Consider the following 57,671-nt stretch of genomic DNA (forward strand, 5'->3'; position numbering starts at 1 on the left):
TCAATTGCGCAATAACCACCGTTCTATTGAAACACAACCACCGTTCCATTAAAACACAACTATTCGGTGAATATTTTGTATTGAATAGTGAACTTTAAACTGTAAACAGTGTGGATAACTATGTGAATAACCGTGTGGATAAATTGTGAATTATAAAACCACCCCCCTGTACAAGTGGATATGCACCGAGTTATACAACGCTTTTTCACCACTTTTCCACTAAATTTTGCAAGAAAAAGATATAAACTTATTAACTTTGCACCTGAATAGAGAAATGGTGCATAAGTATTGCATCGTGCTCATTTTCAAAGAATAAGAACTGACAGGTAGTGTGAATAACCCGGAACTACGGGTGGATATCGTTTCAGGCAAGAAAAAAGCCAAAAAGTTTTACACTTATCCACGCACCATATACACTATCATTTTATTTTTTAAAAAGAAAAAGAAAGAATAAAAACATAATGAGATGTTGACAACAGTGAAAACAGAGTGGAAGAACCAGGGTTTCATTGACGAGCCCTTCGAAGGAAATAATGAGGCGCTGAAAGCGGCCATCAGAAAATTGTGTGACGAGAAGAAAGCCATCATCTTGGCACATTATTATACCGTAGGCGAAATACAGGAAGTAGCCGACTTTATAGGCGACTCGCTGGCATTGGCCCGTAAGGCCGCCAATACCGATGCGAAAATCATCGTGATGTGTGGCGTGCATTTCATGGCCGAGACCTGTAAACTGTTGAGTCCTGAGAAAATGGTGCTCTGTCCGGATCTGAATGCCGGTTGCTCACTGGCCGACTCGTGCAAGGCTGAGGACTTGAAGAAGTTTAAGGACGAGCATCCCGGCTATCAGGTGGTATCGTATGTAAACACCACTGCCGCCGTAAAGGCGCTGACCGATGTGGTGGTGACCAGCGGTAATGCGAAGAAGGTGGTTGACCAGTTGCCTGAGGATGCCAACATTATCTTTGGTCCCGACTACAACCTGGGCAATTATATCAATGAGGTGACAGGCCGTAAGATGCTGCTGTGGAATGGCGGTTGCCATGTGCACGAGCGCTTCTCGCCTGCTGCCATTATGAAGTTGAAAGCTGAGTATCCCAAGGCCGTTGTGATGGCTCATTTGGAGTGTAAGGGTCCGGTGCTGGCTATGGCCGATGTAAAGGGCTCTACAGCCGACATGCTGAAGTATGCCCAGAGTCATGGCGGACAACAGTTTATCGTGGCCACAGAGGCCGGTATTCTGCACGAGCTGCAGCGCACCTGTCCCGACTGCGAATTTATTCCTGTACCGCCAGAAATCACCGAGAGCGGCCTGGAGTGTTCGTGCAACGAGTGTCAGTACATGAAGATGAACACGCTGCTGAAAATCTACAACACCCTGAAATACGAGTGGCCCACGGTCGATGTTGATCCAGCCATTGCCCAGGATGCCGTGAAGCCCATTCAGAGAATGCTGGAGCTGAGCTGAATGAAATGCTATTGAAAACAATCATACGCTATACTAAAGTTTGGAGACTGTTGCTTTTGGTGACAGTCCTTACTTTATTGTATGGTGTACTGTTTCTGCCGAGTGAGTTTACCTCGATGCCCTCTGCAGGGTTGCAAGATTTTCTGATGATAGCCTATTTCTGGGTGATAACCGAATTAGGCATTTTCGGCCTACTCCTGCTGTTGAGCCTGAGCAGAAAGTTGTTTGCCGTAGCTTTCCCCCTGCTTACCATCCTCTGCGGCGTGATGACCTACTATCGGTATGTGGCGCATGTTTCGCTCACTCCCATGATGATTGAACTGCTGCTGGTCAACGATATGCGCACTGATATCGATGCCATCAGTCCTGTACTCATCGTGGTATTACTGGCAATCATCCTGTCAACCGTAAGCGTTGTGTGGTACAGATACCGGCGGTTAGGAGCCTTGCGCGGCATCAGAAAATGGGTTGTGTTCACTGTGTCAGGCATACTGATGGTATGGCTGTCGAACTATGTGCTGCCCTATAATGTTGAAGTGAAATTGCGCATGCCCTTCTCTTTCTATTACAATTTAAGTGAATACTTAGAGAGTGAGCGGCAGATCATGACTGAGCGCCCCCAGTTGGCCGAGGATGCCGAGTGTATGGCCGACTCGCTCCTGGTGGTATATATACAGGGAGAATCACTGCGCAGCGACCACCTTCAACTGAACGGATATCAGCGCAACACCACTCCCCTACTCTGCAACGAGCCTAACGTGGTTTCGCTGCCCAATGTGCATTCACACTATTCCTATACCCATCTGAGTGTTCCCTACCAGTTGACCCGTGCCGATAGCATTCATCCTGAACGGGCCCGTACAGAACAGTCGCTGATATCGGTGCTCAAGCGTGTGGGTTATCGTACCAGCTGGTTGTCGAATCAGGATAAGGGCACCACCTTTTCCTATATGATAGGTGAGTGCGACACCGTGGTATATGCCAACAGAGGAGGAGCAATAGCACTCTTCGATGCCTGGCTGGACGGCGATTTGCTGCCACTACTCGATGAAGAGCTTCAGCAAGGGAATGCCGCAGGTCAGCGACAGTTTATACTGTTGCACACCATTGGTTCGCACTGGTTCTACAACAGTCATTTCAATGCCGCATCACAACATTTTCAGCCTTTGGCCGAACATCGAGTGGTTTTTAATAATAGCAATGAGTCGCTTGTCAATTCCTATGACAATACGATAGTATATAGCGACTGGTTCTGGCACGAGGTTATCGACCGTATTCGCCATCGGAAGGCATTATTGATTTATCTTTCCGACCATGGAGAAAGTCTTGGTGAGGACGGTCATTACTGGCATGGAGCCGATCTGCCACAAGAAATGTGTCCCGCTTGTTTTGTGTGGTATAGCAACCGCTATGCCGAAGCTTATCCAGAGAAGATAGCCGCCCTGAAAGCCAACAGCACGAACAATTATGGCGACGAGTTGCTGTTCCACTCGCTGCTGGGCGGTGCCGGCATCCGTTCAAGCGTTCTTCTTGATTCGCTGAATATTTTCAGTAATCACTCGTTGACAGCAGCCCAACAGGCGGTCAATGAGCAGTGATAACGCCAGGCCTATTACCACATAGGCTGTTAATGCCAGAAGACTGTGATGGTTCTGGTGAAGCGTTACGTCATCGAGTGTAGTAAACTGAATATTGTTGAATCGCAGCCACAAGAACGACATGATGTCATAGATGATATAGTGGAATATGAATATAGGCATGGTATGCCGGCCTATATACAACAGCGGTTTCAACAGTTTTGTAGAGGATAGTCGTCTGGATAATTCCATGACCATGAAAATGCCTATCGGAGCAATAATACTGTAAGGTACAATTTGTTCAAGCGTTATATCTACCATACCATGGTCTATATAGCATGCTGCAACGATAAGGATGATTGCTCCTATGCCTATTTTAAAGTCGCTCAGCTGTTTTCCGACCACTGACCTGCAGCAGTAGCCGAGCATATAGAAATAGAGCGCCAGAAAGACTAAAAAGTATGATTGTTGAGCCGCCAGCATCATAGCTCCCAGTAATGGCAGTATCAGCGTGAGCGAGCGTTCGATGGTTTCTCTATGACTTTTGAACAACTTGGTAGTTGTAAAATGAATGAACAGAAACAGCAGCGATGCAAGCAGTAAGTATCTGATGAACCATAGCTGACCCAGGTTCTGTTCAGTTTTACCTAATAAAAGATATTGACCGGTGCGGCTGATGATGTCCGGCCAATTGTAGGTGTTGTCATAGAACTGATGGTAGGCCAGGAAATTGTGAAAGCACATAAAGATGAGGTTGTACTTCACAAAAGGCCACCACAATCCTTTCATTCTGTGCCATACGAATGTTTTCTTTTCGTCCAGGTATTTCTCTTTGAAGCAATAGCCGCTGACAAAGAAGAAAAACGGCATGTGGAACAGATATATGAAATTAAAGACATATTCATTCGGACCGGCATGTCCAATGAGCATCAGTATAATGCAGACAGCCTTTCCTATAGAGATAGTATTACTCTGTTCAGCAGTCATGGGTTATAAATGATTTTCTTGCCATTCTTGATGATGATGCCACGATAGGAATGTTCGTCAACGGGCTGTCCGAGCAGATTGACGGGTTGCTGACGGGTAGTTGTCTGTTTGGTGGATATGTCTATCGTAGAGGAGGTAGGAATGCTTAGAATGGCCTCGTTCATCCATTTTTCCCTTTGCGAAAGCCATTGTTGCATCTCCTCGATGTTCTGTTGAACTGAGGTATTGTCGTAATCACCCCAACGAGCGTATTCTAAAGGCCGTGAGCGCTGAATAGCCTGGGCGGTGGATGATTGTTCAAAATCATCGAGAAAAGCGCTCAGACGCTCGAAAATATACGCGGAGAGTTCTTTGTAGCGTTCTACATAGACGTCGGAAAAACTATTGTTATTGTTGTTGAACAATCTGTTATAATAGAAATAATTATCGGTATGTATGCGTGACCATTTGTCTTTATGGCTCATAATCGAGCCAAAATCCCATAGAGTGGACATCTGAAGCAGTGTTTCATCGGAGTTATCGTACTTGGTGAGGTAGAGATTGGAACCACCGCTGTCACGAGTTCCTAAGATATCATGAGCCAGAAGCCACGAAGCCCATGAGTTAAGGTCGATATATTCTTCGAAATTACCATTATCTATGGCTGTTTCAAAATTGTTCAGATAGTTGGTGATATACTCCAACTGCTCGGGAGTGATATCTTCCGGTTCCGGATATTTGAAAGTGAACTCCTTGTTTTCCTTATCGGTTTTAAAGAATAGGTCTTCATTCCACCAGTAGGCATCGCGTTCAATAAGATAACCTGTTTTCTTATCTACATTGATACGGCAGTCGGCATTGCGCTTCACTTGTTCTATGAGCAGATAGATGCCGCGGTAGTCATTGTTTACAATAAGGTTCAGATATTGCATGGCGGGTGTCCAGGGCATCCCGACCAGTTCGTTTACTTTATAGCCAAACAGGGTATAGAATACGTCGCCTTCGGTAAGCAGTACCCAGTTCTTGTCGTAATAGCTGGAATCGCCTCTGTTCAGTAGGTCGTTTTTCTTTTCCAGTTTCAGTTTGAAGGGTTTTTTCTCAGAATAGTAGGCACTGGTGTTGCCACGTATTTTCAAGGTCATGCCGCTCTGGTCTTTCAGGTATTCGCCACTGTCGAAGATGGTGTCGCCCATCAGGGTGAGCACACAACGGCCCGGCACTTTGGTGGTGTTGGTGGTGGTGATGCCCCATTCACCTTCTGGAGCGAAGGCATAGTCGCAGGTGGGTTCCTCGCCGTTGACGGTGGTGATGGAGAGAACGGGAAGACCTAAAGCACTGATTTTACTGTGTATATCTTCGGCCTGAACACTGGAAGAAAGAAGCAGAAGCAGGACGGAGAGGTTTGTTTTCTTTCCAAATAGTTGAGTGAATGCCTTGTTCTTCCAGTTTTTCATGGCTAAGAATGTTGCGGCCATGATGAATATCCAAGGCATGAAAGGCGATTTGAAGCGGGTCTCGCCATGCATCACAAGGGTGAGAATCAGGGTGCCGCCAACGATGATGAACAGAGGTAGTGCCAGTTTCTGAAATTCGCCTTGAAGAGTCAGGCTGATGATGCCCATTGCAGCCATCAGCAACAGTAATCCATAAAAAATCATAGTGAACAACGCCATCCATTGGGCAAAGCTGAGTGTAGAGGCTTCGCTGAGCAAATGGCGGAACGGCAGTGTGATATAGTTGTCTTCGGCATGTTCTTTGTGACTGAGGAAAACAGGCAGGTTGTCGTAGTCGCTCTGGTACATATAGTAGATGCGACCGGGAATCTTCTTCAAGTATTCCACCTTGTGGTTCTTTAGCCAGTCCATGCTGCGCTCTTGCCAGATGCGTTCGCACTCAAAGCAGTCCAGTAGCTGGTGGTTTTCGATATAGCGCGGATAGCCTTCCGGCCAGATAGGCTGTCCCCAATGGGGAGCCACCTCGGCACCGTCATAGCACTCATCGACCATGGAAAACCATAATGAGCGGGCCTGATAGACGAAATGGCCGGTGCGCATATAGGTGCTGCTGCCCACCACGATGATGAAACTGATATAACCGCCAAGCATCAATAGGAAGGGGCGCCATGATTCTTTCTTCAGTGTGACAATGGCATAGACGGCCAACGCCAGTACCATGATGGTTGCTGTGGGGCGAAACCAATTGCCAAAAGCCAGGACAAGACCTGAGAGGATGAGGAGTTTCTTGTTTTCTTTCCAAGAAGAAATGTTGGAGGAAACTGCTTTGATGAACAGGAAAACAGCCAGCAGTGAGAAGAAGTCGGATGGTATCTCACTACTGATCATCGTGCTTTGTCCCCAGTTGTTGGGATAGAGAATGTATAGCAGGATGGCGATAACGGCTGTCTTGTGATTGAACAGTTTTCTGCTCACTTGTCCAACAAGCCAGGCTGTTCCCGCTTTCATCAAGCACATCAGTAGCAGCAATGGAATGATTGAATTGCTGAGCAGGAGTGAAAGGGCGGTAAGGTTGATGATGCCGATGTTCCAGATGAACGGCAGATCATCATAGTGCATCAATGAGATAGTTGGGTAAGGCTGTCCTTCAGCCAAACATACCCTTGCCAGTTCCAGATACCCTTCCCCATCATTGGTCGGGGTATAGCCGAACACCAGCCATACCACAAGCAGCCAAACGAAGTAGGCTACAGAAAAATTCAATAATGTTCTCTCACCCCTCAATTATGAACTATGAATTATGAACTATGAATTATAAATTATGAACTACCTCACCACCGCCACTTTAGCCACTACGCCGGCCTTGCCATCGCTGGTGGCAGTAGCAATCATATAAACACCTGAGGCCACACGGCGACCCTGAGTGTCGCGACCGTTCCAGGTAAACGTGCCACCATTTGAACGGCCCTGAGCCACCAGACGACCGCTGACGGTGAGAATCTTCACATCGGCATCGAACGACAGGCCACGAATGGTAATCAGTCCGTTATAGCCCGAAGGAACAGGATTTGGGAAGGCATAGACATTGTCTTTTGTCATAGTCTCTACAGCCGATGTGGCATCGCCCATATAACTGCAGAGGCCAGAAGAAGTTCCTATATACACCTCGCCGGTCTCATCGTTCACGGCCAGACTCTCGATAGTGTTGGAGAGAATGGGTGAGTTGTCGGTAGTGAAATGGTTCACCTCGGTCATGTTATCGGCTGAGATAAGGTAAACGCCCGATCCTTGGGTGCCTATCCACTTACGGCCAGCACCATCAATAGCAATGGAGGTAATCACTGCACCTGTGAGCAGGTAGTCGGCAAAGTCGCTGCCATCATTGCGGGGCACCTTGACCTGAGTCACTGTATTATCGTAGGTATCGGCTATCTGTTCTTGATTGAACATAAACAGACCTTTGTTTGTGCCCAACCAGATATTGTTGTCCATATCTTCTTTCAAATAAAGAGGAGTGGCATCGTAGGATGTACCATCCTGATTGATGAAAGGACTGATGATATTTTTGTGGAAAGTCTCTGACTTTGGGTCAAAACAATAGACGGAAGGTATAATCCAGTGGTAGTTGAGGAACCACACATAGCCACGACTGTCGCAAACCACTTTCTGAAGGCCTTTCAATCCTTTTTCGCCATCAATAAGTTCTTCGGGGTTGTAAGTGGTCCACTGGCCGTCTTTGCCGAGTTTTAAAATGGTGGCCTTACGTCCGCCCGCATTGACCATCCAGAGGTTACCGTCTTTATCGAAATTGATGCCTTCTACAAGGTTGTAGTTTTTGGCATTGAAATGACTATTGCCAAGGGTTGAGGAAAGGGGACTGTTGTCGATGGTGTATTCTTGAACGAATTGATTGTCTTTGAACTCATATAGACCTGTTTTTCCAGATACAAAAAAACGGCTGGGATCGGTAGGGTCTATATCGATGTCGAGTGCATCCAAATACTCATGGTTAGTTTTCTCTGCTACATCCTCACCCAATAATTTCCATTCATTGCCTTCCAGTATCTGAATAGTGGCAGGCCTGTATAATTCCGAGGCACAGTTGTAACCGCCGCCAACGGTATAGAGTTTACCGTTGATATAGCGCATCATACCGAAGTTGTTGTAGCGGGGACCGTCGGGGTTCAGTGTCTTCACCAGTTCGATATACTGGTTGTAGTCGGTATTGGTTACATCGAAAATACCTTCGGGAACGGTGGCAGCTGTGGTCCAGTTGTGCGGATCGATCAGGTTTTCAGACAACTGGGCAGTGAGTGTGCCGGCATTGGTCTTGGCATAGATAGCTTCATCCTTGATGCCCACAGCGGTGATTTCCTGATCCAGGATATAGCTTTCGGAAATCTCGTTTCGTTTCATGTTCAGTTTCACAATTCCGAAGGCTGTGCTGAGGTAGGCATATTCATGATAGATATAGATGCTGTTCACCTTCTTGCTCTGAGTCATCGTCTTCAGATAGTATGAACCGATGTTGAACACCTCGTCGTTGGACATGAGGAGGTCGATATTGTAATTGTCGTAGAGGATGAGCAGTTTCTGGACTGTCGGGTTCCAGGCAATCATTTCGATATAGGTATCGCTGAGTTGGCGAATCTTGTCGTAGGTCTGAAGGGTTGCATCGTTCAGATTATAGGAATACAGACCGTTGGAGGCTCGCACGTAGAGGCGTTCGCCACCCTTTACTATCTGTTGCACCTCGTTGTAGGCCATATAGGCTCGCCAACTGCCTGTCTGGGCATAGGAAGTTGAAAACTGAAAACTGAAAACTGAAAATTGCAGACAGCAGACGGTCAGCAATAGTGTTTTCTGAATCAACTTTCTAAGATTGTTTAGTGTAATCATACTTTTTAATAGTTTTTGATAGTTCCTATAGTTTCTATAGTTCCTATAGTTTGCCCATTAAGCCCATATCGCCCATTAACCCCATCAAATCCCTCATCAAATCCCCCATCACCCCTCTCCTCTCAGGAATTCACAGAGTTTCTGTGTAGCTCTGGCACGATGACTGATCTTGTTTTTGATGTCAACACCCAGTTCGGCAAAAGTCTTGTCGTAGCCATTGGGACGGAATATTGGGTCGTAGCCAAAGCCCTCTGCCCCACTCCGTTCACGGGTTATCTCGCCATCGACGATTCCTTCAAACAGATGCTCCTGTTTGATGGACGTGCAGCCACATGGACACACATCTTTCTTTTGTATTAACGCAATAACAGTGCGAAATCGTGCCTTACGGTTGTTATTTTCTCCTAAATCGTTGAGCAACTGGGTCATATTGGCCTCGCTGTCGTGGCTTGCAGGAGGGGTGGCTTGTTGGGTTTGTTGGGTTTGTCGGGTTTGTTGCGACTCAGTCGCAACATACTGGACGGCGGCCTTCTGAGCGGCGGCATAGCGAACGGCGGCATAGCGGGCACTAAACACTCCTGGTGCACCATTGAGGGCCTCTACCTCCAGACCGGTGTCGTCGGCAAAACAGGGAAGGTGGTAGTGCTCCCATACATAGCGGGCCTTCTGGAGGGCATTCTCTTCAAGGGTGTTGCCGGTTTCAGGAATATCGACATCGCAGCCGATGTCCTTCAATGACAGTACTTCTATCTTATCGCCCAGAATGGCCTGTATCTCCGACAGTTTGTGGGCGTTGTTGGTACAGAATACGAGCCTACCCACAGCCCCTCCCGAAAGAAGGGGGGATTTTTGAGTCAGTTCGCCTATTTCTTGATTTATATTTTTGTCCATTTTTCTATTCTATCTTTAAATTTATTCCTCCTATTCTATCTTTTTACTCCCTCCTTTCGGGAGGGGTTGGGGGTAGGCCTTTCTCCCCTCCTTTTGGGAGGGGTTGGGGGTGGGCCCTTCTCCTCATGGTCGGGGCTAGGTGTGGGCCCTTTACTTTATCCTATCAAACCCTTCACCGAACACACCGATAACGGCGCTCTGCGATACAAAGGCCTGGGGGTCGATGGACTTGATGATGCGGAAGATGATGGCACTCTCGTTCTTCTTGGCAAGGATACAGAGCACCTTGCGTTCATGACCGGTGTACCAGCCATGACCGTCGAGAATGGTGACACCGTGGTCCAGCTCCATACCAATGGCATTGGCTATCTCCTGCCATTTCTTTGAGAATATCATGAACTGGACAGACTGGCGCTGACGGTTCATGAGGAAATCGAGCATGAAGTTCTCGATGACCATCGTACAGAGGCCGAACACCACCATATAGGCACGCTGCAGCATGTCGCCAAACTGCGGGATGAGCAGACACGAGCCAATGATAATCAGGTCGATGAAGGCAAGTACGGTGCCTAAGCTGACATTGCGGAACTTGTTGACCGAGGCGGCAATGATATCGGTACCGCCGGTAGAGCCGTTGTTCAAGAACACGATGCCCAAGGCAGAACCTGTCATGGTACATCCCAGGATGAGCGACATGAAGTTCTGTCCCTCACCCAGAATCTTGATGAAATGGCCTTCTTCATCGCGTGGAAGAAGAGTCTGGAACAATCCTAACAGGAATGATAGCATCAGGATGGCATAGATGGTCTTGGACAGGAATTTCCATCCTAGTATGCGCAGGGCTACTGCCAGGAGTGCCACGTTGATAATCAGGTAGGTGTATTCCAACTGAAAACCAGTGGCGTAATAGACGATAGCTGAAATACCGGATACTCCGCCCGTTACAATCTCGTAGGGCATGAGGAACACGGTAAAACCAAAAGAATACAAAAGGAGGCCCAGGGTTATGAATACATAATCCTGTACCTCCTTGAGAATGAGTTTATGATCTAATGAATTCATTAACTACTTAACCACTACGTTCACCATACGTTTGGGAACGATGATTACCTTCACGATCTGCTTGCCTTCCACATACTTGGCAGTGCGCTCGTCGCTGCGTACAGCGGCCTCGATAGTGGCGTTGTCGGCATCGGCAGGGAACTGAATCTCAAAGCGGGTCTTACCATTGAAGGCTACACCCATCTTCACCTCACTCTCTACAAGGTAAGCCTCGTTCCATTCAGGCCACTGGGCATCGCAAACAGAGCCTTCTCCGCCAGCCATCTCCCACAGCTCTTCGGCCATGTGGGGGGCGAAAGGAGCAATGAGGATGATGAGGGTCTTCATCACTTCGATGTTCTTGCACTTCAGTTGACTGAGCTCGTTGGTACAGATCATAAAGGCCGAGATGGCGGTGTTGTAAGAGAAAGCCTCGATATCGCCAGAAACCTTCTTGATGAGCTTGTGGAGAGATTTGAGTTCCTCAGCTGTTGGTGCGGTCTCGTTTGTGGTTGTGTCACAGTTACATACAGAGCTGACCATATTCCAGAACTTCTTCAGGAAGCGGTGAGAGCCTTCGATATTGTTGGTATCCCATGGCTTTGACTGCTCTACCGGACCGAGGAACATCTCGAACAGGCGCAGGGTGTCGGCACCGTAGCGCTCAACAATCATATCGGGGTTCACCACGTTGTACATAGACTTCGACATCTTCTCGATAGCCCAGCCGCAGATGTACTTATCGTCCTCGAGGATGAACTGAGCATTGTTATACTCAGGGCGCCATGCCTTGAAAGCCTCTATGTCGAGCACATCGTTGGCAACAATGTTCACATCAACGTGGATGGGGGTAACGTTGTATTTATCTTTCAGGTTGAGACTGACGAACTTACCTTTGTCGGCACCTTCGTCCTCGATACGGTAAACGAAGTTGGAACGTCCCTGAATCATACCCTGGTTGATGAGTTTCTTGAAAGGCTCGTCCTCGCAGGTGTAACCGCTGTCGTAGAGGAACTTATCCCAGAAACGAGAGTAGATCAGGTGACCGGTGGCATGCTCAGAACCGCCTACATAGAGATCGACAGAGCGCCAGTACTCGTTCTTTTCCTTATCGGTGAGCGCCTGATCGTTGTGTGGATCCATATAGCGCAGATAGTAGGCTGAAGAACCGGCAAAGCCAGGCATGGTGTTCAGTTCGAGTGGGAAGACGGTTTCGTTGTCGATTGCTGAACAATCGACTATTGTGTTGGTCTTGGTGTCCCAAGCCCATTTCTCGGCGTGGCCGAGAGGTGGCTGTCCGGTGGCAGTAGGCTTGTATTCCTTCACTTCAGGAAGTTCCAAGGGCAGACATTCCTTTGGAATCATATAAGGCATATCGTCCTTGTAGTAAACAGGGAACGGTTCGCCCCAGTAGCGCTGACGTGAGAAGATGGCATCGCGCAGACGGTAGTTCACCTTCACACGACCGAGGTTGTGCTCAGTAACAAACTTCTTCGTGGCAGCAATAGCCTCCTTGACGGTGAGACCGTTGAGGGAGAAGCCGTCAATGGCGCTCTTGCCCTCAGCAGGACTGTTGCTTACGATACCTTCCTTGGCGTCGTAGCTCTCCTCGCTGACATCGGCACCCTCGATAAGGGGGATGATGGGCAGGTTGAAGTGCTTGGCGAAGGCATAGTCACGACTATCGTGAGCAGGTACGGCCATGATGGCACCAGTACCATAACCGGCGAGCACATATTCTGAAATCCAGATGGGGAGTTTATCGCCTGTGAAGGGGTTGATGGCGTAAGAACCTGAGAACACACCCGTTACGCTGTGGTCCATCTGGCGCTCACGCTCGGTGCGTTTCTTCACATAAGCCAGGTATTCGTCAACAGCAGCCTTCTGCTCGGCAGTGGTCAGTTGCTGAACGAGTTCGCTCTCAGGAGCCAGTACCATAAAGGTGACACCGAAGATGGTATCGGCGCGGGTGGTGAAGATAGTGAAATGCTTGTCGGAATCAGCTACCTTAAACTCCATCTCTGTTCCTTCCGAACGGCCAATCCAGTTGCGTTGAGCCTCCTTGATAGAGTCGCTCCAGTCGATAGTGTCAAGACCATCGAGCAAGCGCTGTGAGTAGGCTGACACACGGAGGCACCACTGGCGCATCTTCTTCTGCTCTACAGGATAGCCACCGCGTTCAGAGACACCGTTGACAACCTCGTCGTTGGCCAATACAGTGCCCAGTGCAGGACACCAGTTGACCATTGTTTCGGCCAGGTAGGCTATGCGGTAGTTCATGAGCACTTCCTGCTTCTTCTTCTCAGAGAAACCAGCCCATTCGGCAGCGGTGAAATGCAACTCCTCGGTACCCTGAGCGCCACAGTTTTCAGTACCCATGAGTTCGAAATGCTCAATGAGTTTGATGATGGGCTGTGCCTTCTGTGACGATGTGCTGAAATAGCTGCGGAACATGCGCTGGAAGGCCCACTGTGTCCATTTGTAATATCCGGGATCGCAGGTGCGCACCTCACGGCTCCAGTCGAACGAGAAACCAATCTTGTCCAACTGCTCGCGATAACGATTGATGTTCTGTTCGGTGGTGATGGCAGGATGCTGACCGGTTTGGATGGCATACTGCTCGGCGGGCAGACCATATGCGTCGTAGCCCATAGGATTCAGCACATTGAAACCTTTCTGGCGCTTGTAGCGGGCGTAGATATCAGATGCAATATATCCCAGCGGGTGACCCACATGAAGGCCTGCACCACTGGGATAAGGGAACATATTAAGTACGTAGAATTTTTTCTTCTTGCTGTCTTCAACTACACGATAGGTGCCATTTTCCACCCAACGCTTCTGCCATTTCTTCTCAATGTCTCTGAAATTGTATTCCATATTGTGATGTTGATTTTTGTTTTTTCAAAAATTGAAAGTGATATAAAAATGGACTGCAAAGATACAATTTAATATTGAAATTCTCAAAAAAAATGACTAAATCCTTATCTTTTACCAATTTAAATGACTTTTAATTTTGACGTTTCAGATAAATTGTATAATTTTGCGAAAAATATCTTGCATTATTATTAACGTTTAAATCAAAAGTCTATGATTAAAAATTTACGCTTTTTTGTATTAAGTATTTGTGCTTTGTTGGCTGGCACAGCCATGGCCGGAAGTATCACTTTTGGCGAATTGGGTCTTGAGAACACTGTACAGTACACGGATCCTTTCGACGGTGGCGATTTTACTGTAACCTTCGGTGGTGGTGGTAATAACGGAAAGTATTATACTACCGGTGAGGGTATTCGTGTTTATGGTGGCGGTACGATGACCATCGCAGCCAAGGAAGGTAAGTTGAAGAATATCCTGATTACTTATGACGGCAGCAACAAACCCACTGAGGCTACAGTAGTGGATGGAGGAACTTACGATCCTGCTACGGGTCTGTGGACTGGTGATGCTTCTCAGATTGTGTTTACTCGTCCCAGCGGAAGTGGTCACTGGCGTGTTAAGAAAATTGAAATGGGCGATAACGTGGCTCCAGTAGTGGTTACAGAGGGTCAGACACCTGAGACTGCTATTACTGTTGACCGCGCCCTGGAACTGATCAATGCTTTGAACGACGGCGGCAAAACTTCTGAAAACTATTATGTGAAGGGTACTGTGACAGCAGTAACTGAAGTCTCTTCAAAGTATGGTAATGCTTCCTTCGTGATAGATGGCAAACTGACTGCTTACCGCCTCAAGGGTTTGGAAAATAAGAAAGTGACCAATGAAGATTTTATTGATGTTGACGACGAGGTTGTGGTTTATGGTCAGCTACAGAAGTATGTGAAGGATAATGTGACAACTCCTCAGGTGGCTCAGGATGGTTATGTTTATTCTGTAAACGGTAAGACCAAAGATGAAAGTGTTGTTGAGCCTACTATCGAAGGTGGTACCACTCCTGAGACTGCTATCACCGTTGAAGCCGCTGTGGCTGCTATCAACTCAATGATGAACAACCAGACTACTACGAATAGCTACTACATCAAGGGTGTTGTGACCGCCGTTGCTACAATTGATACAAGCTATGGAAATGCTACCTTCACTATCCGTTCATCTGCCGAGGCTCAAGACTCATTGCTTGTTTATCGTGCACTGGGCTTGGAGAATAAGTCAATCACCGACAGCGAACTGCTGGAAGACGGCGATGAGGTAGTGGTGTATGGTAAGTTGCAGAAGTACTTAAAAGACGAGAAGATTACTCCTGAATTGGCTCAGGGTGGCTATATCTATAGTATCAACGGAAAAACTAAGGGCGATGATAAACCTATCGTACTGGAAGGTGACGGAACGATTGAAAGCCCTTATACTATAGCCGACTTGAAGGCAATGCCTGTTCCTACTGAATCAAGTGCTGTAGAAGGTCAGGAGATGTTCTGGGTGAAAGGTTTTATAGCTGGTTCTCTGAACTCAAGCGGCAGTGAGATTTTGGAAGGTGAAAAAATTGTGGCAAGCAATATCGGTCTGGCATCTACTCAGGAAGTTGCAAGTGGCACTGAATGCATTCCTGTTCAACTGCCAACAGGTAATCTGCGTGCTGCTCTGAACGTGCTTGACAATCCTACTTATGTGGGTAAGGAAGTGCTCGTTTATGGCTATATTCTGAAGTATATGGGCAAGACTGGTATTAAGAATACGGCCGACTTCATCTTAGATGGTGAGCAGTTTAGCGCTGGTATCAGCGAGACAAAGACTGACAACCGCTTCCAGGGTGCTATCTATAACCTCCGTGGCCAGCGTGTAATGACTCCTGCAAAGGGTCTCTACATCATGAACGGAAAGAAGTTCTTCGTGAAGTAATCATTAAAAAAATAAAAAGCACCGCAGCAGATACCTTCTGTTGCGGTGTTTTTTATTTACCTTTGCACTCAAAACAATAGAACAATGCGCAAACTCCGTACTATAGAGATGAAGCGCCTTACGGTGGAAGAGTTCCGTGAGGCCGATAAACTGCCGCTTGTAGTGGTGTTAGACGATGTCAGGTCGATGTACAACGTGGGAAGTGTGTTCCGCACTTGCGATGCTTTCCGTGTAGAGAAAATCTGTCTCTGTGGCATCACCTCCACCCCACCCCATGCCGAGATTCACAAGACGGCACTGGGCGCTGAGGATAGTGTAAGTTGGCAATACTGCAATACTGCTCTCGAGGCTGTGAGGGAACTGAAAAAACAGGGCTATACGGTCTTTTCGGTTGAACAGGCGGAAGGTAGCACTTCCCTACCCTCGTTTGTGCCTGAGAAGGGCCGTAAATACGCAGTGGTGATGGGAAACGAGGTGAAAGGTGTTCATCAGGAAGTGATTGATGAGAGCAACGGCTGTCTGGAGATTCCTCAACTGGGCGTGAAACACTCCATGAACGTGAGTGTGACCACGGGAATTATCATCTATCATTTCGCGAGGGAATTGGTGCTGTGATTTTGATGGGTTTGATGGGTTTGATGGGCTGAATGGGCTGAATGGGCTGAATGGGCTGAATGGGTTTGATGGGTTTAATGGGCCCATTAGACCCATTCAGCCTATTAGCCCCATTAAAAATCAAACAAACTCCACTATTTTTTCCACTACCCTCTCCGGGGCGATGCCGCAAAGGCAGGCATAATCGCCACGCAAGCAGGGCTTATTGCCGTAAATGCTGCACGGACGACAGTCTAAACTGCTGACTTGTAGTGAGTTGTTAACACTCTGCCCCCACCCCATGAAACCAGCATAGGGATGAGTAGCTCCCCAAATACTGACCACTGGAATGCCTACAAGCGATGCTAAATGCATGTTGGAAGAATCCATGGAAACCATCACCTTGAGCTTGCTCATCAGCAGAAGCTCCTGATTCATGTCTTTGGCTATACTTGAAGCTGTAATGCAGTTGGACCATTTGGCTGTGCATTGCGCAAAGAACTCATCTTCCTGCTGACCCCTTCCAAACAGAATGATTCGGGCCTCCGGATGCGACTGTATCAACAGGTCAATAACCTTTTCCATCAGTTTTGGAGGATAGGTCTTACCACGATGTGCGGCAAAAGGAGCAATGCCTACACACGGGGATTGGAGTATCGTATGCTGGAGAATAGCCGTATGTTCAGGTGTTTCCGGGAAAGAAAGGCTCTTGAAACACAGATTTGACGGGTCGATGGGATAGCCTAAACGGGCAAACACATCCAGGTAGTTTTCGAATGGTGTGGAAAGTGGTTGCAGCACTTTACGCGGTTGACGAGCCACAAGCATCCGTCGCTGATAGCGGTGCTTGTTCAGGTGTTCTACGCGGTAGTGTCCTAAATGGAAACGCAGGCGCAGATAACCGCTGCGCAACACGTTGTGAAGGTCGGCAACAGCAGTGAACTGCTTGGCTGTGAGACGACGATAGAGGGCATTGAGTCCTTTCACTCCATGATACTCACTCTTTAAGTCGGCCGACATGAAATTGACATTGGGAGCCAGATTCTCAAAAAAAGAACGGGCAAACGGACGACTCAGAACGGTGATGCGCACTTCTGGATATTGGCGTGCTAATGCCCATATTACAGGTACTGTCATGGCTACATCGCCAAGAGCCGAAAAACGTATCACTAATAAATGGTCGTGCTGCATATTTTTTAATTGACAATTGAGAATTGAGAATTGACAATTGACAATTGAGAATTGAGAGGTGAGAACTGAGAGGTATGATAAGTTTTGCTATGAGGGCATTATGGAATACTGTGTAATCATACCTCTTATCTCTCAGTTCTCATCTCTCAGTTCTCAATTCTCACCTTTTTTATAAAGCACTGGGTTTGTGCTTGGATCGTTGTACATCTTCATCTGGCGATAAACCTTCATCACCTTACGGCCGGCCTGATAGTCATCCAGCAGTTGATCGATAGCCAGGGAAAGGTCTTTCTGCTGTTCCAACAGAACATTCAGCTTCATCAAACAACGCTCATGGTGCTCTGCATTGGCATCCTTGCGGTCCACCTGTTCCTGCATGTGGTAAATCTTCAGTGCCAGGATACTCAGGCGGTCAACAGCCCAAGCAGGACTCTCGGTGTTCAGACGAGCATCGGGTAGGGGAGTTACCTCACTGTAAACCTTGCGGAAATAGGTGTCAATCTCCTCAACAAGGTCGGTACGATCCTGATTGGAACGGTCTATACGGCGCTTCAGTGACAGAGCCTCTTGCGGATCGATATGCGGATCGCGGATAATATCTTCATAATGCCACTGAACAGTATCAATCCAGCACTTCAGATAAAGGCTGAACTCAATGCTGTCGCGTTCGTAAGGATTATGAATGGGGGTGTCAACATTGTCGGTCAAATGATAATCGGCAATGACCTGACGGAAAATTTGATTTGCTTGTTCTGTAAAACTCATATTTTGTTGCAAAAAAGTCTTGATAACAGGTAAGTGATAGTATTATCTAAGTGCAAAACTACGCAATCTTTTTTACATCTGCAACAATTCAATATTATTTTTTAGAAAAAATGTGTATCTTTGCAGTCTAAATTTCTATTGATATGGCAAAGAAAGACGGGCAGCTGACCCCTATGATGCAGCAGTTTTTCGATTTGAAAAAGAAACACCCTGATGCGGTGCTGCTGTTTCGCTGTGGCGATTTCTATGAGACTTATTGCGACGATGCTATTGTGGCCTCACGTATATTGGGCATTACGCTGACAAAACGCAATAATGGCTATAATAAAGGCGACGAGATGGCCGGCTTTCCCCATCATGCCCTTGACACTTATCTGCCTAAACTGATCCGTGCCGGAAAGCGCGTGGCTATCTGCGATCAGTTGGAAGACCCTAAACTGACAAAGAAACTGGTGAAACGCGGTATCACTGAACTGGTGACACCTGGCGTGGCTCTGACCGATAACGTGCTGAATTATAAGGAGAACAACTTTTTGGCATCAGTAGATTTCGGTCGTTCTGCCTGTGGCGTGAGCTTTCTCGATATTTCTACCGGTGAGTTTCTGGTGGGAGAGGGTACACCCGATTATGTAGAGAAACTGTTGGGCAATTTCCAACCGAAAGAGGTGCTCTACGAGCGTAACCGCCGTCAGGATTTCGAGCGGTTCTTCGGTACTCGCTATATCACTTTTCAGCTTGACGACTGGGTATATACTGAGGAAACAGCTCAACAGAAACTACTTCGCCATTTCGGGGTGAAGTCGTTGAAGGGTTTCGGTGTTGCCCATATGCATAGCGGCATCACCGCTGCCGGTGCTATTCTTCAGTATTTGGAGATGACTCAGCACACACAGATAGGCCATATCACGAATCTTGCGAGAATAGAAGAAGAGAAATACGTCCGACTGGATAAGTTTACCATTCGTTCACTCGAACTGGTACAGCCCATGCAGGAGGACGGGCGCAGTTTGCTCGATGTGGTAGATCGTACCGTGTCGCCAATGGGATCGCGACTGTTGCGCCGCTGGCTGGTTTTTCCACTGAAAGACCGTCAACCTATTGAACAACGACTGGATGTGGTGGAGAGTTTCTTCCGCGAACCGGAATTCCGACAGATTATTGACGAACAACTGCAACGGGTAGGCGACTTGGAGCGCATCATCTCTAGGGTGGCAACCGGACGTGTGTCGCCCCGCGAAGTGGTTCAACTGAAAATTGCCCTTCAGGCCATAGAACCCATTAAAAAGGCTTGCCTGATGTTAGGAAAGAAGTCTGAGAATTCTGATAGTTCTGAGAATTCTGAAGTTTCTGAGAATTCTGAATATTCTGAGAATTCTGAATATTCTGAGTATTCTGAAAATTTTGAGCTTTCTGATCTTTCTGATAGCGGCAACCATTTCTCTGGCTATTCGGCCATCCGCCACATTGGTGAGCGCCTGGAACTGTGTGAGGAGATTCGTGAACGGATAGCCCGCGAAGTAAAGCCAGATCCTCCTCAACTGGTACAGAAGGGTGGGGTGATCAGCGATGGTGTAAGTGAGGAACTCGACCAGTTGCGACATATTGCCTACTCAGGAAAAGACTACTTGTTGCAGATTCAGGAGCGTGAAGCTCAACTTACAGGTATTCAGTCGCTGAAGATTGGCTATAACAACGTGTTCGGCTACTACCTCGAGGTGCGAAATACTTATAAGGATAAGGTGCCGCAGGAATGGGTGCGTAAGCAGACGCTGGCACAGGCCGAGCGTTATATCACTCAGGAACTGAAGGAATACGAAGAAAAGATTCTCGGTGCCGAAGACCGTATCCTATCGCTCGAAGCCCAGCTGTTTGCTGCCTTGGTGGGCGATATCCAGAAGTTTATCGCAGAGATTCAGGTCGATGCCGTACTGCTGGCCCGTCTGGATGTACTCTTAGGCTTTGCCAAAACCGCCGAAGAACACCGTTATGTGCGGCCGGTAGTGGATGATTCTGAAGTGATTGATATCCGACAAGGCCGCCATCCTGTTATTGAAACCGAACTGCCCGTAGGCGAACAGTATGTGCCGAACGATGTGATGCTCGACAACGAGCGACAGCAGATTATGATGATTACCGGACCAAATATGGCTGGTAAATCGGCGCTGTTGCGTCAAACGGCTTTGATAGTACTGTTGGCCCAAGTGGGCTGTTTTGTGCCCGCAGAGGCCGCGAAAATCGGTTTGGTGGACAAAATCTTTACACGTGTGGGTGCTTCCGATAATATTTCATTAGGTGAATCAACCTTTATGGTAGAGATGACTGAGGCCTCTAACATCCTGAATAATGTTTCACCGAAGAGTCTTGTGCTATTTGATGAGCTGGGACGCGGCACTTCTACCTATGATGGTATCTCTATTGCCTGGGCAATTGTGGAGTACCTGCACGAACAACCGAAAGCGCGGGCTCGCACGCTCTTTGCTACGCACTATCATGAACTGAACGAGATGGAAAAGAATTTCTCTCGTATCAAAAACTATAATGTGAGTGTGAAAGAGGTGGAGGGAAAAGTGATTTTTCTGCGCCGACTGGAACGTGGAGGCAGTGAACACTCGTTTGGTATTCACGTGGCCGAGATAGCTGGTATGCCTCGTAGTATTGTGAAGCGTGCGAATGTCATTCTGAAACAGCTTGAAGCCGACAATGAAGGGGTAGGGAAGGCTGGTAAGCCAGAACACGGCCCCGAGGCTCGTACGGCCGCCACAATAGGCATTGCTGATAGTCGTGAGGGTATGCAGTTGTCTTTCTTCCAGTTGGACGACCCTGTACTGTGTCAGATCCGTGACGAAATTTTAGGACTCGACATCAACAACCTCACTCCTGTTGAGGCTTTAAACAAACTGAACGATATCAAAAAAATAGTTTCCGGAAAGTAATTTTCGGAAACTATTTTTTTAGGCGTATAGCTCATTTTTTTATTCTACTTCAGTGGGAGTGTAAGGATAAAGCGTGCACCGTGTGTGTAGGTTTTATCAAGAACAAGGTCACCGCCTAATTTGCGTGCAATTTTCTTGCTGATCACCAGTCCGAGTCCGATGCCAGGTTTGAAGACATCGGCTTTGTTGAAGCCCTCAAATATCTTGTCCTGCATATCCTTTCTCACACCTATGCCGGTGTCGGTGATGCTCAGGGCCAGATATTTCTCATCGGCCGTCACCTCACAGTGCATGGTGATAGCGCCTTCCTTAGTGAACTTGATGGCATTCTTGATAAGCTGATCCAGAATGCGGCTCACCCCCTCTTTATTAGTGTTTATTTCAAAGCGGTTCAGCACCTTCGTGGTGTAGTTCAGTTGAATGGCACCGCTCACATGGTCGCGATGGGCATAGAGTAGGGTGGGGAAGTACTGGTTGCAATACACCGTCTCGGATTCTGAATACTCGTTCGACTCGCGGTCGGCTACACGCAGCATCTCGTCCACAATATTGGTGATGGCCTGCACATTGGTCTTGATACGGTTCAGCAGGTCGGCACGCTCTGTCTCCGAAAGGCTAACGCCAGGGGTGTTCAGCAGTTGGTTGAAACCATTGATGGCATTCAGCGGTGTGCGTATCTCATGACTCACTGAACGAACGAATTCTGATTTCATTTTCTCACCCTCTTCAGCCATAGCCAGGGCTGAGTGCAACTGGTTGTTCTTCTCGCTCAGTTGTTCGCGGCTCTTTCGATAGTGCATGATGGCAAAGATGAGCAGCGCGATGATGATGATTGCCATTGTAAAGGTGACGACAAACATGCGTTCGCGCTCTTTGGCTGCTGCCGACTGTGCACGGGCCACGTCGGCCTGGGTATTCAGCTCGTTCAGGTTGTCGAACAGCATGTCTGAATTCAGTGAGTCGATGCACTCTGAGCGCTTGAGAGAGGCCTGAAGTGCCAGGTCGTCGCGGTTCATCATCTTGGAAATGATGATTCGCATGTCCAGATAGCCTATTTCGTTCAGGTCGGTAGAAGAAAGAGAGTCCAGTTCCTCTATGGCTTTATCGAATTGGCCTGTAATGGCCAGATTGGCCACTTTCAGTGTCTCCATACCGTAGTTGTCCAGATAGTCTTTATATTCTTCGTGGTGTTTCAGATAGGCCTTGTAACAACGGTCAAACTCGAGCTTATTGTCAAGTTTGAAGTTGATCATGGTTTCTATGAAATAGTACACCTGACGGTATTCTGGATAGTTTGCGCTCTCTTGGTAGTATTTCTTATTCCACTCTTTGGCTTCAATAGGGTCGCGAAGCATCATCAGAAATGCCAGGCGCGAATAGATGCCTATTTGGGTGGAAATATCGTCGGGGAGTGCACTGTTGATGCTGTGTTCATAGTAGTAGCGTGCCATGCGATAATTGCCGCGGCTCTCAAAAATGGTTCCTAAAGCCAGATACACCTGACAATAGCCGTCAAAATTCTCAGCTCTCATCTTCTCCAGCATGTTGGCAGCGCGCTTCATGGCTTTTGCCGGAAAATTGTGTTCTGTTTCGTATAGACAGATGTTCAGTTGAGTTTTGTAATAGCCAAGTGGCTGGTCTTTTTCCAGATAGTACTCACTTAACTGCTCTCCTGCCTCAAAAAATTCGTCCTTTACTTCTACCTCATTATATAGGTCGAAGAATCTGTTAGAGAGTCTTTGGAGAACAGAATCCGCTTCCTGAGCCGACATACCAAGAGGTAGAATCAGGCTCAAAAAAAGTAGCAAAACAATCTTTTTGGTTTTCTGCATGATTGGTTGAATCTATTGGAGCGCAAATTTATAAAAAAAACGACTGAAATCGATTTTTTTTCAGTCGTTTTTTATTATGTTTTATAATTTTAGGAAATATCAGTTTTTCGATATTATACCTTATTATTACTGCATCAGTTTCTGCCCTTTTTTCCATCCTTTTACCATATACCATCCTCCAATGAGTATAAATGGTATTGAAAGCAGTTGACCCATATCGAACATCAGTCCTTCTTCGAATGCTTCCTGCACCTCTTTTGTGTACTCGATGAAGAAGCGGAACGTGAAGATATAGAACAGGCACAGACCGAAGTAGAAGCCCGTTCCCACAAACTGCTGATGCTTTCTGTAGATAAACCACATCAGGGCAAACAGCAGGGCATAGGCAATGGCCTCGTAGAGTTGTCCGGGATGACGTGGAACCATGTCAACGCGTTCAAACACGAAAGCCCAGGGCACATCGGTAGCACGTCCGATGATTTCGCTATTCATCAGGTTTCCCAAGCGTATAAAGCAGGCTGTTGTTCCTGTGGCTATAGCGATATTGTCCAATACGCGCCAGAGTCCCACTCCGGTATGTCTCACATAAAGCAACAGGGCAAGGATGAGTCCCAGTGTTCCACCATGTGAGGCAAGTCCCTGATAGCCAGTCATGTGCCATGAACCGAAGGGGTCTATATGGATAGGCAGGAACATTTCTATCACTCCTTTCCATGAAGTGAGGAAATAGTCGGGCTGATAGAAGATGCAGTGCCCCAGTCGGGCGCCAATCAGGATGCCAAGGAAACAGTACATAAACAAGGGGTCGAAGAGTTCGTCCTTGATTTTCTGCTCTTTAAACAAGCGCCTCACCACCAGATAGGCCAGCAACAAGCCTATCAGCCAGCACAGCGAGTACCAGCGGAAGGCCAACGGCCCAATATGGAATGCCTCTAAATCCGGGTTCCAGAGAATGTAACTGATGAGATTCATTTTTCTTCTTTTTTCTAGTTTTTTACTAGTTTCACTAGTTGAACTTGTTCCAACTAGCTTTTCCTGGTTTCCCTAGCCTAAACATTAAATCTGAAGTGCATGATGTCGCCGTCTTGTACTACGTAGTCTTTACCTTCCACAGCCAGTTTGCCGGCTTCGCGAACGGCAGATTCTGAGCCGTACTGCAGATAGTCGTCGTATTTGATGACCTCGGCACGGATGAAACCTTTCTCAAAGTCGGTGTGGATGACACCGGCACACTGTGGAGCCTTCCATCCTTTCTTGTAGGTCCAGGCCTTCACTTCCATCTCGCCGGCAGTAATAAAGGTCTCTAAGTTCAGCAGGGCATAGGCCTTCTTGATCAGGCGGTTCACGCCACTCTCTTCCAAGCCCAGTTCCTCGAGGAACATCTGCTTGTCTTCGTACGATTCCAGTTCGGCGATGTCTTCCTCTGTCTTGGCGGCAATCACCATGGTCTCAGCACCTTCCTCACGGGCAATCTCTTCGATTTTCTTGGTGAAGGCGTTACCGTTCTTGGCGTCATTCTCACCTACGTTGCATACATAGAGAACGGGCTTGGCAGTGAGCAGAAACAGGTTGCGGGCGCAGTCCTGCTCTTCCTTGCTCTCAAACTCCACCACACGGGCATTCTTGCCTTGGTCGAGTACCTCTTTATAAGCTTTCAGAACGGTCACTTCTACCTTGGCGTCCTTGTTGCCGGCAGCGGCAGCCTTCTCAGTCTTTGCCAGTCGGCCTTCGATGGTCTCCAGGTCTTTCAGCTGCAGTTCGGTATCGATGATTTCCTTATCGCGAACGGGGTCGATAGTGCCGTCAACATGGGTGATATTGTCATCCTCAAAACAGCGCAACACGTGGATGATGGCGTCGGTCTCACGGATATTTCCCAGGAACTTATTGCCCAGACCTTCACCCTTTGAGGCACCTTTCACCAGTCCTGCAATGTCCACAATTTCGCAAGTGGCAGGAACAATACGTCCGGGATGAACAAGCTCGGCCAGTTTGGTCAGTCGCTCATCGGGCACGGTGATAACGCCTACATTTGGTTCAATTGTACAAAAAGGGAAGTTGGCTGCCTGCGCCTTAGCGCTCGACAGACAGTTAAAGAGCGTGCTCTTGCCCACGTTAGGCAAGCCCACGATACCACATTTTAATGCCATTTTCTTCTATAAACGTTTATAAACTGGGTGCAAAGGTACAAAAAAAATTTGATTGGTTATTTATACTTCGCAGATTTTAGCAGCAATATCGTTGAGTTGCAGGCAGCGTTGGCGCATGTTCTCTATCTTTTCATTCTGCCAAGGGTAGGGGCTGAGCATGAGCAGGCGACCTTCAGCACAGGCTGAAAGGTAGTGGGGCTGTGGCTTAAAGAAGGGAGGAAAGCCTTTGAGAAGCAGGACGATAAGGGGGAGCTGGGCCTCCAAGATGGCGGTGGCTATCTGTTTCTCGCCAGGGCTGATGCAGGGAGAGACTATGACGGCACCTTGTTGGGCTGCATTTAGGAAGTACTGTTTGCGTTGTTCTATCTCGTTTTGGTAGAGATGGCGCGAGCATTGCACCTGCAATTTTACAGGCTTTTCAAGAAGGGCTGTATTGCCCATTGCTTCCATCTCGATGCCTGATACAGATAGTTTGCCTAAAGGCTTAAAGTATTGAGGGTGTGCCTGTTTTAAAAGCAGACGACGGGGATTGTCGTCAAGGTAGTCTAACATTCGTTGTAGTTGGCCTTCCTGCAATAAGATACGGTCGTTGTAGCCCTGTTCCCAAAGGGTACCGTGGGATTGAGGCGTATGGGACTGAGGCTTGTGGGACTGAGGCGTGGGAGACTGAGGCGTGGGTGACTGAGGCGGTGCCTCAGTGTACCTGACCGGGGATGGTTGGGTGGATGGCGACATTGTCGCTGTGATAATTCCCAGTTCTCGTGCTGCCATTCTCGTACCACTCTTGAAGCCATTGATGATAGTGCCAAGGTGGCGTGGCATGTTTTCTTTGACAAAGAGCACGCCATGAATATGGTCAGGCATAATGCAAAGCTTGATGACAGACACTTCTGGGTAGTGACCATGAATGTCAAACCAGCAGGCTTGTACCCGTTCTCCTAATGGCGAAAGGATAACGTGTGGTTTGTTATTTCCATTGGTGGCCAAAGGGTCGCCTTTTAATGTGCCGAATAATGGCAATCGTCCCTCGGTGGCCATTGTAATCATGTAGATGCCTCGCTGGGTATAGTCGTGTTCATCGCAGCGGCGCTTCATTGAGGGTTTCTTTTCCTGCTTTTTTGCCCACTCTATACGCCTTTTCTTATTTTCAGTCATGTGGTTGAATTTTTGAGGGGGGACAGCGACTGTGTCGCTGTTTACCGGACCGTTAGTGGGCCTCGAGCCAGTTGATGCCAAAGCCTGAATCGGCCACAAGAGGGACGTCGAGGTTCATGGCGCCCTGCATCTCTTCGAGAACTATTCGCTCTACCTTTTCTTTTTCCTCCGGATAAACGCTGAAGTTCAATTCATCGTGTACCTGCAGAATCATTTTACTCCTGATATTTTCTTTTTTGAAGCGCTGGAAGATGCGTATCATTGCCACTTTGATGATGTCGGCTGCCGTGCCTTGAATGGGGGCGTTGATGGCGTTGCGCTCGGCAAAGCCGCGCACGGTGGCGTTCTGCGAGTTGATATCGGGAAGATAACGGCGGCGGCCGAAGAGGGTGGGGACATAACCCTGCTGGCGGGCTTCCTGTTTGGCCTTTTCCATGTAGTCGTGCACCTTGGGGAAGGTGTCGAAGAAGCCGTCGATGAGCAGTTTTGCCTCGTCGCGCGAAATGTCGAGGCGTTCGGCCAGACCGAAGACGGTGATGCCGTAGATGATACCGAAATTGGCACGTTTCGATTTTGTTCGCTCATCGCGAGTCACCTCTTCAATGGGCTTCTTATATATATTAGAAGCGGTGGCGGCATGCAGGTCCTTGCCTCCGCGGAACACGTTGATCATGTTTTCATCGCCACTCAGATGGGCCATCACGCGCAGTTCAATCTGACTGTAGTCGGCTGAGAAGAACAGGCATCCTGGTTCGGGCACGAAGGCCTTGCGAATCTCTTTTCCGTCCTCGCCGCGGATGGGGATGTTCTGCAGATTGGGGTCGCTACTCGACAGGCGACCGGTGGCGGTGATGGTTTGATTGAACGAGGTATGGATATGTCCGGTGCGTGGATTGATCAGTTTTGGAAGGGCATCGATATAGGTGCCGATGAGTTTTTTTAACCCTCTGTGTTCCAGGATGTCAGCCACTATCTCATGCTTGTTTTTCAGTTGCTGAAGCACCTCCTCGCTGGTCACGTACTGACCGGTCTTGGTCTTTTTGGCCTTCTCCACAATTTTCAGTTTGTCGAACAGAATCTCTCCCACCTGTTTGGGCGAGGCGATGTTGAACGACTGACCTGCCAGCTCGTAGATGCGCTGCTCTATGGTGTTCATTCTCTCGGTGAGAATCTTCGATGTCTCGGCCAGTGATGCCGTGTCCAGACACACACCGTTCATCTCCATCTCGGCCAATACCGGCATCAGTGGCATCTCTATCTCGTAGAATAGTTTCTCACAGTCCAGCCTCTTCAACTCGGGTTCCAGTTTCTCTTTCAGCTGAAGGGTGATGTCGGCATCTTCGCAGGCATACTCATATACCTCGGTAGGGGATAGGTCGCGCATTGAGCGCTGGTTCTTTCCTTTCGGTCCTATCAGTTCGTCGATGTGAACGGTCTGATAGTTCAGATACACCTCGGCCATGTAGTCCATGTTGTGTCTCAACTCGGGTTGAATCAAATAGTGGGCTATCATAGTGTCCCACATCGGGCCAGCAAGCTGAATGTTATAATTTCTTAAAACTTCTAAATCGTACTTAAGGTTCTGTCCGATTTTCAAAATTTCGGGACTTTCATAGATTGGTTTAAAGATATTAACAATTCTTTGAGCTTCTTCACGATTTGACGGAATGGGCACATAAAATGCCTCGTGAGGCTTCACTGAGAAGCTCAAACCCACCAATTCGGCATCAATTGCGCTTGTTGAAGTGGTTTCTGTATCTAGACTGAGAATTTTATTTGTCTTGAAAATCGAAAAAATTTTGAGCATTTCCTCCTCAGTATCAACGAGTTGGTACTTATGAGAGATCGTTTTAAGGCTCTCAAAACTCGAATTTTTTGAATCACCTTGGCTCTCGTCCGCAAATATTTCAAAGAGAGAGAGCTCTCCATTAGCAGGTTTTGGCTTATTTTCAGACTTTTTAAATATTTTCGCTTTCAGACTCTTGAATTCGAGTTCGTCGAAAATTTTGGTGAGCTTTTCCTCGTCGGGTGACTTGATAGCTAATTCGTCGAGGGTTACTTCAATAGGTACATCAGTTTTGATGGTGGCCAGGAAGTAACTCATCTTGATATCGTCCACATGTTCCACCACTTTTTTCTGAAGTGCACCTTTCAGCTCGTCCGTGCGCTTCAACATTTCTTCGATGGAACCGAACTCATTGATCAATTTCACGGCAGTTTTCTCGCCAACGCCCGGACAACCGGGGAAATTGTCGGCCGAGTCGCCCATCAGTGCCAAAAGGTCGATGACTTGGGCCGTTTTTTCAATTCCGTATTTCTGGCACACCTCCGTTGGTCCCATGGTCTCATAGCCGCCTCCATGTCGTGGACGGAATATCTTCACCTGATCACTCACCAGTTGGCCGTAGTCCTTGTCGGGGGTGAGCATATAAACTATGGTCCCCCCTTCTGCCCCCGAGGGGGCTACTTTAGTTTGGCTATCTATAGAGGCCCCTTCGGGGGCGGTAGGGTGGGCCGTTAATTTTGTTGCCAGTGTACCTATCACGTCGTCGGCCTCGAAGCCGTCGGCCTGCAGCACGGGGATGTTCCACGCTGCCAGCAGGTCTTTGATGATGGGTACTGCCTTGCGGATATCCTCGGGGGTGGCTTCGCGTTGCGCCTTATATGCCGGGAAGGCATCACTGCGGAAGGTGGGGCCATGAGGGTCGAAAGCCACGCCCAAGTGGGTAGGCTTCTCCTTTTCGAGTACCTCTTGGAGTGTGTTCACAAATCCGATGATGGCCGATGTGTTCAGTCCCTTTGAGTTGATGCGCGGGTTCTTGATAAACGCATAGTAAGAGCGGTAAATCAGTGCGTAGGCATCCAACAAGAAAATTTTGTTCATTATTATAGGGGTTTTTGTTTTTTCTTTTTTTATAGTTCCTATAGTTCCTATAGTTTTATAGTACTATTTTTCGTGTAAAATTACTAAATTATTTCTCATATACCGAACTTTTTCACTAATTTTGTCACAAATTTTAATTCTCCATGGACTATCTAAAACTGATTAAAGAACCCATTGAGCAGGATTTGCTCGATTTCATCGATCTTTTTAACCACGCATTAACTCACGAAGACGGTCTTCTTTCTCAAGCGCTTAGCCATATTCGGCAGCGCGGTGGAAAGCGCATGCGTCCTATTCTTATTCTGTTGATGGCTAAGAACTACGGAACTATTAGTTCGGTCACCCAACATGCTGCGGTAGGTCTTGAACTGTTGCATACGGCTTCGCTGGTCCATGACGATGTGGTTGATGAAAGTTCTGAGCGCCGTGGTCAGGCTTCGGTGAATGCTACTTATGATAATAAAGTGGCCGTGCTGGTGGGCGATTATATTCTTTCTACTGCTTTGTTGCACGTGTCGAAGACGGGTCATCAGCGCATTGTGGAGTATCTGGCTGAATTGGGTCGTACATTGGCTGCCGGCGAGATTCTTCAGTTGACCAATATTCAGAATCAGGAGATAGCTGAGGAGGTATATTATCAGATTATCAAAAACAAGACGGCAGCCCTTTTTGAGGCATGTGCCAGCATTGGTGCCCTTTCGGCTGGAGCCAGCAATGAGGATGTGAAACTTGCCGCTCAGTTTGGTCAGGATCTTGGTATTATGTTCCAGATTCGCGACGATATTTTCGACTATTACGACTCGAAAGAGATAGGCAAGCCCACTGGCAATGATATGGCTGAGGGCAAGCTCACGTTGCCTGTGATCTATGCTCTTAACAGTCATCCCATCGACTCTATGATGACGCTCGCCCGCAAGGTGAAAGCAGGTACCGTGAATCCCGATGAAATCGCCTGTCTTGTGGAGTTCACCAAGGAGCAGGGCGGTATTGAGTATGCTGAGAAGAAGATGCAGGAATTTCAGTCGAAATGTCAGCGATATATCGATGAGAACGTGAAAAATGATGATATCAAATCCGCTCTCACCGCCTATGTTGACTATGTGATAAAGCGTAAGAAATAATCAATAACTTAAAAACTGAATATTATGAAGAAATTACTTAGTTTGTGGTCTATGACCGTCTTGTTGCTCTTCGGAGCAATTGCCGTAACCTCTTGTGGAGGTGATGACGACGATGATTTTTCTGATAAGAAAGATGATAAGGAAAAAACTGTTGATGATGATCCCACTAAGGCCATACCTGCAGGCTACTATGCCTTTGAGTATGAGGCTGATGGGAAGAAATTGTATGGTAATCTTGATTTAGAGCTTTACATAAATACTCGCGATGCTGCAGCTGCCGGTGATACCGGTTATTTCACTGAAGAGTTGTTTAAGAAATATGAAGGTTATCCAGATGCTTTAGGTGCCTATGTCTATGTGAAGAATGGCAAACGTTATATTTCGATTCTTTGGGAAGATATTACTAAAAATGAGACGGAGCGCACCTATACAAGTCGTACATATTCTTATCCAGGCGGCTCGGTAACTGTCTATTACAATATCTTCGATGTTGATAACTTAGAGCCCATCAATTCGAATTCTGGCTATTCATATAGTAATGGTTATCTTGACTGTACACATAATAATTCTACAACTCGCTATAAGCTTCTTAGTTACAACAAGAAATTTGATTGGATTGAGGAATACTGCTCTAAAGAGGTCGATAAGTTGAATGGTGACTACTAATAGTCAAATCGATGCGATAAGATTACTGTTTTTTGAACAGTTGCAATAATAAATTCAGTCCTTCCTACTCATGTTTGAGAAAGGAAGGACTGATGTTTTTGTGCTATTTGAGAACTAATCCGTGCTTTTTTAAATCTGAGATGTCGGGGAAGTCTTTTAGAAGAACTTCACCTCTTCGCCTACCACTTCAGAAAGCAACATGTTGGCCAGTCGGCTGGTACCCAGACGCAGGTATTTGTTGGTGAGCCATTTCTCGCCCAGAACCTCTTTCACGATGGTGTAGTAGATTAGTGCGTCCATCACGCTGTTAAGGCCTCCAGCGGGCTTAAAACCGATCATAATGCCCGTTTGATCGTAATACTCCTTAATGGCCTGGCACATTACATAGGCTGCCTCGGGAGTTGCGGCAGGCTCCAGTTTGCCGGTAGAAGTCTTGATATAGTCGGCACCGGCATACATAGACAGGATAGAGGCTATCTTGATGTTCTTGGCCGTCTTCAGACAACCGGTCTCCAGAATCACCTTCATATCGTGCTCGCCGCAGGCCTCTTTCTGCTGCTGAATCTCATCGACAACGGTCTCGTAGTCGCCTTCCAGGAACGAGCCTACAGGCATCACGATGTCTATCTCGGTGGCGCCGTCTTTGATGGCCAGCTGGGTCTCGATGGTCTTCACTTCGATGAGCGACTGTGATGAGGGGAACGAACCGCTCACGCAGGCTATCTCTACGCCCTCAACCTCCAATGTTTCGGCCACGGTCTTTGCAAACTTTGGATACACGCAGATGGTGGCCACATGGGGCAGGGTGGGGTAAGCCTCTTCGAACTGGTTCACCTTCTCGGTGAAGGCCATTACCGATGTCTCGCTGTCGGTGGTCTTGAGGGTGGTGAGTTCCACGCTTCCCATCAGGAATTTCTTTACTTCCGGCGTATCGTTTTCGTGTACTTTCTCAGCGATGATTTTCTTTACAGCCTCGCGCACCTGCTCGTCGGTGATCTCGAGGTTGTACTTCTTCAGAGCCTCTTCTATACGGCTCTCGGGCTGAGCATGATGATGATGTTCGTGCTCATGCTCGTGGTCATGATGATGTTCTGCCATAGTTTTTAATTTACGATTTTATTGTTTTGTTGAATATTTATTCTTCTTCTTTATTGAGTGTGAAACAATACTTTTCTTTTGTATTTCCAGGCTTTTATTCCTGTTTCAGTTTCTCGTTGTTGACGTGTCTGTCCTTGTCGCGCAGGGTCTTTTTCTCGATGTTCTTCCTTAGTTCTTCCGTCAGGTCAACGCCTGTTTGATTGGCCAGACAGAGCAGTACCCACAGCACGTCGGCCATCTCGTCGCCAAGTGCTTTTTTGCCGTTGTCGGCAGCGCGTGGATCGTCTTTTTTCCACGACTGTTCGCCGTATCTGCGGGCGATAATCTTTGCCATTTCGCCCACTTCTTCTGTGAGCACAGCCATATTGGTGAGTTCAGAGAAATATCTTACTCCGTACTCCTTAATCCATTTATCGACAGCCTTCTGCGCCTCTTCAATTGTCATAATATAATATCTAATTATATTGCGAATGATATTGCAAACTTAGTCTATTTACTCCCCTCCATTCAGGGAGGGGCTGGGGGAGGGTCCGGGAGTCCCTTGTGTCCGTTGGGTCTGTTGGGTCCCCTTACTCCTTCCTCTTCGTATCCATACAAATAGTCACAGGCCCGTCGTTCACCAGGCTCACCTTCATATCTGCGCCAAACTCGCCTGTCTGAACCTCTTTTCCCAGTGCCTTACTCAGTTCCTTACAGAAGTATTCGTACAGGGGGATGGAAATCTCGTGTTTGGCAGCTCGCAACCACGATGGGCGGTTCCCTTTTTTATAGCTTGCAAATAGAGTAAACTGGCTCACTACCAGACAGTTACCGCCAACTTCCATGATACTTCGGTTCATCACCCCGTTTTCATCGTCGAACACGCGCAGCGCAGCCACTTTCCTTACAAGCCAGTCGGCATCCTCGGTGGTGTCTTCCTCGCATACTCCAATGAGTATCAGATAACCCAGATCGATGGCCCCATGAACGGCACCCTCAATGGTTACGCTGGCTTCACGAACTCTTTGTATAACTATTCTCATTATATTAATTTTCTCAAGTTGCAAATATACAACTTTTTTGTTGATTCTCACCTCCTTTCAAACATTTATTTTATTATGTTGTTGAAAGTTTTGTTTCCTTCACTTGTTTTAGTCAACCTGTTTTTAATAGAATTTCCGTTGTGTTTCAATTGAATGTTGGCTGTGTTTCAATTGAACGGTGATTGTGTTTCAATTGAACGGTGATTGTTTTGCAATTGAATGGTGGTTGTTTTGCAATTGAATGGTGGTTGTTTTCCAATTGAACTGCAGTTGTAGCACAACTGCAGTTCAATTGCGTTATGGTAAAATTTCTATTTCAGACTCCTAAAATAAAAGCTATTCTTCTGGATGGAAATACTGATAGACAATTGCAGCTTTTGAAGCACCGATTGTATCGTTAAGCGTTTGAATATCAGTCTCTTTGATGCGTTTTACACTCTTCAGTTTCGACAATAGTTCATCTCGTGTCTTCGGACCGATGCCTTTGATGCCGTCAAGCTCTGACTCCAGGGCGTGTTTCGACCTTTTGTCGCGGTGGAAAGTGATGGCAAATCGGTGCACCTCGTCCTGTAGTTGGGTGAGCACATGGAAAAGTTCTGAGTCGGTTTTCAACTGTACTGATCGGGGTGGAAAACCATAGAGTAATTCGTTGGTGCGGTGGCGGTCGTTCTTGGCCAATCCGGCAATGGGAATGTCAAGATTCAGCTCGTCTTGAATCACTTCGCGAATCACCTCCATCTGTCCTTTTCCACCGTCGGCCACAATCAAATCGGGTAGGGGTTGTTCTTCTTCCAACAGTCTGCTGTAGCGCCGATAAACAACCTCTTTCATTGATGCGTAATCGTCGGGGCCCACCACGGTTTTGATGTTGTATTTCTTGTAGTCTTTCTTGCTGGGTTTCATACTTTTGAACACCACGCAAGCGGCTACGGCATCCGTTCCGGAGATGTTTGAATTGTCGAAACACTCTATCTGATACGGCATTTTGGGCAGTCCTAACTTATCTTGAAGCTCCTTCATCAGGCGCACCTGCTTCTGTTCTGGATTCAGTTTCTCAGCCTGTTTCAGACGGTCAAACTTATACTGTTTTCCGTTCATTTCCGAGAGTTCCAGCAGGGTCTTTTTATCCCCTCGCTGAGGTACTGTAAACACCACATTTTCTAGTTCCATTTCGGGCTCGAACGGTACGATAATTTCCTTTGAATGACTATTGAAACGTTCTCGCATTTCTACTATACCCAACTGCAGCAGTTCCTCGTTGGTCTCGTTCAGGCGCTTCTTGAATTCAAAGGTGAACGACTGGTTGATACTGCCGTTAGATACGTGTAAGTAGTTGATATATGCCACTTTCTCGTCGTTGGTGATGCTGAACACATCTACATCGTTGATGGTGTGGGATACCACTTCGCTCTTGCTTACGAATCCGTCTAAGGCAATGTATTTTTTCTTTACTTCCTCAGCCTCTTCAAAGCGCAAATCTTCGGCTAAAGTCTGCATTTCCGAGTGCAAATCTTGGAGTATTTTTCGGGTGTTTCCCTTCAATATCTCTCGTGCCTGAGCAATGTTTTTTTGATACTCGTCCCAGCTTTGTTTGTTGACGCAAGGACCTGCGCAGCGCTTAATATGATAGTCCAGACAAACCTTGTATTTTCCGCTCTCAATTCCCTCTTTTGTGATGGGCTGTCGGCAGGTGCGAGGCTTGTACAACACCTTGATTAAATCCAGCACCGCATTCATCGATCCTATATGCGAATAAGGGCCGTAGTAAGTGCCCCACTTCTTATTGATGGTATGGGTTTTGAATATTCTGGGCAGGTACTCGTTGGTGATACAAATGCTGGGGTAGGTTTTACCGTCTTTCAGCAATACGTTGTAACGAGGATTGTACTTCTTGATGAGCGAGTTTTCCAGCAGCAGAGCGTCCTCTTCAGTGTTTACAACGGTATAACTGATGTCCCATATCTTAGACACCAGTACCTTTGTTTTGAAACGATCTACCTCGGTATGGAAATAGGATGAAACACGGTTCTTCAGATTCTTTGCCTTGCCCACGTAGATGATGGTGTGGTTCTCGTCATAATATTGGTAACTGCCAGGCTTCTCTGGCAGACGTGAAACTATACCCTTCAGATAGGCAAGTCTTTTCTCGTTTTCTTCCTTTGTCATCTCTCAAAAACGTTTGTGAATAACGGTTTTATATAATTCTCGTTTCACGTGAAACATAGTTGTTCCTCACTCAATTTTTGTCTCTACTGCTTCAAAAATGGTGGCGTGAAACTTATTTGGAAATCCCTCCTTTTTTAGGGGAGGGATTCTATGCATATTTGTATAGGGTAGGGGTGTGACTTGTTTAGATCGTCATCAGTGTAGTCAAATCAATGTCTTTGAACAAATCACGACCGTGCAGACCTTCATCGGTGATTTCGATGATGAAGTTCATATATACCTTCTTAGGGTTGAAATGTTGAACAAGGTTGTAGGCTGCTTTAGCCGTTCCACCGGTGGCCAGCAAATCGTCGTGAATGAGTACCACGTCATTTTGGTCGAGAGAATCGAGATGCATCTCAATGGTATCTACGCCGTACTCTTTTGAGAATTGCTCCTTGATGACAGTTGCTGGCAACTTGCCTGGTTTGCGTGCCATTACCAAACCGCACCCCAGTTTTCCAGCCAAAGCAGAACCCATAATAAATCCACGACTCTCGATTCCAACGATTTTTGTAATGCCTTTGTCTTTGTAAATTTCATACAATTCGTTGAGTATAATCTGGAAACATTCCGCATTTTTGTAGAGTGTGGTTACGTCACGAAAGTTGATTCCTTTTTTCGGAAAATCAGGAATGCATCGAAGATTTTCCATCAAAATCTCTTTGTTCTTCTTAATCATGATGTTTGTATTTTAATTGAAATGATTATACGTTTCACGTGAAACAGTTAGACTCTTTTCGTTTTTCCTTTCTATAGCGGGAGCAAATTTTTACTTTTCACTCTTTCTTTTTCCCCTTCTCGCTCATCTTCCCATGAGCACTAAAAGGGCGTTTATATCGCTCGGACTCACGCCAGGAATTCTGCTTGCTTGGGCAAGCGTTGTCGGTTGAATGGCCGAAAGTTTCTGACGGGCTTCGGTGGAAAGGCTTTGAATATCGTTGAAATTGAACGACGATGGAATCCGGATGTTTTCCAGTCGGTGCATCTTGTCTGCCACCAATCGTTCGCGTTCAATATAGCCTTTGTATTTCATCTTGATTTCAGCGGCTTCAACGATTTCCTCTCTTCGTTCGTCAATGCGATGGATTCGTTCATTTAGCTCGGGGATAATTTCCTGAAGGTTGGCGAAGTTCAGTTGCGGACGCGCAATGAGTTCGTCGAGCTTCACACCAAACTGGAGTGGGGTGGTGCCTAACTGTTCCAAGGCGGGATTGATTTCCTTTGCCTTGATGGGGAACTCCTGACAGAAGGCTATCAGATCTTCTATCTCCTGTTTCTTCTTTAGCCAGTAGTCGTAACGTTCGCGCGTGGCCAGTCCGATGTTGTAGGCACGCTCAGTGAGTCGGGCGTCGGCATCGTCTTGTCTGAGGAGGATGCGATACTCGGCGCGTGAGGTGAACATGCGGTAGGGTTCGTCAACGCCCTTTGTTACGAGGTCGTCGATGAGCACGCCAATGTAGGCCTCGTCGCGGTTCAGGGTGAAGGTAGAGTTGCTGGCGCCAGCTTTCAGTGCGGCGTTGATACCGGCAATCGTGCCCTGTCCAGCTGCTTCCTCATAACCAGTGGTTCCATTTACCTGTCCGGCCATGAACAGACCGTCGATAATTTTCGATTCCAGCGTGTGAGTGAGTTGGGTGGGGTCGAAATAGTCGTATTCGATGGCATAGCCCGGACGATAGACACGTGCGTTCTCCATTCCCGGAATTTTGCGCAGGGCATTGATCTGCACATCCATCGGCAGCGATGATGAGAAACCGTTCAGGTACATTTCGTTGGTATCGCTCCCCTCCGGTTCGAGGAACAACAGGTGCTGTTCGCGTTCGGGGAAGGTGACCAGTTTGGTTTCGATGGAAGGACAGTAGCGCGGACCGATGGAATGAATCTGTCCGTTGTAGAGTGGCGAGTCGGCCAGTCCGGAACGGAGTGTTTCGTGTACCTCGGGATTGGTGTAGCATTCCCAGCAGGGGAGTTGTGGGAGAGTGTTCTGAGTGTTCTGAGTATTCTGAGTGTTCTGAGTGTTCTGAGAATTCTGAGTGTTCTGAATATTCTGAGTGTTCTGAATATTCTGAATATTCTGAGAATTCTGAATGTTCTGAATGTTCTGAGTATTCTGAATATTCTGATTACTCCGATTACTCTGATTCTTGAAATAAGAAAATCCGTAGGGGCGCTGTTCGCCGTCCTGTCTTCTCATCTTCGAGAAGTCGACACTTCGTCTATCGATACGGACGGGCGTACCCGTTTTCATTCTGTCGCTGCGGATGCCGTGACGTGTAATACTCTCGGTGAGGCGTTCAGCAGCAGGTTCTGCAATGCGTCCGCCTTTTACCATCTTCCGGCCAATATGCATCAGACCGTTGAGGAACGTGCCGGCAGTGATCACTACACAGCGGGCGCGCAACTCGCAACCCCAGATGGTGCGCACACCAGTGACACGCACCGCTTGTCGCGATTCAGTTGCGACAGTCCGTACAGATGAAGAGGAAGTGGATGAAGAAGCCCCGTGAGTGGATGCGTTGTTGGCGGGTTCTACCAGCAGTTCATCTACCTGGTCCTGCCAGATGTCGAGGTTGGGTGTTTCGTCGAGGTGGCGGCGCCATTCCCAAATGAACTTACCGCGGTCGCACTGGGCACGAGGACTCCACACGGCGGGGCCCTTGCCTACGTTGAGCATACGAAACTGAATAGTGGTGGCATCGGTGACCAGACCCATCTGTCCGCCAAGGGCGTCAATCTCTCTGACTATCTGACCTTTGGCAATGCCGCCCACTGCAGGGTTGCACGACATCTGTCCGATCTTGTTCATGTCCATTGTTATCAGGCAAGTTTTCGCTCCCATACGAGCAGCAGCACTTGCAGCCTCGCAGCCGGCATGTCCGGCTCCGATAACAAGGACGTCATAATTTTGTATCATCATAAGAAAACGTTTTCTGCCGCAAAATTACAAACTTTTTTTCAGTCGCAATAAGTAATACCGTCTATTTTATTCTTTCTTAAAAGTGAAGAATGAAAAACTGAGAGGTGAGAGATGAGAGGTGAGAGATGAGAGGTGAGAGATGAGAGGTGAGAGGTGAGAGATGAGAACTGAGAGGTATGGTTAGCTTTTAAATTCGTGAAGTCACTAATCATACCTCTCAGTTCTCATCTCTCAATTCTCACCTCTCAGTTCATAGTTGTCTGGAAACTGTAAAAATAATGCAAGTAAAAACACTTTTCCTATAGAAAAGGTTTGGCGTTTCATGATTTTTTGTTACTTTTGTAGCCTAAATGCGCACATGCGTACTTACTTTTAAGTATTTATACTGAACCCGTGAGGGGCTTTGCTAACAGGCATAAATCTAAAAATACAATATTTAATTAATTAAATTTCAACAACTTATGTGGTTAATCAATTCATCAATTGGTAGAAAAGTTGTAATGTCATTAACCGGCATTGCGCTCATTCTGTTCTTGACATTCCACTGTGCAATGAACATTGTAGCGCTCTTCTCGGGTGAGGCTTACAACATGATTTGCGAAATGCTGGGTGCTAACTGGTATGCCATCGTGGCTACTTTGGGCTTGGCTTTTCTTGCAGTAGTTCACATCGTGTTCGCTTTCATCCTCACGGCACAGAACCGTAAGGCTCGTGGCAACAGCCGCTATGAGGTATCTACGACTGTGAACGGTTCGAACGTTGTAGAGAAATGGGCATCGGGCAACATGCTCGTGCTGGGTCTGATCATCCTGTTGGGTCTGATCATGCACCTGAAGGACTTCTGGTACAACATGATGTTCGCTGAGATTGTAGGCATGGCTACTAAGCTGAGTCCTACAGACGGTTTCGGTTGGATTGAGGAGACATTCTCTAACCCTGTATTCGTAGTGCTCTACCTGGTATGGTTCTGCGCTATCTGGTTCCACCTGGCTCACGGTTTCTGGTCAGCTATGCAGACCCTCGGTGTGAGCGGTAAGATCTGGGCAAAGCGTTGGAACTGCATCGGCCTGATCTATGTTACCCTGCTCATGTTGGGCTTCACTGCCGTAGTACTGGGCTTCTACTTTGGTTGCGCTCCTTCACTCGACTGCTGTGGTGCTGCCGAGTGTTGTAAAGAGGCTGCTGCTGCCTGCTGTCAGTAAAAATTGAAAAGTTGAATAATTGAATATCGAAAAACTATGGCTAAAGTATTAGATTCAAAGATTCCTGCAGGTCCAGTACCTGAGAAATGGAAGGAATATAAAGCTCATCAGCGTCTTGTTAACCCCAAGAACAAGCTGAAGCTCGATGTGATTGTGGTTGGTACCGGTCTGGCTGGTGCTTCTGCAGCTGCTTCACTCGGTGAGATGGGCTTCAACGTGATTAACCTGTGCATTCAGGACTCTCCCCGTCGTGCTCACTCTATCGCTGCTCAGGGTGGTATCAACGCCGCCAAGTGCTATCAGAACGATGGTGACTCTGTCTATCGCCTGTTCTATGATACCGTAAAGGGTGGTGACTATCGTGCTCGCGAAGCCAACGTTTACCGTCTGGCTGAGGTATCAAACAATATTATCGACCAGTGCGTGGCTCAGGGCGTTCCCTTCGCTCGTGAGTACGGTGGCATGCTGGCAAACCGTTCGTTCGGTGGTGCTCAGGTAAGCCGTACATTCTACGCTAAGGGTCAGACCGGTCAGCAGCTGCTGCTCGGTGCCTACTCTTCACTGTCTGCTCAGGTGCAGGCTAAGAAGGTGAAGCTCTACACCCGTTATGAGATGGAGGATGTGGTGATTGTTGACGGCCGTGCCCGTGGTATCATCGCCAAGAACCTCGTTACCGGTAAGCTGGAGCGTTTCTCTGCCAATGCCGTAGTAATTGCTACCGGCGGTTACGGAAACACCTACTTCCTCTCTACCAACGCTATGGGCTGTAACTGCACCGCTGCCGTTCAGTGCTATCGTAAGGGTGCTGTGTTTGCAAACCCCTCTTACGTGCAGATTCACCCCACCTGTATCCCTGTTCACGGCGACAAGCAGTCTAAGCTGACACTGATGTCAGAGTCACTGCGTAACGACGGCCGTATCTGGGTTCCAAAGAACATCGAGGATGCTAAGAAACTGCAGAAGGGTGAGATTCAGGCTTGGGATATCCCCGAGGAGAACCGCGACTACTATCTGGAGCGCCGCTATCCCGCCTTCGGTAACCTCGTTCCCCGTGACGTGGCTTCACGTGCCGCTAAGGAGCGTTGCGACAAGGGCTTCGGCGTGAACAACACCGGTCTGGCTGTGTTCCTCGACTTCTCTGAGTCTATCAACCGTCTGGGTCTCGACGCCATGAAACAGCGTTATGGCAACCTGTTCGATATGTACGAGGAGATCACCGACGTTTATCCTGGCGATTTCGGTAAGGAAATCAATGGCGTGAAGTACTACAAGCCTATGATGATCTTCCCTGCCGTTCACTATACCATGGGTGGTATCTGGGTTGACTACGAGCTGCAGACCACTATCCCCGGTCTGTTCGCTATCGGTGAGTGTAACTTCTCTGACCACGGTGCAAACCGTCTGGGTGCTTCAGCACTGATGCAGGGTCTGGCCGATGGTTACTTTGTACTGCCTTACACCATCCAGAACTACCTGGCCGACCAGACTATCTGGGGCAAGGTTTCTACCGATCTGCCTGAGTTTGCTGAGGCTGAGAAGAAGGTGGATGCCGAGATGGATCGCCTGCTGAATATCAAAGGTAAGCGCTCTGTTGACTCTATCCACAAGGAACTCGGTCACATCATGTGGGAGTATGTAGGTATGGGTCGCACCGCTGAGGGCCTGAAGACCGGTCTGAAGAAGATGCACGAACTGGAGCAGGAGTTCGACAAGAACCTCTTCGTTCCTGGCACTAAGGAAGGGCTGAACATCGAGCTCGACAAGGCTATCCACCTGCGTGACTTCTTCACCATGGGTCAGCTCGTAGCATTCGACGCCCTCTCTCGTAACGAGTCTTGCGGTGGTCACTTCCGTGAGGAGTACCAGACCGAGGAAGGCGAGGCTAAGCGCGACGACGAGAACTACTTCTACGTAGGTTGCTGGGAGTACAAAGGCAAGGGCAACGAGCCTGAACTCATCAAGGAACCTCTGGAGTACGAGGCTATTAAGGTACAGACACGTAACTATAAGAACTAAGCCTCACCCCCAACCCCTCTCCAAGGGGAGAGGGGAGTAGATAGTTCTGCTAAATAAATAATAATAGAGTAATAACCAAATATAAAAAAGTCCTCATGACCAGTCCCTCTGCGACAGCGGAATAGCAAGAGTAACCACTCCCCTCTCCCCATCGGAGAGGGGCTGGGGGTGAGGCTTTTAATTGTTATGGCAAAGAATATTTCATTTACAATAAAGTTCTGGCGCCAGAACGGCCCTAAGGACAAAGGTCATTTCGATACTCACGAAATGCACGACATTCCCGATGATACCTCTTTCCTCGAGATGCTCGACATTCTGAACGAGGAACTCATCAACGAAGGCAAAGAGCCTTTCGTATTCGACCACGACTGCCGCGAGGGTATCTGCGGTATGTGCTCACTCTACATCAACGGTACACCTCACGGACGTACTGAGCGCGGTGCTACCACCTGTCAGCTCTACATGCGCCGCTTCAACGACGGCGACGTAATCACCGTTGAGCCTTGGCGTTCAGCTGCATTCCCCGTAATCAAAGACTGTATGGTTGACCGCTATGCCTTCGATAAGATTATTCAGGCTGGTGGCTACACCACCATCCGTACCGGTCAGGCTCAGGATGCCAACGCAATCCTCATTCCAAAGGAGGATGCCGACGAGGCAATGGACTGCGCTACATGTATCGGTTGCGGCGCTTGCGTAGCAGCATGTAAGAACGGCTCTGCCATGCTCTTCGTATCAAGCAAGGTGTCTCAGCTCGCTCTTCTTCCACAGGGCCGCGTAGAGGCTGCCCGTCGTGTGAAGAACATGATTGCCAAGATGGACGAGCTCGGCTTCGGTAACTGCACCAACACTCGTGCCTGTGAGGCTGTATGCCCCAAGAACGAGTCTATTGCCAACATCGCTCGCCTGAACCGCGAGATGATTAAGGCAAAGATGGCAGACTAAAGTTCAGCATATTCAAAAAAGCGAGGGAGATAGATTCAAAGTCTATCCCCCTCGTTTTTTTGATATATATTGTGTGTTGTATGTTCTCGCAGGATGGCCGACGAAGCTGTTTGCGTGTTGCTATGCCACAGCAACGAACTCCATGGGCATCATCTCGCGGAACGCTTGATTGCAGGCCTGCTTTACGCCCAGTAGCACCTTGCCTAAAGGCTTCTCTATCTTTTCTTTCACTTCCTCACTTTGCCCCACCACTTTGCCAAACAGCGGCTTCCGTTCTTCCGTCACCATCGTAATCATATACATCCTTCTCGCTGTGTAGTCATTGTCCACACAGCGCCGTTGCATTGACGGTTTCTTTTCACCGGCAAATGGTTTCTGGCTTTCGAATGTCTCTCTATCCATTGCTACTACTTTGTGCGCTTATCGGCCAGGTACATGCCGATGAGGATGAGGAGGGTGCCTATGATGAAGAAGATGGTGATTTGTTCGGAGAGAATGAGCCACGCAAAGAGAATGGTGGTCACAGGATTGAAATAGACATAGTTTGTGGCCACTACAGCGCCCAGTTTCTTCATTGCCCAGTTCCAGGCAAGGAAACATAGCATTGAGGCTACACAGCCCAGAAAAAGCAGGTTGCCGATGAGCTGAGGCTGTTCTATGAGCAGGTGGGTGTTGAGTCCGGGCTTCCATAGGAAATAAGGAATCATGAATATGAGTCCGTAGAAAAACACCTTTCGCGTAATAAACAATGTGCCATAATGGGCTGAGGCTGGTATCATCAGCAGACTATACACCGCCCAGCAAAGACATGCCGTGAAGGCCAGTGCATCGCCCTTTGGCGAGAGATGGAGTACGAAGTGTCCGTTCATCACCACTACAGCTACACCAGTGGCCGCCATCAGTGTGCCTAACACCTGTATGCGGTTCAGTCGTTCAGACTTATAGAACAGGCTGATGAGTGCCGAGGCAAATAGTGGACTCAGGCAAATAATCAAGGAAGTATTCGTAGTGGTGGTATAGTTCATGGCCGAGTTTTCTGCAAGGAAATAGAGCGAACCGCCCGAAAGGCCGAGTCCGGCCATGATGAGTTCGTCTTTCCACGTGTCGGACACCCAGCGAATGCCTTTCGTCATACTGAATGCCAGCAGCATCAGATAGGCTATGACAAAGCGGAAGGTGAATATCTGTGCGGCAGAGAGGCCACCCAACAGCAGCAGTTTGGTAAACACAAAGGTAGAACCCCAGATAGCCACTACCAGAAAGGCCACAGCGTGATAGAGAAATCTTAGTCTTTGCATTTTAAAGATATGGTGTTATTCCTGAATCATGATTCCTGTGAAGATACGGCCTGAGTGAATGCCTAAACGGCGAGCCGAGAAGTAGTCTGTTGATTGCTGAAAAGTGCATACGGGCGAAACGCTGATCTGACTTTCGGGAACGCCCGAATCCCTTAGTTGCAGGCGGTTGCACTCAGGCAGGTCGATATGCCATTTTTTGATGGAAGATGGAAGATGTAAGAGGGAAGAGTCCTTTGCAGGGAACTTTTTGCTGATGGCTTTCATATCGAATCCTTCTTTTAAAAAGGTCTCATACACCTCGTCGCCCACTTCGAAACTCTCCAGATGGATGCCAGGACCTATCTGTGCTTTTACCTGTTCAGGACGTGTGCTGTAGGCTTTTCCCATCTCTGCCAGTGCCTTTTCAACGATTCGGCCTGCGGTGCCACGCCATCCGGCATGAATGGCACAAACGGCATGATGACTCTCATCGCACAGCAGAACAGGAATGCAGTCGGCCGTGGAAACACCGATACAAACGCCCGAGAGATTGGTCATCAGTGCGTCGTAGCCCTCCAGTGCCTCCGTTTTTTCTTCTTCTGAAAGAGTGAGCAGCGCCTCGTCTATTCGGACGGTCTTTGTCAGATGCACCTGATGAGGCATCAGCAGACGGCAGTCGTCAATGCCAAGCAGTGAGCAGAGTGTCTCACGGTTCTTGCGAATATCCTCTACGTCATCGCCGCAGAAGCGATTGATGTTGAATCCGGCATAATTGCCTTTGCTGCATCCGCCGTGTCGGGTAGTGCTGAAGGCTATGATGTTTGTCCCTAATTGATAGCGATTCAATAAGTCCATTCTATCGTGCTTTTTGAGTAATCGGCGCAAAGGTACTCACTTTTCATCATACCCCCAATTATTTGGCGTGAGAACCAAAGATAATCTTTGTTAAAGTATAGTTTCTTTATCGTATTCTATAGGATAATTTACTTACTTTTGCAACTCCTAAAATTATCAACTTTTTCATCACAATGAAATTATTCTCAACTATTATCCTAACCTTCGTTAGTACCATTGTCTATTCACAGTCTCTGTCTCAAAATGTGAATGTTGTTTTTCCTCATTTAAATAAAATCGACCAACAGGAAATTCCTGCCGATACTGCCGTTCGCCGTGGTGTGCTCAGTAACGGACTAACCTATTACGTGTTGCGCAATACAAACCCCGAGAAACGAGTCTTTTTCAGTCTGTTGATGAAAGGCGGTTCTGTGCTGGAGAAAGACAACGAGCGTGGCTTGGCCCATTTTGTTGAGCACATGATGTTCAAAGGCACCAAGCATTTTCCCGGCAATGACGTGAAGACGTTCATGCTTCACAATGGTATTCGCTTCGGATACGACAGCAACGCCTTTACCCAATTCAATTCCGTACGCTATTTCCTAAACAATATTCCCTCCGACAGCGAGCAGACCCTCGATTCCTGTCTGCTTCTGTTGCGCGACTGGTGCACAGATGCCACTTTTGCCGACCGTGATATAGAAAACGAGCGCAATGTGATTATGGAGGAATGGAGGGTCAGAAACGGTTCTACCATTACTACTGAAGTATTAAACGACCTCTTGAATCATTCTGTCTATGCCCACCGCTCTCCCATAGGCGATACAACCATCATTCGCAACTGTTCCCCCAAGCTGGTTCGCAGTTTCTATCAGCGCTGGTATCAGCCTCAGAACCTTGCCGTGGTTGTGGTGGGCGATATAGATGCCGACCAGATGGTAGCGAAGGTTGAGAAGATGTTTGGCAATATGAAGCGCGGAAAGAACATTGCCCAGCTTCCCCCTGCGGTTCCCGACTACGGATCCCTTCAGTATCGCACCTATCACGATTCCCTGGCATCCTTCGGAAGCGTTTGCCTCTCCTTTAAACTGCCAGCGCTGAGTGCACAGGCGAAGAAGACCATTGGCGGACAGCGTTCACTGGTTCTGCGCGATGAGATCAAACGACTGTCCGAGGATATTCTGAAGGAGCGTATCAAGGGCGACAAGCAGATCTATTCCTGCTTTCCCATAATGCTGGAGTTTGTTGACTATAAAGCTCCATTCATGATGCTGCAACTGAACTGTGCCCCCGACCACTGGAAACAAGCGCTGGAGCTGCTGGTCAGCCAAATGGAACAGTTCCGCCGAAAGGGTTTCGGTGAGTATGAAGTAAAGGAAAACTACTTCTCTGCCTACAATGCCGACTCTTCAGCCATATATTTCAACAATCTTCCAGATTTCTCCCAAGGAAGCAGTGAGCTGGTTCAGCGTATCACCAAGAATTTCTATACCGGTGAAACCATCTTTTCACCGAAGGTTAAACTGGGTGTTGATGACCATGTTAAGCGTACCATTACTCCTGAGCAGCTGCGCGATGAGTTCAGAAAGATCTATGACGATCGCAACATCATCGTAAGTCTTTCGTTGCCCCAGGCTCTCACCCCTTCCTACACCGATGAGATGCAGAAGGTGGTCAACCGCGTGAGAAATCTGTCGGATGACGAACTATCGGGCATGGCAGCACGGAAAGCCGAAAAGTTGAAGTCCCTGAAAGCCGACAGTATCTTCTTCGCCACCGTTCCCGGCACTGTCAGACAGACCACCGTTGTCAACGACAGTACCACCGAGCTACTGCTCTCCAATGGCGTGAGAGTGGCACTGATACAAGATACTGTGAAGAGTGATTTCAAACATGTGGATTTCTCGTTCCGTCGTCCTTCAGGATTCTCTGTGCTCGGCGACGATGATATTTACTATCAGAGTGCCCTCTCTTCCTGTGTCAGGAAATACGAACTTAATAATTCATCGTTCCAGCAGTACACCCTCCCCTTCAGTGATGAATGTAAAGCGTGGGCTCATGTGCTCTATTCACGCAATCTGGAAGACTATCTGAAAGTCATCTACGCCTCGCTCACCACCACCGAGGTTGATTCTGTTGCTTTCGCTGAGTGGAAGAAAAACCTGACGGCCCAAGCCGCTGCTATGAATCCATTTATTCTGTCCAATTTCAAGGTGGCCAATCTTCCTTTGATCTCCACCAAGCGTATGATGCCGGCCACTGCCGAGCAGGCAGCCGCACTCAACATCGATCGTTTCCGTGAGATTCTCAGCGACTACCACTCCAACTACAACGGTTCGATGCTGGTGATGAAGGGCAGTTTCGATACCGACAGTCTCATGCCCTATGTGCTTCAGTACATTGGTGCCCTGCCTTCAAAAGCAGAGCCTGTGAAGCGTATCGCCTGGCCTTCCGACCACTTCAAGACCGCCGATAGTCATCTGGTGGAGAAGATAGAGGCGCCCGCTCCCATTTCCCATACCTATGTGCACTATGCCTGGGAGGAAGGTTTCCAGTACACTCCATCCTCCAATGCCCACAATCAGGTGTTGCAGTTTGTGTTTGGCGAACTCCTTTTCCGTGTTCTTCGTCAGCAGCACGGCGATGTCTATACCCCTCAGTGTTTTGTGACTACAAATCAGTATCCCTTCCCCCGTATGCTTTGTAGTATGATTTTTTCGTGTGCTCCAGACCATCGCGAGCGAATCCTTCAGGATGTCACCACCATCATGCACGATATGGCCTATGGCGATCTTATTAGCCAGGAACTGATCGATGGCTCTATCAAGGCAATCGAAAAAACCGACCCCTTCCTGTCTCTCATTGCAAAGGGCGCTCCGCAGAACGAGTATCTCGACCTGGCCCTTGATGGTGTGGTGGTGAAAGCAAATGATGTAGAGATGATGAAGAAGGTGACGCCTGCCTCGCTCAAAGCCCATCTGCAGCAGTTATTGGAAAAAGGCAATGTGCATATCGGCTGTCTGACCACTGAAGAATAGGAAAAGCCAACCCACTTCTTGCCCTCAATTCTTTAAGAAAATGGAGTGCGTATTCAGATTATTTTGTAATTTTGCACACGATTATCGAGTATTGGCTATATTACTTAGATTATTGTGACACAAGAAAAAATAACCGAACAACCATCGCACTACGACCATTTGGAACAGATGTCGGTAGGCGAACTGTTAGAACACATCAACGAAGAAGATTTCCGTGTGGCTGAGGCCGTACGGAAAGCGATGCCCCAGATAGAGGCTTTGGTTGAGGCTGTTGAGCAGCGGATGAAACGTGGCGGCCGACTCTTCTATGTCGGTGCCGGCACCAGTGGCCGTTTAGGTGTGTTGGATGCCAGCGAACTGCCCCCTACCTTTGGCGTTCCCCCCACTTGGGTTGTCGGTCTTATTGCCGGTGGCGACAAAGCGCTGCGCCAGGCTGTAGAAAATGCTGAAGATGATGCTGAACAGGGTTGGAACGACTTGTTGAAACACGAACCAACACCCAACGACGCAGTAATCGGTATAGCCGCCTCGGGCACCACCCCTTATGTTATTGGTGCCATCCGAAAGGCTCGTAAGAACGGTTTGCTTACGGGCTGCATCACCAGCAATCTCAATTCTATTCTTGCACACGAATCTGCTTTCCCCATTGAAACCATCGTAGGACCAGAGTTTGTAACAGGGTCCAGTCGCATGAAGAGCGGTACGGCCCAGAAAATGGTGCTGAACATGATTTCTACGGCTTTGATGGTGCGTATGGGAAAGGTGCAGGGCAACCGTATGGTGAACATGCAGCTGACCAATGCCAAGCTCGTTGACCGCGGCACCCGAATGGTCCAGGAACTGCTGGGCGTCAGCTATGAAGAGGCCCGCAACCGACTGCTCGAAGCCGGCAGCGTCTATGCAGCCAATAAGATGAAGAACGAAGAAGAATGTTAACTATGAACTGAGAGGTGAGAGTTGAGAGTTGAGAGATGAGAGGTATGATTAGTGACTTCACGAATGTAAAAGCGAATCACAACTATGAACTATAAATTGTGAACTAAGAACTATGCACTATAAATTATGAATTATGCATTATGAATTATGCATTATAAACTATGAATTATGAACTGTAAACTGCTTATCAAATTCTCTTTATTATCCCTATTTTGTCTCTCTTCGGTTGGAGTAGAGGCACAGTCTGTCAACAAAGTTCCCGAAAAAGGCATTTCCAGCCCGCTGAGCGTCAATCCCAACAAGTTCCTGGGTAATATTACTACCAGCGGACGCGTGAACCCTCACGGCCTTGAATATGCGTCAATGTGGAATCAGCTCACGGCCGAGAACGAGTCTAAATGGGGCTCGGTGGAAGGTGCCGCACGCGGAAAGTTCAATTGGCAGGGTAGTGACAATGCCTATCGCTACTGCAAGGACCACGGTATTCCCTTTAAGTTTCACTGTCTGATATGGGGCGCACAGTATCCCCGTTGGATGGACTCCCTCTCTGTCGATGAGCAGCGTGCCGCCATCGAAGAGTGGATGGATGCCATCAAGGAGCGCTATCCCGACCTGCCCATCATCGATGTGGTCAACGAGGCCGTGAAAGGCCATCAGCCCGCTCCTTTCCGTGAAGCTCTGGGCGGTGAAGGCAAGACGGGCTTCGACTGGATTATCCGTGCCTTTGAGATGGCTCACGAGCGTTGGCCGGATGCCATCCTTATCTATAACGACTACAACACGTTCCGCTGGCAGAAAAACGAGTTCATCCAGTTGGTGAGCACCCTGCGCGATGCCGGTGCTCCTATCGATGCCTACGGATGCCAGTCGCACGAGCTGACTGATATGCCTTTCGACGAGTTCCGTCAGGCCATGACCGATATCCAGTCGGCTCTCCGCATGCCGATGTACAGCACCGAGTATGATATAGGTACCGAGAGCGACTCCCTTCAGCTGGCTCAGTATCAGCAGCAGATTCCTTTCATGTGGCAACAGGATTATTGCGCCGGTATCACGCTCTGGGGCTATGTCTATGGCCGTACCTGGACGCGCGATGGCAATTCGGGCATTATCCGTGACGGTAAGGAGCGTCCTGCCCTCACCTGGCTGCGCCAGTATATGCGTTCTGCCGAGGCTCAGCAAGCGCGAAGCCCCTTCCCTGCTATGAGGAAAGAGGCTTCGCTCTATATCAAGCCTTCGGCCCTTTCAGTGGCTTGTGGCCAGTCGGTGACTGTCGATATCAATGCTCGTCTGCGTACTAAGACCATCGATCATATCGACCTCTATATGGACGGTGTGCGTCTGTTCACGCTGACCCGTGCTCCCTTTACCGTTCAGGTGAAGCCAGCCACTGCCGGTCGCCACGAACTGCGTGCGGTGCTCACTGCCACCGACGGAAGCAGCTACGAGCGATATGGACTTCTTTTGGCTAACTGATTGGGGGTAATGGGTCTAATGGGGTTAATGGGTCTAATGGGGCTCCCTTATTTTTTATCCTTTGCCTTCTTTGCAAACTCAAAGAGGGCGGTCGGCAGATGGCAGTAGCCGTCGGGATTCTTGTCCAGGTAGTCCTGGTGGTATTCCTCGGCGGTATAGAAATTCTTCAAGGGCACTTTCTCTACAGCGATAGGCTCGGAGAGCAGTGCCTGCTGTTCGGCAAAAACTTTCTCGATAACGGGTACCTGGTCGTCAGAGGTGTAGTAAACACCGGTGCGATAGCGGGTGCCCTCGTCGTGTCCTTGTTTGTTGAGGCTTGTGGGATCGATGGCTTTGAAGAACATGTTCAGCAGGAATTCCAGACCTACCACCTGTTCGTCATAGACCACGTGAACAGTCTCAGCATAGCCAGTCTGGTCGGTATAAACTTCCTTGTAGGTAGGGTTCTCCGTTTGTCCGTTGGCAAAGCCCACTTCGGTGTTTGTAACGCCTTCTATCTGTTTGAAGTAATGCTCGGTGCCCCAGAAACAGCCACCGGCTAAGTAAATCTCTTTCATTTTAATGGGATGTTTTTGTGTGATAATGTTTTGTAAACGGCCCCAAAGGTACGACTAATTTTGGGTTTTAGCCTACTTTTTTAGTTTTTTTATCTAAGGAGACCCCTTCACTCAAAACTATTGTCCTCTATCTTCCCTTCCCTTCCCTTCTCTTCCCATCCTCTACCTTCTTTCCCCCCAAAAAAAACAGACCATGCCAACAGTTGCCTGTCTCATGATCTGCTTTTTTAAAGAAATGCAATTAAATTATCTGATGAATAGTAGTTCACGGTATTTCGGCAGAGGCCAGAGGGCGTCGTCGACAATCAGTTCCAGTTTGTCAATCTGGTAGCGAATCTCGTCGAGCTTAGGCTCTACAGTGTCGTGATAGGCAATGGCCTTCTCGTGCTCACTATCAATCTTGTTGGCCTTCTTGCGGGCTTCCACAAGGTCCTCAACACCCTTCTCGATGGTTGAGGTGCGCTCGGCAATCTCCTCAATGAGCTTCACGTTGCGAGCCGATAGCTTGTCGGCCTTGTCGATGGGGAAGATGGCAGCCATGTCCTCAACATTGTGCAGCAGCTGACTCTGATAGCGGGTAGCCACGGGGATGATGTGGTTCATTGACAGGTCGCCCAGCACACGGGCCTCAATCTGAATCTTCTTGGTATAGGTCTCCCATTTCACCTCGTTGCGGGCTTCCAGCTCCTTCTTGGTCATCACGCCCAGACTCTCAAACATCTTGATGCTGGCCTCGTCGAGATAGCGCTCAAAAATCTTCGGACAGCTCTTTTCTACGTCCAGACCGCGTTTCTCAGCCTCTGCCACCCATTCGTCGCTGTAGCCGTTGCCGTCGAAGCGGATAGGCTTGCAGGCCTTGATGTCTTCGCGCAGCACATCGATAATGGCGTGGAAGGTGGCGGTGTGGCCAGAGCCTTCTGAGTACTCTGATTTTTTTGAGTATTCAGAGATTTTCTGATCTACACGCTTTTTGAAGTCAACCAGCGCCTCTGCCACGGCACTGTTCAGTGCTATCATGGCACTGGCGCAGTTGGCCTCACTACCTACGGCACGGAACTCGAAGCGGTTGCCGGTGAAAGCAAATGGAGAAGTTCTGTTGCGGTCGGTATTGTCAATAAACAGTTCAGGAATTTCAGGAATGTCCATCTTCATGCCCTGCTTGCCGGCCATAGTCAGGATATCATCTACATCGGCCTTCTCAATGTGGTCGAGCAGTTCGCTCACCTGTTTGCCAAGGAAACTTGAAACGATGGCAGGGGGAGCCTCGTTGGCGCCCAGACGATGGGCGTTAGTGGCACTCATAATCGAGGCTTTCAATAGTCCGTTGTGACGGTAAACACCCATCAGGGTCTCAACGATGAAGGTGGCAAAGCGGAGGTTTGCCTCAGGAGTTTTGCCAGGGGCATGGAGCAGTACGCCAGTGTCGGTGCTCAGGCTCCAGTTGTTGTGTTTTCCAGATCCGTTGATGCCGGCGAAGGGTTTTTCATGCAGCAGCACGCGGAAGCCGTGCTTGCGGGCTATGCGCTTCATCAGCGACATGAGCAGCATATTATGGTCAACAGCCAGGTTGGTTTCTTCAAAAATAGGAGCCAGCTCAAACTGGTTCGGAGCCACCTCGTTGTGGCGGGTCTTGGTGGGGATGCCCAGTTCAAGGGCGGCAAACTCCAGGTCCTTCATGAATGCGGCCACACGCTCGGGGATAGCGCCAAAGTAGTGGTCGTCCATCTGCTGGTTCTTGGCAGAGTCGTGACCCATCAGCGTGCGACCGGTCAGCAGCAGGTCGGGACGGGCGGCATACAGACCCTCATCCACCAGGAAGTACTCCTGTTCCCAACCCAGGTTCGAGGTCACTTTCTTCACCGTGGGGTCGAAATAGTGGCACACCTCAGTAGCAGCCACGTTCACAGCATGCAGGGCGCGTAACAGCGGAGCCTTGTAGTCGAGTGCCTCACCGCTATAAGAAATAAATACGGTGGGAATCACCAGCGTGTCGTCGATGATAAACACCGGACTTGTGGGGTCCCAGGCAGAGTATCCGCGAGCCTCGAAAGTAGAGCGGATACCGCCAGAGGGGAATGAAGAAGCATCAGGTTCCTGCTGAACGAGCAGCTTGCCAGAGAATTCCTCTACCATACCGCCCTTGCCGTCGTGCTCAATAAACGAGTCGTGCTTCTCCGCAGTACCTTCTGTAAGAGGCTGGAACCAGTGGGTGTAGTGAGTCACTCCGTTTTCCGTGGCCCACTGCTTCATGCCGGCAGCAACAGCATCGGCCACACTGCGATCCAGACGAGCACCATTATCTATAACGTCGAGCATCTTCTCATATACATCCTTAGGAAGATACTTATACATTTTCTCGCGATTGAACACCTTCTTGCCGAAATATTCACAAGGGCGTTCTGATGGTGCTTTTACGTCGAGTGCCTTCTTCTTGAAAGCTTCACCGACAACCTGAAATCTTAATGCTTCCATAATCGTTTTGCGTTAGTGTTGTGTCATATTGTAATTCACGGATGCAAAGTTACGGCAAAGTGTCACATTTATCATCAAATCATTAGCAGTTTAATTTTAAAATAACACGCAAACTTACAATTTGTGAAATATTAAAATAGAAAACTTATAAATTAAAACTTTCCCCTCCACTTTTTCTGCATGATTGAAAGAACGGTTCGGAAAACACTCTCTGCAACAAACTCTTATTCTTTCAACCAGGCAGTCTATCTATCGTCAGATTGCTATGCAACTCGATATTATGAAGCATCTTAAATGAAAGCAAGCTCTTTTGATCCAATCCCTTACTTTCTTATTTTAAAACGACGGATTTTTTACGACCACAGATTGCACGGATTGCACGGATTTTTATAAGATTTTCCTTTTCGATTTTCCGTCAGATTTTGAGGAGTGCAACGACGACCCATAGTTTTATGGGCGCTCCGCTTAAAATCTGCCGAAAAATCTGTTTTTAAAATCTCCACCACTGCGCAGCGGTTTTCCAGGACCGTAGGTCCGATGTTTTTCATTTTGTAAGAAATGGGTATTTTATGGTTTTTGTTTAAATATCCGTTCCATCCGTTTCATCCGTGTTCGTAAAAAAAAGAGATTTTCCTTTTAGATTTTTCTCCTCTTTTTCCATCTTTTTCTCTCTCATTCTCTTCCTTCTTTTTTTTCGAAAATCAAGACAAATAAAAATCTCAATCTAGAACGGGACCCCCTCGCTTTTAGAGCGGACCCCCCTTGTTCTGGCCCCTCCATCTGTACCATCCCCCCATATCTTGGAGCTGAAAAATACCTATTTTCCCCCTTTTTTCCTACTTTTTTATAGAAAAATGCATGTTTTGGCGCACTTTTTCTTGAAAGCATGGAATTGCCATAACAGCTATGGTGAAATAGCCCTTTTCTTACACCATAACTGAACGTCTGCTATACTGCAACTGAACGGTGGTTGCATCGCAACTGAATGGCAGTTGCATTTCAACTGAATGGTGGTTGCATTGCAATAGAACGGTGGTTGCGGTATAGTAGAAGTTCCATTGCGGCATCATAGAACTTCTACAACAGAAGTATCTCAGAAGAATATCAACATTCTCTCAAACGCTTGATATTCAGATAGTTCTAAAAATAGCCCAGGCCCTTCAAAACTCGCGTATTTCCGTCCCATTTCCCGTTTGCTGAATTTGGCGCGAGTTTTGAGCCCAGTAAGCAAGAAAAATAACGATAAAAAGCGCTTCAAATTGGTGTCTTTTTCGGTAAATCGAAAAAGTCATGAGGACAGTTGGTCGATATCTCTAAGAGACTCTCTCATAAATCATCTTCATATCTTTTGCCGCTGCTGCAGCCCCAGCACTTTGTTGATAATCGGATCCATATAACGGGAAAAAAGCTCTCTTACGTGAAATATTCCTCCAAAAGGAGTGACTTTCTCAGATTTTAGTTGTATCTTTGCCATGTCATTGATGATTTTGCTTGTCTTGAATTGCAGCACTAAGGTAAGTGAAATATCTGACTTATAAAAGCTATTAACTAAAGTGCTGTGGAATCTAGCCATAACTACAATGAAAAAACTTACACTAATCCTTCTGACCATGCTCCTGTCTTGCAACTTTGCAAAGGCACAATCAGACGAGTCGATGGCCACTTTCCGCACATGGGCTGCGACACCGCCTATGGGATGGAATTCATGGGACTGCTACTATAGCAGCGTGACGGAGAAAGAGGTGCTGCAAAATGCACAATATCTTGTAGACAACGACCTGGTGCGCCATGGCTGGGAGTATGTGGTCGTGGACATTCGCTGGTATTGCAACCACCCATCGCTGGGCGGCGGCAACTACAATCAGCGTGGCGACCAAGACTACGTGCTCGATGAGTATGGACGCTATCTGCCTTCGCCCACCCGTTTCCCGTCCTGCATGGTAGGAGGAAAGAACATGGGATTCAGGGCTCTGGCCGACAAGATTCACCAAATGGGGCTGAAGTTTGGCATACACATCATGCGAGGCGTGCCCAAGAACGTGGTGGGCTCTAACTACAAGTTGAAGGGCAGTGAGCAGACGCCATGGAGCCAGGTGTACGAAGGCACCACATCGCCTTGCACATGGCTGAAGGACAATCTGCTGGTGCGCAACAACGCGGCCGGCCAGCAGTACTACAACTCGATTATGGACCTTTATGCCGAATGGGGCGTTGACTTCCTGAAGATCGATGACCTGAGCCGCCCCTTCTACACCGATGAGATTCACATGATTCGCAAGGCCATTGACCAGACGAGCCGTCCCATTGTGCTCTCACTTTCGCCTGGCAAAACAAAGTATGAGTATGCCGAGGAATGCCTGCAAAACGCCAACATGTGGCGCATGATGGACGACCTCTGGGACAACTGGTCGCACGTGGACGCTGTGTTCAACGAAGCCCATGCTTGGGAGAACATCACCCGACCCGGCAACTACGCCGACTGCGACATGCTGCCCCTGGGGCAGATTGCCATGACCGTGGCCGATGCTGGCTACACCGCAGCCGACAAGGGCCGATGGACCAACCTTTCGCAGAACGAACAACTCACGATGATGACGCTTTGGGGCATTTGCCACTCGCCACTGTTCTTTGGCGGCGAGATGACCAAGAACGACGCCTTCACCCTGTCGCTGCTGAACAACGAGGAATATCATCAAATGCACAAATACGGACAGGATGCCCATCAGCTGTGGGCCGACGAAGATCTGGGCCGCGTGGTATGGACATCACACATTGGCGACACTCGCTTTCTGGCCATGTTTCAGCGCAACGACAACCGATGGATTGTGGGACAGAAAGCGCTCTACAAAAGCGAGACTGTGGCCTACACCACTGACGGGCACGCTGTAGACGTGGACGTTGAATGGCCTAAAGGCTCGAAGACGTTGGTACTGGTGGTTGACGACGGTGGCGACAACTTCAACTATGACCATGGTGACTGGATCAACCCCACACTTGTGCTGAGCAATGGCACTGAGGTGGAACTTACGGGCAAATTCAAAACGCGACAGTACACCAAGTCATACTTCAACCGTGTGTATGAAAACAAGAACGTTGACAATGGCGGAAAGATGAAGGTGCTGGGCACTGCCTACGACCGTGGCTTCTCTACCGATGCCAATGCGGCTATCTTCTTCCAAATACCCGACACAATGGATGTGGTGCGATTCCGTGCCATGGCCGCTGCCGACGATTCGGGCATTGGACAGACGGGAGCAACCACCTCGCTGCGTTTCCTGGTGTTCGATCAGAACCCCTTGACCGACGAGCAGGACAATGCAGCTGCACGCTCAGGTCTCATCAGTCGCACTGGCACCAAGAGCAAGATGCTGGAGGCCGACATTACGGGGGCTGAACAGCTGAAGATTGTTGTGAGCAACTGGGGTGACGGCTTTGCTTATGACCGTGCCAACCTGATTGATCCTGTGCTGATTGATGCCAACGGCAACGAAACATCGCTCACCACGCTGAAGCAGACTTCTTACTCGGCTGAATGGGGCACCCTGCATGTGAACAAGAATGTGGAGGGTGCAACGCTGCGCGTTGACGGCAAATCCTACAACACAGGACTGGGAATGAATGCCCAGTGCACGCTGATCTACGATCTGCCCACGGGCCACAATTACAAGACGCTGCGCGCGCTGTGTGGCTACGACTCGTCGTGCGACACCGACAACACATCGTCGACAGGCACCACGATGGAGTTCATCTTCTACGTAAGCAAGAAAGCCCCCTATGTCGTAGACCTCACCCAACTGGGCTACGGTGCAGGCGAAGCAGTGCCCGTGCACGACGTATGGACTGGCGAAGACCTGGGCACCGCAACTGGCAGCATCAGTACCTCTGTGCCCACACATGGCGTGAAGCTGCTGCGCCTGGGCAACAAGGTTGAAACGGGCATCGACGATGCACCGCAGAGCTCAGCCAACAGCCACTTCACAAAGACCAACACAGCCTACACGCTTACGGGTCAACCTGTGGTTACGCCTTCGAAAGGCATCTACATCATCAACAACAAGAAGATGGTGGTAGCAAAATAATTTCACCCCACCTATTTTTATTATATGTAAGCGTCGATTATAATAACAAATAAAAACAAGGAAAACAAATAGTGCCACTTTGTTTTCCTTGTTTTTTTATTCGACTTCCCTGTTGCCTGAAGCAAAGCTTGCCTCAACAACAAAAAAAAGGACTTCTGGTATACAACCCAATGGGACAATGATACCAATTTGTATGAAGATCAATTAGGATGGAGAGAGGCAAATCGAGTGGATTTTACTAAAAAAGGTTGTAATGTTACAACCATTTGAAAATGTTTTGTATCTTTGCAGCATGATAACTGCGAGAATGCTCCCGCTCGGCAAATGAGAACATGTTCTCTTTGCACTCGCTTAATCGCATCTTTGTGACGTTAATATAATATATTGTGACCGTATGAAGTATCTGAATATTAAGAAAGCATTGGCAGCATGGCAAAATTTACAACCATTGTCTGAAAAAGACAGGGATAGACTTAGCCGTCGTTTCACTGTGGACTTCAATTACAATAGCAATCATATTGAAGGTAATACCCTGACTTATGGTCAGACGGAAATCCTGTTGCTATTTGGTAAGGTAATTGGCGAGGCTGATGTGCGTGATGTACAGGAGATGACAGCGAGTAACGTTGGACTTCGTATGATGTCTGAAGAGGCATCAGTGAAGGAGGTTCCGCTAACAC

General features: G+C 48.1%; 40 protein-coding genes (1 of these 40 running past the window's edge). 15 read left to right on the forward strand and 25 right to left on the reverse strand.

Features of this window, described 5'->3' with window-relative positions:
- The first annotated feature begins 466 nt into the window (after positions 1-466).
- Positions 467-1,468 (forward strand): quinolinate synthase NadA, encoded by a 1,002-nt coding sequence (nadA, locus tag L6475_RS00005; protein WP_237821272.1) that lies wholly within the window; start codon positions 467-469, stop codon positions 1,466-1,468.
- A gap of 11 nt (positions 1,469-1,479) precedes the next feature.
- The gene (locus L6475_RS00010) at positions 1,480-3,066 is read left to right on the forward strand and encodes a phosphoethanolamine transferase (RefSeq protein WP_237821274.1); all 1,587 of its coding nucleotides are present in this window, start codon (positions 1,480-1,482) and stop codon (positions 3,064-3,066) included.
- Here L6475_RS00010 and L6475_RS00015 read toward each other — a convergent pair.
- The 6 genes from L6475_RS00015 to leuS form a co-directional block, all read right to left on the reverse strand.
- On the reverse strand, positions 2,986-4,032 hold the full coding sequence (locus tag L6475_RS00015; RefSeq protein ID WP_237821276.1) for an acyltransferase family protein: 1,047 nt from the start codon (positions 4,030-4,032) through the stop codon (positions 2,986-2,988). The genes L6475_RS00010 and L6475_RS00015 overlap by 81 nt on opposite strands.
- On the reverse strand, positions 4,029-6,728 hold the full coding sequence (locus tag L6475_RS00020; protein WP_237821278.1) for a CotH kinase family protein: 2,700 nt from the start codon (positions 6,726-6,728) through the stop codon (positions 4,029-4,031). The genes L6475_RS00015 and L6475_RS00020 overlap by 4 nt, the downstream gene beginning before the upstream one ends.
- Before the next feature lie 63 nt (positions 6,729-6,791).
- Complete coding sequence (locus L6475_RS00025) at positions 6,792-8,864, reverse strand: Por secretion system protein (RefSeq protein ID WP_237821280.1); 2,073 nt, start codon at positions 8,862-8,864, stop codon at positions 6,792-6,794.
- 108 nt (positions 8,865-8,972) lie between these two features.
- Positions 8,973-9,755 carry an RdgB/HAM1 family non-canonical purine NTP pyrophosphatase gene (gene rdgB, locus L6475_RS00030; RefSeq protein ID WP_237821282.1) on the reverse strand — a complete coding sequence of 261 codons (783 nt, stop codon included), beginning with the start codon at positions 9,753-9,755 and terminating at the stop codon, positions 8,973-8,975.
- A gap of 150 nt (positions 9,756-9,905) precedes the next feature.
- Positions 9,906-10,817 carry a YitT family protein gene (locus tag L6475_RS00035; RefSeq protein ID WP_237821284.1) on the reverse strand — a complete coding sequence of 304 codons (912 nt, stop codon included), beginning with the start codon at positions 10,815-10,817 and terminating at the stop codon, positions 9,906-9,908.
- Positions 10,818-10,820: 3 nt separating this feature from the next.
- On the reverse strand, positions 10,821-13,673 hold the full coding sequence (gene leuS, locus L6475_RS00040; RefSeq protein ID WP_237821286.1) for a leucine--tRNA ligase: 2,853 nt from the start codon (positions 13,671-13,673) through the stop codon (positions 10,821-10,823).
- Positions 13,674-13,883: 210 nt separating this feature from the next.
- On the opposite strand from leuS, the gene L6475_RS00045 reads away from it, so the two are divergent.
- Together L6475_RS00045 and L6475_RS00050 are read left to right on the forward strand one after the other, a co-directional pair.
- Complete coding sequence (locus L6475_RS00045) at positions 13,884-15,623, forward strand: DUF6359 domain-containing protein (protein ID WP_237821288.1); 1,740 nt, start codon at positions 13,884-13,886, stop codon at positions 15,621-15,623.
- A gap of 84 nt (positions 15,624-15,707) precedes the next feature.
- On the forward strand, positions 15,708-16,238 hold the full coding sequence (locus tag L6475_RS00050) for an RNA methyltransferase (protein WP_237821289.1): 531 nt from the start codon (positions 15,708-15,710) through the stop codon (positions 16,236-16,238).
- A gap of 120 nt (positions 16,239-16,358) precedes the next feature.
- On the opposite strand, the gene L6475_RS00055 is transcribed toward L6475_RS00050, so the two are convergent.
- Together L6475_RS00055 and L6475_RS00060 are read right to left on the reverse strand one after the other, a co-directional pair.
- Positions 16,359-17,408, reverse strand: coding sequence for a glycosyltransferase family 9 protein (locus tag L6475_RS00055; protein ID WP_237821291.1), 1,050 nt, complete (start codon positions 17,406-17,408; stop codon positions 16,359-16,361).
- Positions 17,409-17,561: 153 nt separating this feature from the next.
- Entirely contained in the window at positions 17,562-18,173 is a 612-nt protein-coding gene (locus L6475_RS00060) for a DUF4254 domain-containing protein (RefSeq protein ID WP_237821293.1), read from the reverse strand.
- A gap of 143 nt (positions 18,174-18,316) precedes the next feature.
- On the opposite strand from L6475_RS00060, the gene mutS reads away from it, so the two are divergent.
- Positions 18,317-21,106, forward strand: coding sequence for a DNA mismatch repair protein MutS (mutS, locus tag L6475_RS00065; RefSeq protein ID WP_237821295.1), 2,790 nt, complete (start codon positions 18,317-18,319; stop codon positions 21,104-21,106).
- Between the two features lie 44 nt (positions 21,107-21,150).
- On the opposite strand, the gene L6475_RS00070 is transcribed toward mutS, so the two are convergent.
- The 5 genes from L6475_RS00070 to polA form a co-directional block, all read right to left on the reverse strand.
- Entirely contained in the window at positions 21,151-22,938 is a 1,788-nt protein-coding gene (locus tag L6475_RS00070) for a sensor histidine kinase KdpD (protein ID WP_237821297.1), read from the reverse strand.
- 126 nt (positions 22,939-23,064) lie between these two features.
- Positions 23,065-23,910 carry a prolipoprotein diacylglyceryl transferase gene (gene lgt / locus L6475_RS00075; RefSeq protein ID WP_237821299.1) on the reverse strand — a complete coding sequence of 282 codons (846 nt, stop codon included), beginning with the start codon at positions 23,908-23,910 and terminating at the stop codon, positions 23,065-23,067.
- Positions 23,911-23,987: 77 nt separating this feature from the next.
- Complete coding sequence (ychF, locus tag L6475_RS00080) at positions 23,988-25,088, reverse strand: redox-regulated ATPase YchF (protein ID WP_237821302.1); 1,101 nt, start codon at positions 25,086-25,088, stop codon at positions 23,988-23,990.
- Between the two features lie 60 nt (positions 25,089-25,148).
- A complete protein-coding gene (locus L6475_RS00085; protein ID WP_237821304.1) occupies positions 25,149-26,243 on the reverse strand; it encodes a transposase in 1,095 nt (364 codons plus the stop codon).
- Positions 26,244-26,295: 52 nt separating this feature from the next.
- Positions 26,296-29,127: a DNA polymerase I gene (gene polA / locus L6475_RS00090; RefSeq protein WP_237821306.1), complete on the reverse strand. Its 2,832-nt coding sequence runs from the start codon at positions 29,125-29,127 to the stop codon at positions 26,296-26,298.
- A gap of 143 nt (positions 29,128-29,270) precedes the next feature.
- Here polA and L6475_RS00095 point away from each other — a divergent pair, with 143 nt between their 5' ends.
- Entirely contained in the window at positions 29,271-30,248 is a 978-nt protein-coding gene (locus L6475_RS00095; RefSeq protein WP_237821308.1) for a polyprenyl synthetase family protein, read from the forward strand.
- A 24-nt stretch (positions 30,249-30,272) separates the two neighbouring features.
- Positions 30,273-30,914 (forward strand): hypothetical protein, encoded by a 642-nt coding sequence (locus L6475_RS00100; protein ID WP_237821310.1) that lies wholly within the window; start codon positions 30,273-30,275, stop codon positions 30,912-30,914.
- A gap of 156 nt (positions 30,915-31,070) precedes the next feature.
- Here L6475_RS00100 and deoC read toward each other — a convergent pair whose 3' ends face one another.
- The 6 genes from deoC to L6475_RS00130 form a co-directional block, all read right to left on the reverse strand.
- On the reverse strand, positions 31,071-32,012 hold the full coding sequence (deoC, locus tag L6475_RS00105) for a deoxyribose-phosphate aldolase (protein WP_237821312.1): 942 nt from the start codon (positions 32,010-32,012) through the stop codon (positions 31,071-31,073).
- Between the two features lie 94 nt (positions 32,013-32,106).
- Entirely contained in the window at positions 32,107-32,457 is a 351-nt protein-coding gene (locus L6475_RS00110) for a nucleotide pyrophosphohydrolase (RefSeq protein WP_237821314.1), read from the reverse strand.
- A 124-nt stretch (positions 32,458-32,581) separates the two neighbouring features.
- Positions 32,582-33,034, reverse strand: a complete 453-nt coding sequence (dtd, locus tag L6475_RS00115) for a D-aminoacyl-tRNA deacylase (protein ID WP_237821317.1) — start codon at positions 33,032-33,034, stop codon at positions 32,582-32,584.
- A 336-nt stretch (positions 33,035-33,370) separates the two neighbouring features.
- Positions 33,371-35,200 carry an excinuclease ABC subunit UvrC gene (uvrC, locus tag L6475_RS00120; protein ID WP_237821319.1) on the reverse strand — a complete coding sequence of 610 codons (1,830 nt, stop codon included), beginning with the start codon at positions 35,198-35,200 and terminating at the stop codon, positions 33,371-33,373.
- A 184-nt stretch (positions 35,201-35,384) separates the two neighbouring features.
- Positions 35,385-35,921, reverse strand: coding sequence for an adenine phosphoribosyltransferase (locus L6475_RS00125; protein WP_237821321.1), 537 nt, complete (start codon positions 35,919-35,921; stop codon positions 35,385-35,387).
- A gap of 123 nt (positions 35,922-36,044) precedes the next feature.
- Complete coding sequence (locus tag L6475_RS00130; RefSeq protein ID WP_237824184.1) at positions 36,045-38,156, reverse strand: tRNA uridine-5-carboxymethylaminomethyl(34) synthesis enzyme MnmG; 2,112 nt, start codon at positions 38,154-38,156, stop codon at positions 36,045-36,047.
- Positions 38,157-38,620: 464 nt separating this feature from the next.
- On the opposite strand from L6475_RS00130, the gene L6475_RS00135 reads away from it, so the two are divergent.
- The 3 genes from L6475_RS00135 to L6475_RS00145 all read left to right on the forward strand — a co-directional run bounded on the left by L6475_RS00135 (position 38,621) and on the right by L6475_RS00145 (position 42,322).
- On the forward strand, positions 38,621-39,361 hold the full coding sequence (locus tag L6475_RS00135) for a succinate dehydrogenase/fumarate reductase cytochrome b subunit (RefSeq protein ID WP_237821323.1): 741 nt from the start codon (positions 38,621-38,623) through the stop codon (positions 39,359-39,361).
- A gap of 36 nt (positions 39,362-39,397) precedes the next feature.
- The gene (locus L6475_RS00140; protein ID WP_237821325.1) at positions 39,398-41,377 is read left to right on the forward strand and encodes a fumarate reductase/succinate dehydrogenase flavoprotein subunit; all 1,980 of its coding nucleotides are present in this window, start codon (positions 39,398-39,400) and stop codon (positions 41,375-41,377) included.
- 186 nt (positions 41,378-41,563) lie between these two features.
- Positions 41,564-42,322, forward strand: coding sequence for a succinate dehydrogenase/fumarate reductase iron-sulfur subunit (locus L6475_RS00145; RefSeq protein ID WP_237821327.1), 759 nt, complete (start codon positions 41,564-41,566; stop codon positions 42,320-42,322).
- A 120-nt stretch (positions 42,323-42,442) separates the two neighbouring features.
- Here L6475_RS00145 and L6475_RS00150 read toward each other — a convergent pair whose 3' ends face one another.
- Genes L6475_RS00150 through pgeF form a run of 3 tightly spaced genes read right to left on the reverse strand, consistent with a single transcriptional unit; the run spans position 42,443 to position 44,454 of the window.
- Positions 42,443-42,724 carry a hypothetical protein gene (locus L6475_RS00150; protein ID WP_237821330.1) on the reverse strand — a complete coding sequence of 94 codons (282 nt, stop codon included), beginning with the start codon at positions 42,722-42,724 and terminating at the stop codon, positions 42,443-42,445.
- 5 nt (positions 42,725-42,729) lie between these two features.
- On the reverse strand, positions 42,730-43,620 hold the full coding sequence (locus L6475_RS00155; protein ID WP_237821332.1) for a DMT family transporter: 891 nt from the start codon (positions 43,618-43,620) through the stop codon (positions 42,730-42,732).
- Positions 43,621-43,635: 15 nt separating this feature from the next.
- The gene (gene pgeF, locus L6475_RS00160) at positions 43,636-44,454 is read right to left on the reverse strand and encodes a peptidoglycan editing factor PgeF (protein ID WP_237821334.1); all 819 of its coding nucleotides are present in this window, start codon (positions 44,452-44,454) and stop codon (positions 43,636-43,638) included.
- A 173-nt stretch (positions 44,455-44,627) separates the two neighbouring features.
- Between pgeF and L6475_RS00165 the strand changes: the two genes are divergently transcribed.
- From L6475_RS00165 to L6475_RS00175, 3 genes are all read left to right on the forward strand, one after another.
- The gene (locus L6475_RS00165) at positions 44,628-47,471 is read left to right on the forward strand and encodes a M16 family metallopeptidase (protein WP_237821336.1); all 2,844 of its coding nucleotides are present in this window, start codon (positions 44,628-44,630) and stop codon (positions 47,469-47,471) included.
- 114 nt (positions 47,472-47,585) lie between these two features.
- On the forward strand, positions 47,586-48,407 hold the full coding sequence (gene murQ, locus L6475_RS00170; protein WP_237821337.1) for an N-acetylmuramic acid 6-phosphate etherase: 822 nt from the start codon (positions 47,586-47,588) through the stop codon (positions 48,405-48,407).
- A 168-nt stretch (positions 48,408-48,575) separates the two neighbouring features.
- Positions 48,576-49,883 (forward strand): endo-1,4-beta-xylanase, encoded by a 1,308-nt coding sequence (locus L6475_RS00175; protein WP_237821339.1) that lies wholly within the window; start codon positions 48,576-48,578, stop codon positions 49,881-49,883.
- A 47-nt stretch (positions 49,884-49,930) separates the two neighbouring features.
- Here L6475_RS00175 and msrA read toward each other — a convergent pair whose 3' ends face one another.
- The 3 genes from msrA to L6475_RS00190 all read right to left on the reverse strand — a co-directional run bounded on the left by msrA (position 49,931) and on the right by L6475_RS00190 (position 54,485).
- Positions 49,931-50,440, reverse strand: coding sequence for a peptide-methionine (S)-S-oxide reductase MsrA (gene msrA / locus L6475_RS00180; protein ID WP_237821341.1), 510 nt, complete (start codon positions 50,438-50,440; stop codon positions 49,931-49,933).
- Between the two features lie 246 nt (positions 50,441-50,686).
- Positions 50,687-52,912, reverse strand: a complete 2,226-nt coding sequence (locus tag L6475_RS00185) for a glutamine synthetase III (protein ID WP_237821343.1) — start codon at positions 52,910-52,912, stop codon at positions 50,687-50,689.
- A 1,339-nt stretch (positions 52,913-54,251) separates the two neighbouring features.
- Positions 54,252-54,485, reverse strand: coding sequence for a hypothetical protein (locus L6475_RS00190; RefSeq protein ID WP_237821345.1), 234 nt, complete (start codon positions 54,483-54,485; stop codon positions 54,252-54,254).
- A 7-nt stretch (positions 54,486-54,492) separates the two neighbouring features.
- Here L6475_RS00190 and L6475_RS00195 point away from each other — a divergent pair, with 7 nt between their 5' ends.
- Positions 54,493-56,991: an NPCBM/NEW2 domain-containing protein gene (locus L6475_RS00195; protein WP_237821347.1), complete on the forward strand. Its 2,499-nt coding sequence runs from the start codon at positions 54,493-54,495 to the stop codon at positions 56,989-56,991.
- 394 nt (positions 56,992-57,385) lie between these two features.
- On the forward strand, positions 57,386-57,671 hold the beginning of the coding sequence (locus L6475_RS00200) for a Fic family protein (RefSeq protein ID WP_237821349.1). Its footprint extends 782 nt past the window's final position; 286 of the gene's 1,068 nt are visible here — the first part of the coding sequence; its start codon is at positions 57,386-57,388; its stop codon lies off the right edge, out of view.

It is taken from the genome of Prevotella sp. E9-3, from assembly GCF_022024015.1.
Taxonomy (GTDB): domain Bacteria; phylum Bacteroidota; class Bacteroidia; order Bacteroidales; family Bacteroidaceae; genus Prevotella.

Excerpts from the sequence above, each read along its gene's own strand:
- nadA (WP_237821272.1), top strand. The coding sequence starts at position 467 with ATGTTGACAACAGTGAAAACAGAGTGGAAGAACCAGGGTTTCATTGAC.
- L6475_RS00015 (WP_237821276.1), bottom strand. The coding sequence starts at position 4,032 with ATGACTGCTGAACAGAGTAATACTATCTCTATAGGAAAGGCTGTCTGC.
- L6475_RS00025 (WP_237821280.1), bottom strand. The coding sequence starts at position 8,864 with ATGATTACACTAAACAATCTTAGAAAGTTGATTCAGAAAACACTATTG.
- rdgB (WP_237821282.1), bottom strand. The coding sequence starts at position 9,755 with ATGGACAAAAATATAAATCAAGAAATAGGCGAACTGACTCAAAAATCC.
- L6475_RS00035 (WP_237821284.1), bottom strand. The coding sequence starts at position 10,817 with ATGAATTCATTAGATCATAAACTCATTCTCAAGGAGGTACAGGATTAT.
- leuS (WP_237821286.1), bottom strand. The coding sequence starts at position 13,673 with ATGGAATACAATTTCAGAGACATTGAGAAGAAATGGCAGAAGCGTTGG.
- L6475_RS00045 (WP_237821288.1), top strand. The coding sequence starts at position 13,884 with ATGATTAAAAATTTACGCTTTTTTGTATTAAGTATTTGTGCTTTGTTG.
- L6475_RS00050 (WP_237821289.1), top strand. The coding sequence starts at position 15,708 with ATGCGCAAACTCCGTACTATAGAGATGAAGCGCCTTACGGTGGAAGAG.
- L6475_RS00055 (WP_237821291.1), bottom strand. The coding sequence starts at position 17,408 with ATGCAGCACGACCATTTATTAGTGATACGTTTTTCGGCTCTTGGCGAT.
- L6475_RS00060 (WP_237821293.1), bottom strand. The coding sequence starts at position 18,173 with ATGAGTTTTACAGAACAAGCAAATCAAATTTTCCGTCAGGTCATTGCC.
- mutS (WP_237821295.1), top strand. The coding sequence starts at position 18,317 with ATGGCAAAGAAAGACGGGCAGCTGACCCCTATGATGCAGCAGTTTTTC.
- L6475_RS00070 (WP_237821297.1), bottom strand. The coding sequence starts at position 22,938 with ATGCAGAAAACCAAAAAGATTGTTTTGCTACTTTTTTTGAGCCTGATT.
- lgt (WP_237821299.1), bottom strand. The coding sequence starts at position 23,910 with ATGAATCTCATCAGTTACATTCTCTGGAACCCGGATTTAGAGGCATTC.
- ychF (WP_237821302.1), bottom strand. The coding sequence starts at position 25,088 with ATGGCATTAAAATGTGGTATCGTGGGCTTGCCTAACGTGGGCAAGAGC.
- L6475_RS00085 (WP_237821304.1), bottom strand. The coding sequence starts at position 26,243 with ATGACTGAAAATAAGAAAAGGCGTATAGAGTGGGCAAAAAAGCAGGAA.
- polA (WP_237821306.1), bottom strand. The coding sequence starts at position 29,127 with ATGAACAAAATTTTCTTGTTGGATGCCTACGCACTGATTTACCGCTCT.
- L6475_RS00095 (WP_237821308.1), top strand. The coding sequence starts at position 29,271 with ATGGACTATCTAAAACTGATTAAAGAACCCATTGAGCAGGATTTGCTC.
- L6475_RS00100 (WP_237821310.1), top strand. The coding sequence starts at position 30,273 with ATGAAGAAATTACTTAGTTTGTGGTCTATGACCGTCTTGTTGCTCTTC.
- deoC (WP_237821312.1), bottom strand. The coding sequence starts at position 32,012 with ATGGCAGAACATCATCATGACCACGAGCATGAGCACGAACATCATCAT.
- L6475_RS00110 (WP_237821314.1), bottom strand. The coding sequence starts at position 32,457 with ATGACAATTGAAGAGGCGCAGAAGGCTGTCGATAAATGGATTAAGGAG.
- dtd (WP_237821317.1), bottom strand. The coding sequence starts at position 33,034 with ATGAGAATAGTTATACAAAGAGTTCGTGAAGCCAGCGTAACCATTGAG.
- uvrC (WP_237821319.1), bottom strand. The coding sequence starts at position 35,200 with ATGACAAAGGAAGAAAACGAGAAAAGACTTGCCTATCTGAAGGGTATA.
- L6475_RS00125 (WP_237821321.1), bottom strand. The coding sequence starts at position 35,921 with ATGATTAAGAAGAACAAAGAGATTTTGATGGAAAATCTTCGATGCATT.
- L6475_RS00130 (WP_237824184.1), bottom strand. The coding sequence starts at position 38,156 with ATGATACAAAATTATGACGTCCTTGTTATCGGAGCCGGACATGCCGGC.
- L6475_RS00135 (WP_237821323.1), top strand. The coding sequence starts at position 38,621 with ATGTGGTTAATCAATTCATCAATTGGTAGAAAAGTTGTAATGTCATTA.
- L6475_RS00140 (WP_237821325.1), top strand. The coding sequence starts at position 39,398 with ATGGCTAAAGTATTAGATTCAAAGATTCCTGCAGGTCCAGTACCTGAG.
- L6475_RS00145 (WP_237821327.1), top strand. The coding sequence starts at position 41,564 with ATGGCAAAGAATATTTCATTTACAATAAAGTTCTGGCGCCAGAACGGC.
- L6475_RS00150 (WP_237821330.1), bottom strand. The coding sequence starts at position 42,724 with ATGGATAGAGAGACATTCGAAAGCCAGAAACCATTTGCCGGTGAAAAG.
- L6475_RS00155 (WP_237821332.1), bottom strand. The coding sequence starts at position 43,620 with ATGCAAAGACTAAGATTTCTCTATCACGCTGTGGCCTTTCTGGTAGTG.
- pgeF (WP_237821334.1), bottom strand. The coding sequence starts at position 44,454 with ATGGACTTATTGAATCGCTATCAATTAGGGACAAACATCATAGCCTTC.
- L6475_RS00165 (WP_237821336.1), top strand. The coding sequence starts at position 44,628 with ATGAAATTATTCTCAACTATTATCCTAACCTTCGTTAGTACCATTGTC.
- L6475_RS00175 (WP_237821339.1), top strand. The coding sequence starts at position 48,576 with ATGAACTGTAAACTGCTTATCAAATTCTCTTTATTATCCCTATTTTGT.
- msrA (WP_237821341.1), bottom strand. The coding sequence starts at position 50,440 with ATGAAAGAGATTTACTTAGCCGGTGGCTGTTTCTGGGGCACCGAGCAT.
- L6475_RS00185 (WP_237821343.1), bottom strand. The coding sequence starts at position 52,912 with ATGGAAGCATTAAGATTTCAGGTTGTCGGTGAAGCTTTCAAGAAGAAG.
- L6475_RS00190 (WP_237821345.1), bottom strand. The coding sequence starts at position 54,485 with ATGGCTAGATTCCACAGCACTTTAGTTAATAGCTTTTATAAGTCAGAT.
- L6475_RS00195 (WP_237821347.1), top strand. The coding sequence starts at position 54,493 with ATGAAAAAACTTACACTAATCCTTCTGACCATGCTCCTGTCTTGCAAC.